The sequence below is a fragment of the Rhizobium sp. 2YAF20 genome, assembly GCF_052114685.1.
Classification (GTDB): Bacteria; Pseudomonadota; Alphaproteobacteria; order Rhizobiales; family Rhizobiaceae; genus Rhizobium.
In genome coordinates this window covers 113,262-169,302 of record NZ_JBFRFF010000006.1, presented here as the reverse complement: position 1 = coordinate 169,302, position 56,041 = coordinate 113,262, and the positions used below count along the sequence as shown (strand labels likewise).

At 59.2% G+C, this 56,041-nt stretch carries 57 protein-coding genes (2 of these 57 only partly in view); 12 read left to right on the top strand and 45 right to left on the bottom strand.

Annotated features, from left to right (window positions below; translation table 11 throughout):
• Together AB4Z52_RS11390 and cysG are read right to left on the bottom strand one after the other, a co-directional pair.
• Positions 1–150: the 5' end (the start) of a DUF2849 domain-containing protein gene (locus AB4Z52_RS11390; RefSeq protein ID WP_442218019.1), read on the bottom strand. Its footprint begins 165 nt before the window's first position; 150 of the gene's 315 nt are visible here — the first part of the coding sequence; it begins with the start codon at positions 148–150; the stop codon falls past the left edge of the window.
• Between the two features lies 1 nt (position 151).
• Complete coding sequence (cysG, locus tag AB4Z52_RS11385; RefSeq protein WP_442218018.1) at positions 152–1,588, bottom strand: siroheme synthase CysG; 1,437 nt, start codon at positions 1,586–1,588, stop codon at positions 152–154.
• Between the two features lie 248 nt (positions 1,589–1,836).
• On the opposite strand from cysG, the gene AB4Z52_RS11380 reads away from it, so the two are divergent.
• Both AB4Z52_RS11380 and mazG read left to right on the top strand, forming a co-directional pair.
• Positions 1,837–2,424 carry a nucleoside deaminase gene (locus tag AB4Z52_RS11380; RefSeq protein ID WP_442218017.1) on the top strand — a complete coding sequence of 196 codons (588 nt, stop codon included), beginning with the start codon at positions 1,837–1,839 and terminating at the stop codon, positions 2,422–2,424.
• A gap of 28 nt (positions 2,425–2,452) precedes the next feature.
• Positions 2,453–3,286 carry a nucleoside triphosphate pyrophosphohydrolase gene (mazG, locus tag AB4Z52_RS11375; RefSeq protein WP_442218016.1) on the top strand — a complete coding sequence of 278 codons (834 nt, stop codon included), beginning with the start codon at positions 2,453–2,455 and terminating at the stop codon, positions 3,284–3,286.
• A gap of 31 nt (positions 3,287–3,317) precedes the next feature.
• Here the strand turns inward: mazG and hflX are convergent, their stop codons facing one another.
• From hflX to dusB, 8 genes are all read right to left on the bottom strand, one after another.
• The gene (gene hflX / locus AB4Z52_RS11370) at positions 3,318–4,652 is read right to left on the bottom strand and encodes a GTPase HflX (protein WP_442218015.1); all 1,335 of its coding nucleotides are present in this window, start codon (positions 4,650–4,652) and stop codon (positions 3,318–3,320) included.
• A gap of 89 nt (positions 4,653–4,741) precedes the next feature.
• Positions 4,742–4,984 carry an RNA chaperone Hfq gene (gene hfq, locus AB4Z52_RS11365; protein WP_003539403.1) on the bottom strand — a complete coding sequence of 81 codons (243 nt, stop codon included), beginning with the start codon at positions 4,982–4,984 and terminating at the stop codon, positions 4,742–4,744.
• Between the two features lie 108 nt (positions 4,985–5,092).
• A complete protein-coding gene (locus AB4Z52_RS11360; RefSeq protein ID WP_442218014.1) occupies positions 5,093–5,956 on the bottom strand; it encodes a D-amino-acid transaminase in 864 nt (287 codons plus the stop codon).
• Positions 5,957–6,030: 74 nt separating this feature from the next.
• Positions 6,031–7,395, bottom strand: coding sequence for a nitrogen assimilation response regulator NtrX (gene ntrX / locus AB4Z52_RS11355; protein WP_442218013.1), 1,365 nt, complete (start codon positions 7,393–7,395; stop codon positions 6,031–6,033).
• Complete coding sequence (locus AB4Z52_RS11350) at positions 7,385–9,658, bottom strand: ATP-binding protein (RefSeq protein WP_442218012.1); 2,274 nt, start codon at positions 9,656–9,658, stop codon at positions 7,385–7,387. The genes ntrX and AB4Z52_RS11350 overlap by 11 nt, the downstream gene beginning before the upstream one ends.
• 313 nt (positions 9,659–9,971) lie before the next feature.
• Positions 9,972–11,423, bottom strand: coding sequence for a nitrogen regulation protein NR(I) (ntrC, locus tag AB4Z52_RS11345; protein ID WP_442218011.1), 1,452 nt, complete (start codon positions 11,421–11,423; stop codon positions 9,972–9,974).
• Positions 11,420–12,577 carry a two-component system sensor histidine kinase NtrB gene (locus tag AB4Z52_RS11340; RefSeq protein ID WP_442218010.1) on the bottom strand — a complete coding sequence of 386 codons (1,158 nt, stop codon included), beginning with the start codon at positions 12,575–12,577 and terminating at the stop codon, positions 11,420–11,422. The genes ntrC and AB4Z52_RS11340 overlap by 4 nt, the downstream gene beginning before the upstream one ends.
• Positions 12,574–13,593 carry a tRNA dihydrouridine synthase DusB gene (gene dusB / locus AB4Z52_RS11335; RefSeq protein WP_442218088.1) on the bottom strand — a complete coding sequence of 340 codons (1,020 nt, stop codon included), beginning with the start codon at positions 13,591–13,593 and terminating at the stop codon, positions 12,574–12,576. The genes AB4Z52_RS11340 and dusB overlap by 4 nt, the downstream gene beginning before the upstream one ends.
• A gap of 150 nt (positions 13,594–13,743) precedes the next feature.
• On the opposite strand from dusB, the gene AB4Z52_RS11330 reads away from it, so the two are divergent.
• Together AB4Z52_RS11330 and AB4Z52_RS11325 are read left to right on the top strand one after the other, a co-directional pair.
• A complete protein-coding gene (locus tag AB4Z52_RS11330) occupies positions 13,744–14,964 on the top strand; it encodes a bifunctional 2-C-methyl-D-erythritol 4-phosphate cytidylyltransferase/2-C-methyl-D-erythritol 2,4-cyclodiphosphate synthase (protein WP_442218009.1) in 1,221 nt (406 codons plus the stop codon).
• Positions 14,961–15,461 (top strand): CinA family protein, encoded by a 501-nt coding sequence (locus AB4Z52_RS11325; protein WP_442218008.1) that lies wholly within the window; start codon positions 14,961–14,963, stop codon positions 15,459–15,461. The genes AB4Z52_RS11330 and AB4Z52_RS11325 overlap by 4 nt, the downstream gene beginning before the upstream one ends.
• Before the next feature lie 7 nt (positions 15,462–15,468).
• Here the strand turns inward: AB4Z52_RS11325 and AB4Z52_RS11320 are convergent, their stop codons facing one another.
• The 14 genes from AB4Z52_RS11320 to AB4Z52_RS11255 all read right to left on the bottom strand — a co-directional run bounded on the left by AB4Z52_RS11320 (position 15,469) and on the right by AB4Z52_RS11255 (position 27,989).
• Positions 15,469–15,915 (bottom strand): type II toxin-antitoxin system RatA family toxin, encoded by a 447-nt coding sequence (locus tag AB4Z52_RS11320; protein WP_442218007.1) that lies wholly within the window; start codon positions 15,913–15,915, stop codon positions 15,469–15,471.
• Between the two features lie 9 nt (positions 15,916–15,924).
• The gene (locus AB4Z52_RS11315) at positions 15,925–16,494 is read right to left on the bottom strand and encodes an AAA family ATPase (RefSeq protein WP_442218006.1); all 570 of its coding nucleotides are present in this window, start codon (positions 16,492–16,494) and stop codon (positions 15,925–15,927) included.
• A 132-nt stretch (positions 16,495–16,626) separates the two neighbouring features.
• The gene (lipA, locus tag AB4Z52_RS11310) at positions 16,627–17,598 is read right to left on the bottom strand and encodes a lipoyl synthase (RefSeq protein ID WP_442218005.1); all 972 of its coding nucleotides are present in this window, start codon (positions 17,596–17,598) and stop codon (positions 16,627–16,629) included.
• 32 nt (positions 17,599–17,630) lie between these two features.
• Positions 17,631–17,879, bottom strand: coding sequence for a GlsB/YeaQ/YmgE family stress response membrane protein (locus AB4Z52_RS11305; RefSeq protein ID WP_442218004.1), 249 nt, complete (start codon positions 17,877–17,879; stop codon positions 17,631–17,633).
• A gap of 13 nt (positions 17,880–17,892) precedes the next feature.
• On the bottom strand, positions 17,893–18,147 hold the full coding sequence (locus AB4Z52_RS11300; protein WP_442218003.1) for a GlsB/YeaQ/YmgE family stress response membrane protein: 255 nt from the start codon (positions 18,145–18,147) through the stop codon (positions 17,893–17,895).
• Between the two features lie 54 nt (positions 18,148–18,201).
• Positions 18,202–19,650 carry a dihydrolipoyl dehydrogenase gene (lpdA, locus tag AB4Z52_RS11295; protein WP_442218002.1) on the bottom strand — a complete coding sequence of 483 codons (1,449 nt, stop codon included), beginning with the start codon at positions 19,648–19,650 and terminating at the stop codon, positions 18,202–18,204.
• 57 nt (positions 19,651–19,707) lie between these two features.
• Positions 19,708–20,349 (bottom strand): SGNH/GDSL hydrolase family protein, encoded by a 642-nt coding sequence (locus AB4Z52_RS11290; RefSeq protein WP_442218001.1) that lies wholly within the window; start codon positions 20,347–20,349, stop codon positions 19,708–19,710.
• 20 nt (positions 20,350–20,369) lie between these two features.
• The gene (locus AB4Z52_RS11285) at positions 20,370–21,761 is read right to left on the bottom strand and encodes a pyruvate dehydrogenase complex dihydrolipoamide acetyltransferase (protein ID WP_442218000.1); all 1,392 of its coding nucleotides are present in this window, start codon (positions 21,759–21,761) and stop codon (positions 20,370–20,372) included.
• Between the two features lie 15 nt (positions 21,762–21,776).
• Entirely contained in the window at positions 21,777–23,159 is a 1,383-nt protein-coding gene (locus AB4Z52_RS11280) for a pyruvate dehydrogenase complex E1 component subunit beta (protein ID WP_442217999.1), read from the bottom strand.
• Positions 23,160–23,177: 18 nt separating this feature from the next.
• The gene (gene pdhA / locus AB4Z52_RS11275; protein ID WP_442217998.1) at positions 23,178–24,224 is read right to left on the bottom strand and encodes a pyruvate dehydrogenase (acetyl-transferring) E1 component subunit alpha; all 1,047 of its coding nucleotides are present in this window, start codon (positions 24,222–24,224) and stop codon (positions 23,178–23,180) included.
• Positions 24,225–24,381: 157 nt separating this feature from the next.
• A complete protein-coding gene (locus AB4Z52_RS11270; RefSeq protein WP_442217997.1) occupies positions 24,382–24,693 on the bottom strand; it encodes an FtsB family cell division protein in 312 nt (103 codons plus the stop codon).
• A 132-nt stretch (positions 24,694–24,825) separates the two neighbouring features.
• Entirely contained in the window at positions 24,826–26,100 is a 1,275-nt protein-coding gene (eno, locus tag AB4Z52_RS11265) for a phosphopyruvate hydratase (protein WP_442217996.1), read from the bottom strand.
• 162 nt (positions 26,101–26,262) lie between these two features.
• Positions 26,263–27,108 carry a 3-deoxy-8-phosphooctulonate synthase gene (gene kdsA, locus AB4Z52_RS11260; RefSeq protein ID WP_442217995.1) on the bottom strand — a complete coding sequence of 282 codons (846 nt, stop codon included), beginning with the start codon at positions 27,106–27,108 and terminating at the stop codon, positions 26,263–26,265.
• The gene (locus AB4Z52_RS11255) at positions 27,105–27,989 is read right to left on the bottom strand and encodes a VOC family protein (protein ID WP_442217994.1); all 885 of its coding nucleotides are present in this window, start codon (positions 27,987–27,989) and stop codon (positions 27,105–27,107) included. Before AB4Z52_RS11255 ends, kdsA begins: the two co-directional genes overlap by 4 nt.
• A gap of 241 nt (positions 27,990–28,230) precedes the next feature.
• Here AB4Z52_RS11255 and lexA point away from each other — a divergent pair, with 241 nt between their 5' ends.
• Together lexA and gltA are read left to right on the top strand one after the other, a co-directional pair.
• Entirely contained in the window at positions 28,231–28,950 is a 720-nt protein-coding gene (gene lexA, locus AB4Z52_RS11250) for a transcriptional repressor LexA (protein ID WP_442217993.1), read from the top strand.
• 833 nt (positions 28,951–29,783) lie between these two features.
• Complete coding sequence (gltA, locus tag AB4Z52_RS11245) at positions 29,784–31,073, top strand: citrate synthase (RefSeq protein WP_442217992.1); 1,290 nt, start codon at positions 29,784–29,786, stop codon at positions 31,071–31,073.
• 29 nt (positions 31,074–31,102) lie between these two features.
• Here the strand turns inward: gltA and lpxB are convergent, their stop codons facing one another.
• The 14 genes from lpxB to AB4Z52_RS11175 form a co-directional block, all read right to left on the bottom strand.
• On the bottom strand, positions 31,103–32,284 hold the full coding sequence (gene lpxB, locus AB4Z52_RS11240; protein WP_442217991.1) for a lipid-A-disaccharide synthase: 1,182 nt from the start codon (positions 32,282–32,284) through the stop codon (positions 31,103–31,105).
• A complete protein-coding gene (locus tag AB4Z52_RS11235) occupies positions 32,281–33,162 on the bottom strand; it encodes an LpxI family protein (protein ID WP_442217990.1) in 882 nt (293 codons plus the stop codon). The genes lpxB and AB4Z52_RS11235 overlap by 4 nt, the downstream gene beginning before the upstream one ends.
• A gap of 2 nt (positions 33,163–33,164) precedes the next feature.
• The gene (lpxA, locus tag AB4Z52_RS11230; protein ID WP_442217989.1) at positions 33,165–33,983 is read right to left on the bottom strand and encodes an acyl-ACP--UDP-N-acetylglucosamine O-acyltransferase; all 819 of its coding nucleotides are present in this window, start codon (positions 33,981–33,983) and stop codon (positions 33,165–33,167) included.
• Complete coding sequence (gene fabZ / locus AB4Z52_RS11225) at positions 33,980–34,447, bottom strand: 3-hydroxyacyl-ACP dehydratase FabZ (RefSeq protein ID WP_442217988.1); 468 nt, start codon at positions 34,445–34,447, stop codon at positions 33,980–33,982. Before fabZ ends, lpxA begins: the two co-directional genes overlap by 4 nt.
• Complete coding sequence (gene lpxD / locus AB4Z52_RS11220; protein WP_442217987.1) at positions 34,440–35,507, bottom strand: UDP-3-O-(3-hydroxymyristoyl)glucosamine N-acyltransferase; 1,068 nt, start codon at positions 35,505–35,507, stop codon at positions 34,440–34,442. The genes fabZ and lpxD overlap by 8 nt, the downstream gene beginning before the upstream one ends.
• Before the next feature lie 51 nt (positions 35,508–35,558).
• Complete coding sequence (bamA, locus tag AB4Z52_RS11215; protein ID WP_442217986.1) at positions 35,559–37,892, bottom strand: outer membrane protein assembly factor BamA; 2,334 nt, start codon at positions 37,890–37,892, stop codon at positions 35,559–35,561.
• 200 nt (positions 37,893–38,092) lie between these two features.
• Positions 38,093–39,226 (bottom strand): RIP metalloprotease RseP, encoded by a 1,134-nt coding sequence (gene rseP, locus AB4Z52_RS11210; RefSeq protein ID WP_442217985.1) that lies wholly within the window; start codon positions 39,224–39,226, stop codon positions 38,093–38,095.
• 24 nt (positions 39,227–39,250) lie between these two features.
• Positions 39,251–40,084, bottom strand: coding sequence for a phosphatidate cytidylyltransferase (locus AB4Z52_RS11205; protein WP_442217984.1), 834 nt, complete (start codon positions 40,082–40,084; stop codon positions 39,251–39,253).
• The gene (locus AB4Z52_RS11200; RefSeq protein WP_442218087.1) at positions 40,084–40,860 is read right to left on the bottom strand and encodes an isoprenyl transferase; all 777 of its coding nucleotides are present in this window, start codon (positions 40,858–40,860) and stop codon (positions 40,084–40,086) included. The genes AB4Z52_RS11205 and AB4Z52_RS11200 overlap by 1 nt, the downstream gene beginning before the upstream one ends.
• Positions 40,861–40,872: 12 nt before the next feature.
• The gene (frr, locus tag AB4Z52_RS11195; protein ID WP_442217983.1) at positions 40,873–41,433 is read right to left on the bottom strand and encodes a ribosome recycling factor; all 561 of its coding nucleotides are present in this window, start codon (positions 41,431–41,433) and stop codon (positions 40,873–40,875) included.
• A gap of 54 nt (positions 41,434–41,487) precedes the next feature.
• Positions 41,488–42,207, bottom strand: a complete 720-nt coding sequence (gene pyrH, locus AB4Z52_RS11190; protein WP_442217982.1) for a UMP kinase — start codon at positions 42,205–42,207, stop codon at positions 41,488–41,490.
• 96 nt (positions 42,208–42,303) lie between these two features.
• Positions 42,304–43,230, bottom strand: a complete 927-nt coding sequence (tsf, locus tag AB4Z52_RS11185; RefSeq protein WP_442217981.1) for a translation elongation factor Ts — start codon at positions 43,228–43,230, stop codon at positions 42,304–42,306.
• A gap of 260 nt (positions 43,231–43,490) precedes the next feature.
• On the bottom strand, positions 43,491–44,267 hold the full coding sequence (gene rpsB / locus AB4Z52_RS11180; protein WP_442217980.1) for a 30S ribosomal protein S2: 777 nt from the start codon (positions 44,265–44,267) through the stop codon (positions 43,491–43,493).
• 195 nt (positions 44,268–44,462) lie between these two features.
• Complete coding sequence (locus AB4Z52_RS11175) at positions 44,463–45,290, bottom strand: cell envelope integrity EipB family protein (RefSeq protein WP_442217979.1); 828 nt, start codon at positions 45,288–45,290, stop codon at positions 44,463–44,465.
• A gap of 137 nt (positions 45,291–45,427) precedes the next feature.
• Here AB4Z52_RS11175 and AB4Z52_RS11170 point away from each other — a divergent pair, with 137 nt between their 5' ends.
• Genes AB4Z52_RS11170 through AB4Z52_RS11155 form a run of 4 tightly spaced genes read left to right on the top strand, consistent with a single transcriptional unit; the run spans position 45,428 to position 48,270 of the window.
• The gene (locus tag AB4Z52_RS11170) at positions 45,428–45,898 is read left to right on the top strand and encodes a RidA family protein (RefSeq protein ID WP_442217978.1); all 471 of its coding nucleotides are present in this window, start codon (positions 45,428–45,430) and stop codon (positions 45,896–45,898) included.
• The gene (locus AB4Z52_RS11165) at positions 45,895–46,626 is read left to right on the top strand and encodes a glycerophosphodiester phosphodiesterase (RefSeq protein WP_442217977.1); all 732 of its coding nucleotides are present in this window, start codon (positions 45,895–45,897) and stop codon (positions 46,624–46,626) included. Before AB4Z52_RS11170 ends, AB4Z52_RS11165 begins: the two co-directional genes overlap by 4 nt.
• Positions 46,623–47,810: a GNAT family N-acetyltransferase gene (locus tag AB4Z52_RS11160; RefSeq protein ID WP_442217976.1), complete on the top strand. Its 1,188-nt coding sequence runs from the start codon at positions 46,623–46,625 to the stop codon at positions 47,808–47,810. Before AB4Z52_RS11165 ends, AB4Z52_RS11160 begins: the two co-directional genes overlap by 4 nt.
• Before the next feature lie 31 nt (positions 47,811–47,841).
• Positions 47,842–48,270, top strand: a complete 429-nt coding sequence (locus tag AB4Z52_RS11155; protein ID WP_442217975.1) for an HIT family protein — start codon at positions 47,842–47,844, stop codon at positions 48,268–48,270.
• 74 nt (positions 48,271–48,344) lie between these two features.
• Here the strand turns inward: AB4Z52_RS11155 and clpA are convergent, their stop codons facing one another.
• From clpA to AB4Z52_RS11125, 6 genes are all read right to left on the bottom strand, one after another.
• Positions 48,345–50,867, bottom strand: coding sequence for an ATP-dependent Clp protease ATP-binding subunit ClpA (clpA, locus tag AB4Z52_RS11150; protein WP_442217974.1), 2,523 nt, complete (start codon positions 50,865–50,867; stop codon positions 48,345–48,347).
• Between the two features lie 9 nt (positions 50,868–50,876).
• Complete coding sequence (gene clpS, locus AB4Z52_RS11145; protein WP_442217973.1) at positions 50,877–51,227, bottom strand: ATP-dependent Clp protease adapter ClpS; 351 nt, start codon at positions 51,225–51,227, stop codon at positions 50,877–50,879.
• A 272-nt stretch (positions 51,228–51,499) separates the two neighbouring features.
• Positions 51,500–51,859: a phasin family protein gene (locus AB4Z52_RS11140; protein WP_442217972.1), complete on the bottom strand. Its 360-nt coding sequence runs from the start codon at positions 51,857–51,859 to the stop codon at positions 51,500–51,502.
• A 343-nt stretch (positions 51,860–52,202) separates the two neighbouring features.
• Positions 52,203–52,406 (bottom strand): DUF3126 family protein, encoded by a 204-nt coding sequence (locus tag AB4Z52_RS11135; RefSeq protein ID WP_442217971.1) that lies wholly within the window; start codon positions 52,404–52,406, stop codon positions 52,203–52,205.
• Positions 52,407–52,538: 132 nt separating this feature from the next.
• The gene (gene cysE / locus AB4Z52_RS11130) at positions 52,539–53,372 is read right to left on the bottom strand and encodes a serine O-acetyltransferase (RefSeq protein WP_442217970.1); all 834 of its coding nucleotides are present in this window, start codon (positions 53,370–53,372) and stop codon (positions 52,539–52,541) included.
• A gap of 149 nt (positions 53,373–53,521) precedes the next feature.
• On the bottom strand, positions 53,522–54,304 hold the full coding sequence (locus tag AB4Z52_RS11125) for an alpha/beta fold hydrolase (RefSeq protein ID WP_442217969.1): 783 nt from the start codon (positions 54,302–54,304) through the stop codon (positions 53,522–53,524).
• Between the two features lie 161 nt (positions 54,305–54,465).
• On the opposite strand from AB4Z52_RS11125, the gene AB4Z52_RS11120 reads away from it, so the two are divergent.
• Together AB4Z52_RS11120 and AB4Z52_RS11115 are read left to right on the top strand one after the other, a co-directional pair.
• The gene (locus AB4Z52_RS11120; RefSeq protein WP_442217968.1) at positions 54,466–54,711 is read left to right on the top strand and encodes a zinc-finger domain-containing protein; all 246 of its coding nucleotides are present in this window, start codon (positions 54,466–54,468) and stop codon (positions 54,709–54,711) included.
• A 27-nt stretch (positions 54,712–54,738) separates the two neighbouring features.
• Positions 54,739–55,902: an FAD-dependent monooxygenase gene (locus AB4Z52_RS11115; RefSeq protein WP_442217967.1), complete on the top strand. Its 1,164-nt coding sequence runs from the start codon at positions 54,739–54,741 to the stop codon at positions 55,900–55,902.
• Here AB4Z52_RS11115 and AB4Z52_RS11110 read toward each other — a convergent pair whose 3' ends face one another.
• Positions 55,903–56,041 carry the final stretch of a cystathionine beta-lyase gene (locus tag AB4Z52_RS11110; RefSeq protein ID WP_442217966.1) on the bottom strand. 1,052 nt of this gene lie beyond the right edge of the window, so the window shows 139 of its 1,191 coding nt (coding positions 1,053–1,191); its start codon lies beyond the right edge, outside the window; the stop codon is at positions 55,903–55,905.

The following is a 56,041-nucleotide window of genomic DNA, read 5'->3' as shown; positions in this document are numbered from 1 at the left end:
TTTCTTGCCGATGGCCTCCAGGGCGGCAACAGCTTCCCCGTGACGCGCAACCAGCGCATCCTGCAGGGACGTCGCCCACTCGCCGTTCGCATTCAGCCAGACGGCAATTCCATCGGTCAGTCGGTTGGCGGTCAGAACCTTGTCTGCCATGTCAGCTCCTTGCAAATTCTTGGGCCACGGTCACCTTGTGGACCAGCGGCTCTGAATGGTCGAAATTGGCGCCGGCGACCGCGTCGCCGATGATGACCATGACTGGACCGGTCAGCTCATCGCGGAATTCGAGGTCAGGTAGGTCCTTCAGCGTACCGTGCATCAGGCGACGGTCGCAACGGCTGGCGTTCTCGATGACGGCAACTGTCGTTTCGGCTGGCAGACCGGCTTCCATAAGACGACCGGCGACGGAAGCGGCAACCGTGCGGCCCATATAGACTGCGATGGTGGCGCCGGAGATCGCAAGGCTCGCCCAATCCGGCAGGACATCGCCGGTGAGGTCGTGACCGGTGGTAAAGACCAGAGACGAGGCGACGCCGCGCAACGTCAGGGGCAGCTGGAAGTCGGCTGCAGCGGCAAAGGCGGACGTGATCCCCGGCACAACCTCATAGGAGATACCAGCACTTCTGAGCGCTGCCATCTCTTCCCCTGCCCGGCCATAGACCAGGGGATCGCCCGATTTCAGCCGGACGACGCGCTTACCATTGCGGCCAAGTTCCACCAGAAGATCGTTGATCTCTTCCTGGGACTTGGAATGGCAGCCCTTGCGCTTGCCGACCGAAAAACGCTCGGCATCGCGGCGGCCCATATCGACGATCGCCGGTGGCACGAGCGCGTCATAGACAATGGCATCCGCTTCCATCATCACCCGCTGCGCCCGCAGCGTCAGGAGATCCTCGGCACCGGGGCCGGCACCCACGAGCCAGACGTGGCCCGCAAGCCGTTCCGGGGACCGCAGCAGGTCGTTGGCTGCACGTTCCGCCTGGTGAAAATCGCCTGCATCGACGGCATCGGCAACAGCACCAGTAAAAAACCGTCTCCAAAACACCCGCCGCGCCACGCCGCGCGGAACGAGGTCTTCGGCCGCCTTGCGATAGCGAGTAGCCAACGCCGCCAGCTTGCCGAGCGAGGGCGAAAGCATCTGGTCGACCTCGGCGCGGATCATCTGCGCAAGGACGGGACCTGCACCTTCTGTCCCGACGGCCACAGCGACCGGAGCCCGGTTGACCAAAGCCGGTGTGAAGAAATCGCAATGCTCGGGCTGGTCGACCGCATTGGCTGGTATCTTTTCGGCGCGAGCGCAGGCGGCGATTTCGCGGTCCATTGCAGCGTCGCCGGTCGCAGCAAAGACCAGCACTGCACCCTTGACCTGGTCGGGTGAAAACGCAAGGCGTACGGTCTCGATGCCGTTGGCCTCGAGGACGGTTGCGTAGTGCGCCTCGGGCGCGTCGGCATAGGCGACTATGCGAGCCTGGGTGTTCATCAGAAGCCGCGTCTTGGCGTAAGCTTCGTCGCCATTGCCGAAGACAGCCGCGATCCTGCCTTCCACGCGCATGAAGGCTGGAAATACCGAAAGCTGGTCAGTCCTGGGAGGCATTATCAATCCACTTCGAGAAGGCCCGAATATGGCGGTTAACAGCAAGAGATTGAAGAAACAGAAATTCCCGGGACAAGAGCCTCGCGTATTCTTTTACCCGACAGACCCGAGAATTGAGCAAAACCCACCACTCGGCCCTGTTAGCAACATCTGGTATTCGTTGTGGCAAACAAAGTCCATGTGTCATTTCCGCTTTCCGCAGGGGCTCGGATGCGGGTAAAGTCGCCTGCAAATAAGGAGTGCCAAGCTTGTCTTCCAACACCATTGCAGCCCGTCTCCTCGAGGTCATTGAGGACAACATCCTGCCGCTGACGGCAAAAGGCGTCTCCGTTGGAAACAAGGTGTTCGGCGCCGCGATCCTGCGCAAGTCGGATCTGTCGCTTGTGGTCGCCGAGGCCAACAACGAGCTTGAAAATCCGCTCTGGCATGGCGAGGTTCACACACTGAAGCGCTTTTACGAAATGGGCGAAAAACCGGCAACGAAGGACCTTATTTTCCTTTCAACGCATGAGCCATGCACAATGTGCATGTCGGCAATCACCTGGGCTGGCTTCGATAACTTCTACTATTTCTTCAGCCATGAGGATTCGCGCGACAGTTTCGCCATTCCCCATGACCTGAAGATACTGATGGAGGTCTTCGGCCTCGAGCCCGGCGGCTATCGCAAGCGGAACGCATTCTGGAACAGCTTTGCGATTACCGATCTGGTCGAGACGGAAACAGCGGCAATAAAAGCCGAGCTGAAAGCGCAGACGGCTCGCATCAAGGCCGCCTATGACGGGCTTTCGAAAAGCTATCAGGCGTCGAAGAGCGAAAACGCAATCCCCCTTAACTGAAACAGACAGACGATCGAAAGAGGCTCCTATGCAACCGTCGAAGGACATATCCCGGCTGGTCGAAATCATGTCGGCATTGCGGGACCCCGTAAACGGTTGCCCGTGGGACGTGGTGCAGACCTTCGAAAGCATCAAGCCTTATACGATCGAGGAGGCCTACGAGGTCTCCGACGCCATCGAACGCCGGGACATGGGGGACCTCTGCGAGGAGCTTGGAGACCTTCTGCTGCAGGTCGTCTTCCATGCGCGGATGGCTGAAGAAGCCGGCGAATTCTCTTTTGGCGACGTGGTCGAGGCGATTACGCGAAAGATGATCCGCCGGCACCCACATGTCTTCGCCATCTCCGAAGCTTCGACGCCCGGCGCTGTCAAGAAGCAGTGGGAGGAGATCAAGAACGAGGAAAAACGGGAGCGGGCCGAGCGGCGAGCGCGCCTGGGCATCGCGGAAGATTTCACCAGCGGTTTTCTCGGCTCGGTCCAGCGCAGCTTCCCGGCGCTCACGGAAGCAATCAAATTGCAGGAGCGCGCCGCAAAGGTTGGCTTCGACTGGTCGGCGCCTGAGCCGATCCTCGACAAGATCGAGGAGGAAATCGATGAGCTGCGCGTCGCGCTCAAGGATGGTGACCGAGCCAAGGTCAGCGACGAACTGGGCGATCTGATCTTTGCGGTCGTCAATATCGGCCGGTATGTCAATGCCGATCCCGAGCAAGCGCTTCGCGGGACGAATACGAAATTTCGTCGCCGATTCAGTCACATAGAGCAAACACTTGAAGCGGAAGGCGAGACGCTCGAAGGCGCTACGCTTGAGCGTATGGAAGACATCTGGCAGGCGGCGAAGTCAATCGAACGCCAGCTGGCCTGATTGCCGGCCGGTTCCGTGGCAATGCCTTAAGTCATTCCCAGTCTTCACCCTGCGGCTTCGGGCCATTGCCCATCCGCCGCTCGAGCTCGCCAGCTTCCACTTCCGACAGGCGGACATCCAGCGAGACGGTGCCATCCTCGTTGTCTTCGCGTGCATCGACGATCGCATGGCTGTAGAGCCATGGGAGCAGCGCCAGCTTGTCGACAGGCAGGGTGATGGTCGCCTCTGTCATCACGCCGGAGAGCCTGCCGCTGATCTCTTCCATGAGACGATCGACGCCTTCGCCTGTGATGGCCGAAACGGCGACGATGTTCTTTGAGGAGGCAACCTTCTGCAGCGTTGCGTCGTGCGCCTCGGGTTCCAGCCGGTCGATCTTGTTCCAGACCTCGACGATACGATCCGCACCTTCGGCGTCACCGATGCCGAGATCACTGAGGATGCGCATGACATCCGAATTTTGCGCCGCATTATCGTCGTCCGACATGTCACGCACATGAAGGATCAGGTCGGCTTCCAGCACCTCTTCCAGCGTCGCGCGGAAGGCGGCGACAAGATGGGTCGGCAGATCGGAGATGAAGCCAACGGTGTCGGACAGGATGACGGTGCGGCCCTGTGGCAGCTTCATGCGGCGTAGCGTCGGGTCGAGCGTCGCAAAAAGCATGTCTTCCGCCAGTACGCCGGCGCCGGTAATACGATTGAAGAGTGTCGATTTTCCAGCATTGGTGTACCCGACCAGCGCCACGATCGGATGCGGCACCTTGCGGCGCTTGGCGCGATGAAGCTGCCGGGTGCGCACCACCTGCTCGAGTTCGCGCTCCAGCTTGATGATGCGATCCTGCAGTTGACGACGGTCGGCTTCGATCTGGGTTTCACCCGGGCCACCCATGAATCCGGCACCACCGCGCTGGCGTTCAAGGTGGGTCCAGCTGCGGACCAGACGGCCCTTCTGATAATTGAGATGCGCAAGATCGACCTGCAGAGTGCCTTCCTTGGTGGAGGCGCGGCGGCCGAAGATTTCGAGAATGAGCCCTGTCCGGTCGATGACCTTGGCGTTCCATTCCTTTTCGAGATTGCGCTGCTGCACCGGCGTCAAGGGATGATCGACTATGACGAGGCCGGCGTCGAACTCGTCCAGCAGCGCGCCGATTTCCTCGATCTTGCCGCTGCCGAGCAGCGTTCCGGGGCGCGGATCGTTGATCGGAACGATCGCACCATGAACGACTTCCAGATCGATCGCGTGCGCAAGCCCCTTTGCCTCTTCGAGACGGCTCTCGGACGAGCGCGTGGTCGTCAGCGTCGCATCGGCCTTGGCAGCCTTGTTCGCGCGTGCCTGCTTCAGAACAGGGACGATGACAACCGCCTTCATGTCATCCCGGTGCTTCAAAGCTTCCGGGATGATGGATTCATTTTTCGTATCGCGTGTCGTGATGACGGCATATCCTATCTAGGATGCGTTCAGGATGCGGCTTCTTCGCTCTCGAACATCTGCATCGGCTGGCCCGGCATGATGGTTGAAATCGCATGCTTGTAGACAAGTTGCGAATGACCGTCGCGCCGCAGCAGGACGCAGAAGTTGTCGAAGGACGTAACGACGCCCGTGAGCTTTACACCGTTGATCAGGAATATAGTGAGTGAAATCTTCTGTTTGCGAACAGTATTTAAAAATAAGTCCTGCAAATTCTGAGAACGTTCCGCCATCGCGCCGCTTCTTTCTTTATTGCCGGCCCCGTGGACCGGTGGAATTCAGACATAGACCTCGTGTCCGGAAAGGAGAGGCCCTCCACTCTCCCCCAGCAAATCTTGGTATCAAATCGCAGTCTTTTCCGCAATGTCGAAAAAGGCCTCTCTAATTTTCTGCGACACGCTACCGGGATGGCCGTTTGCAATCGCCTGTCCATCGATGGAAACGATGGGAAAACAAATGCTTGTGGCAGCCGTGACGAAAACTTCGCGCGACGCCATCATTTCCTCGACGGAGAAAAAACGTTCCTCGAGCGGCAGTCCAAGTTTGGCTGCGATATCGATCAACGTGGTACGGGTGATGCCTCTGAGGATACCGTGCTCGGCAGGTCTGGTGACCAGTTTGCCGTCGGCATCAACGATCCAGACGTTGGTCGCGGCACCTTCCTTCACCATGCCGTTGTGGTCGACATAGATCGCTTCCTGGGCGCCCGCCTCCTTGGCCTGCTGGCGCGCCAGCGCGTTGGGCAGGAGGCCGACCGACTTGATGTCGACGCGATCCCAGCGATTGTCGCGTACCGTGATCGCCTTGATGCCGAAGGCATTCTTCCGGGCGATTGCGGATTGATCGGTGCTCTTGGCCGTGACGACGATCGACGACGGCGTGCCGTCCGCTGGGAAGACGTGGTCGCGACGCGCGACGCCGCGTGTGACCTGCAGGTAGAACATGCCATTGCGAACGCGATTGCGCCGCAGCGTCTGGCAAATGACGACAACCAGCGCTGCTCGGGTCATCGGCCGGGCAATCCGCAGCTCTGCGAGCGACCGGTCGAGGCGGTTCAGGTGGCGTGTCAGATCGACGATCAGCCCATGGCGCACCTCGCAGACTTCGTAGACGCCATCCGCAAACTGATAGCCACGGTCTTCCACATGGACCATGGCGTCGGCATGCGCCAGGTAGCGTCCATTCACATAGGCAATTCTCGGCATCTCGGACCTTGCTGGAGAGGATCAATGGAAACCCATCGTCCCGCGGAGCTAAGTGCGGCCGCGGGAAATCAGTATCAAACGCCGAGCGACTTCAGCTTGCGATGTAGCGCCGAGCGCTCCATGCCGACAAACTCCGCCGTGCGCGAGATATTGCCGCCGAAACGATTGATCTGCGCGATCAGATAGTCGCGCTCGAACATTTCGCGGGCTTCGCGCAAGGGCAGCGTCATGATGTGATAGTCGTTCTGCGCCGAGACCTTCGGCAGCATGTCGCCAAGGTCAGTCGGCAGCATCTCGGCCGTGATCGGCGAATCTGGTCCGTCGGTCCGGGCAAGAATCATCAGCCGCTCGATGTTGTTGCGGAGCTGGCGGATATTGCCGGGCCAATCATGCGCCTGCAGCACTGCCATTGCGTCATCGCCGATGCGGCGCGGGCGGATGCCGGCCTGTTCGGAAATCTGGCGCATCAGTTGGTCGACCAAGAACGGGATATCTTCGCGGCGCTCGGCAAGAGCCGGCACGCGGACCGGCACGACGGCGAGGCGATGATATAGGTCCTCACGAAACAGGTTTTCGGCAATGCGGCTTTCAAGATTATAGGCGGTCGACGAGATGATGCGGACATCGACCTTCACCCGCTTTGATCCGCCTACTCGTTCGAACTGCTGATCAACCAATACGCGCAGGATCTTGTTCTGGGTCTCGCGCGGCATTTCGCCGACTTCGTCGAGGTAGAGCATGCCGCGATGTGCTTCCTCCAGCGCGCCGACCTTGCGGGACTGGCCTGGTGAGCCCTCCGTGCCGAAGAGCGCGACTTCCATGCGATCCGGCGTGATATTGGCCGCATTGAGCGCCACGAACGGACCGTTGGCCCGCATCGATTTCTTGTGCATCATGCGCGCCACGAGTTCCTTGCCGGAACCCGACGGGCCGAAGATCATGACGCGGCTGTTGGTCGGGGAGACCTTGTCGATGGTCTGGCGCAGCTGCGACACGGCAATCGACGTACCGATCAGCTCGATGGTGTCGCCGGTCCGCCTCTTCAGATCGACGAGTTCCTTCTTCAACTTGGAATTCTCAAGCGCCCGCTCGGCGATCAGGATGAGACGATCGGCCTTGAAAGGCTTCTCGATGAAGTCGAAGGCACCACGCTTGATGGCGGAGACAGCGGTTTCGACGTTACCGTGGCCCGAGATCATGACGACAGGCAAATCAGGGTGACGGGCCTTGATCTCATCTAGAAGCGCCAGCCCATCGAGCTTACTGCCCTGCATCCATATGTCGAGAAAGACCAGCCGCGGTGCGCGATCCGAAATCGCGGCGAGCGCGCTGTCGCTGTCGTATGCGGTGCGGGTCTCGTGCCCTTCATCGGATAGAATTCCCGAGACAATCTCCCGAATGTCCTCCTCGTCGTCCACCACGAGAATATCAGAGGCCATAAACTGTTTCCTTGTCGCTTGCGGTCTGGGGGACGGTGGCCAGTTCACGGCGCGGCAGATGCACGCGGATCATGGCTCCCCTACCCCCGTCGAATTCAGCGGGAGCATCGTGTAGTTCGAGCTGTCCGCCGTGGTCTTCAATGATCTTCTTGACGATCGCGAGGCCGAGCCCGGTGCCCTTTTCGCGCATCGTCATATAGGGTTCGAGTATGCTGTGACGGTTCTCGACGGGCAGGCCGCGACCGTTGTCGATCACATCGACGGTAAAGCGATCGCGTTCACTATCGAGCGAAGCACGAATAAGGATTTTCGAACCATCGCGACTTTCGCTGCTGGGAACAGCCTCGATTGCTTCTACCGCGTTCTTGATGAGGTTGCCGAAAGCCTGGCCCAGCATGCGCTGGTCGAACATGCCGACCAACGGCTCGCTGCCGAGTTCGCGTTCGAATTTGACGTGATTGTTTCCCATCTCGCGCAGGAATAGGGCATCCCGAAGGATATTGCGAAGATCGGTCGGCTCCATCGTCGGCTTGGGCATACGGGCGAAGGACGAGAACTCATCGACCATGCGGCCGATGTCGCCCACCTGACGGATGATGGTATCCGTACACTGGTCGAAGACCGCACGGTCGTTCTCATCGATCTGCTTGCCATAGCGGCGGCGAATGCGCTCCGCCGACAGCTGGATCGGCGTCAGCGGGTTCTTGATCTCGTGCGCGATGCGCCGCGCGACGTCCGCCCACGCCGTCGAGCGCTGGGCGATGACGAGATCGGTGATATCGTCAAGCGTAATGACATAGGACTCCTTCAAGTCCCTCGCTTCCTCGCGCGTGACCTGGACGCTGAGGGTCCGAACCGTGCCGCCGCGCACGAGACTGATCTGCTTGCGGAAATCGTTGCGGTGACGGGCGGCGGCCTCCGTGACGACCTGATCGACCTCCGGTGCGATGTCAACCAGGCTCCGACCAAGAAGCTCGCTGCTTTCAAGCGTCAGCAGGATTTCGGCGGCATTGTTGACGATGGTGATGCGGCGGTCGTGCTCGACGCCGATCACCGCCGCCGTCACGCCTGACAGCACGGCCTCGATGAACCGGCGGCGATCGTCGACCTCGTCCTTGGCCTCGAGGATTTCGTCGCGCTGGGTGCGTATCTCCGAAATCATCTTGTTGAACGTGCGCGACAGGCTTCCGACATCGCCGTCGGCGGCGCGGACCGGCACCAGAACGTTCATGTTGCCGGAGGCGACATTGTCGGCGGCGCTGATCAGCAGGCGGATCGGCCGCACGATACGATCGGCAACCGCGATCGCCGTCCAGATCGCGGCCAGCAGCACGATCAGTGCAAAGCCGATATAGAGCACGGCAAAGGCGATCTGCAGGGACATGCGCCCGCCCTCCATCGCCTTGTACTCCGCAGTGTTTTCCTCGACCATCCGCATCGCGCTCATGACGCGCGGGTCGACCGCCCGCACCGTGTAGAGAAAGGCTCCCGGAATATCGTCAAGCTTGATAATTGCCCCCACCAGGTTGGTGACACCAGGCGGTATAAGCGTCGGCTGGCCACCCGCAGAAGCTTCGAGCGCATCCTTGGGGATTGCCGGTAAAGGCCGCTCGGTCTTGATATCGGCCTGCAAGATCGCGGTGCCGTCGCGCCGCACGAGGAAGGCCCCGAGAAGGCCGCGCCCGCGGGCCTGGCGCGTCATCAGTTCTGCGAAACCGGTCTGGTCGAGGCTATAGAGGGCGCGATTGCGCTCGAGATCGTTACCCATCGATACCGTCTGCCCCTGAAGGTAGCTGGCGTTTTCCATCAGATAGGCTTGCGCGACGTTCTGGGAGGAGCTGATGATCTGCTGTGTGCGAAGCGCGAACCAGCGGTCAAGACCGACATTCAGCGTCAGGCTGGCGAAGATCGCAACCAGGATAGCCGGAGTGATCGCCACGATCGAGAACAGCACGACAATTCGAATGTGCAGACGGGCTGCAGCACGGCCGCGACTTCTAGCCTTTTGCAGGCGAACCACCTCGCGTCCGATCAGGACGATCATCGCCAGGACGAAGAAGGAGTTCACCGCTGCGGAGGCGAGAACGACGTTGGAATTGGGCGGGATCGGCGTCAGGCCGAGGAGAATGAACAGGGTGGCGGTCGCGCAGAGAAGCGCCACGCCGGCCAATGCCAGGCCCGGAAGGGCGAAGGAGGCGCGGCGGTCCGTCACCTTGACGATCGCCTCGTTGCCCGCCGCCGGCGTGGCTGCTTCCTGCTGCATTCCATTCGTCTCCCGGCATGGGCGCCCGAAGGCGCCTTGCCTGATTTGGTCCGACCAATCTGGCTGTGGCGTCGGCGATTGTCGGGACCTGGATGATCGCAGGCGGACGCGGCATTCGTCACCACCAGCCAACTGGTTTCAGCGATCATACAGCCAACTGCAGAAAGCCAAAAACCTTGATCTTCCGCTCCGACAAGTGGAGCTTTCCCTTGAAATCGCGCATGCAAATCGGCCAATCGGCTGCGTGACCTTTAAGCAACGCATTGTGGCGAAAATGCAACGCTATGGGTGACATTGTCAAGTACCGCAGCGGTCAGGCGGTGCGGGAGCTCCGATAAACCGAAACGCCAAGTTCGCGGATCTTCTTGCGCAGGGTATTGCGGTTCAGCCCCAGCAAATCGGCGGCCTTGATCTGGTTTCCGCGCGTCGCGGTCAGCGCTGCGAGGATCAGCGGATATTCAAGCTCGGTCAAAACGCGATCGTAAAGGCCGGCGGGCGGTAAGCCTTCGCCAAAGCTTGCGAAATAGGCGCGCATGTTCTCCTCGACCGCCTGGGCGATGGTCATGCTGCCGTTGCGGGCGGGTCCCTTGTCGATGGGGCTATCAGGGACATCGGCGCGCAGTTCCGCATCGATGATTTCGCGGCTGATCACATCCTGTGGATAAAGCGCCATCAGACGGCGAATAAGGTTCTCCAGCTCGCGCACGTTGCCCGGCCAGGGATAAGCCTTCATCAACTCCAGCGCTTCCTGGTCGAATCGCTTGGAGCCGAGACCCTCTTTTTCTGCCTGCTGGATGAAATGGCGAACGAGATCCGGGATATCCTCGGCGCGATCACGCAGCGGCGGCAGACGCAGCGGCACGACATTGAGGCGATAGTAGAGGTCCTCGCGGAATTGCCCCTGATTGATCGCCTGCTTCAGGTCCTTGTTGGTGGCGGCAACGATGCGGACATCGGTGCGGATCGGCGTTCGGCCGCCGACCGTGGTGTATTCGCCCTGCTGCAGCACCCGCAGCAGCCGCGTCTGCGCATCCATCGGCATATCGCCAATTTCGTCGAGGAACAGCGTGCCGCCCTCGGCCTGCTCGAAGCGCCCGGTGGAGCGCGTCTGCGCTCCCGTAAAGGCGCCCTTTTCGTGGCCGAACAACTCCGACTCGATCAGGTCGCGCGGGATAGCCGCCATATTGATGGCAACGAACGGGCCATTGCGGCGCTTGCCGTAGTCATGCAGCGCCCGTGCCACCAATTCCTTGCCGGTGCCGGATTCGCCGGTGATCATTAGGGTAAGGTCGGTCTGCATCAGGCGGGCGAGCACACGATAGATTTCCTGCATAGCGGCCGACCGACCGACCAGCGGCATGCCATCTTGCATGTCGTCCTCGATCTTCACCGGCTTGCGCTTTGGCTCGGAAAGGGCGCGCCCGATGATCGCGATCAGCTCGGTAAGGTCGAAAGGCTTTGGCAGGTAGTCGTAGGCCCCCTTCTCCGAGGCCTTGATGGCCGTCATGAACGTATTCTGGGCGCTCATGACCAACACTGGCAGGTCTGGACGAGCCTTCTTGATGCGTGGCAGCAGATCGAAAGCATTCTCGTCCGGCATGACGACGTCGGTGACCACGAGATCGCCCTCGCCCGCCGAAATCCACCGCCAAAGAGTCGCGGCATTGGATGTGATACGGACATCGTAGCCGGCGCGGCTCAAGGCCTGATTGAGGACCGTGCGAATGGCAGCATCGTCATCAGCGACAAGGATCGTGGCAGTCATTTATGAGGTCCTGTAAAGTTCGCGGGATTGGCGTCTTCGAGGGTTATGCCTTTGGAGGCCGGCATGAGAACGCGGAACGTCGTCTTGTGGTTCTGGCTATCGCATTCGACGATGCCGCCATGATCGCCGATGATCTTGGCAACCAAGGCAAGGCCCAGTCCCGTGCCGTTCATCTTCGTGGTGACGAAAGGATCGAACAGGTGTGGCAACAGATCCGCGGGCACGCCAGGGCCATTGTCTATGACGCAAAACTCCAGCGGCAACGAAATCTTTTCACGGGAACCTGCGACCGAAAGGCGAATGCCGGGACGGTAAGCCGTCGTCAACATGATCTCGCCCTCCGGCTTGTCGCCAACCGCCTCGGCGGCGTTCTTCACAAGGTTCAGGAAGATCTGTACCAGTTGGTCACGATTGGCATAGACCGCGGGCAATGACGGGTCGTAAAGCTCCGAGATCTTGATATTGCGGGCAAAACCGGCCTTCGCGACCGCCTTTACGTGGTCCAGCACCGAATGGATATTAACCGGCACGCGGTCTACCGGCCGCTCGTCGGAAAAGACCTCCATCCGGTCGACCAGCGAGACGATGCGGTCGGTCTCGTCGCAGATCAGCCGCGTCAGCGCCCGGTCCTCGTCCTCCACCGACTGCTCAAGAAGCTGGGCCGCACCTCGGATACCCGACAGCGGGTTCTTGATCTCGTGGGCAAGCATCGAGGCAAGGCCGGTTACCGAGCGAGCAGCTGCGCGGTGGGTCAACTGGCGATCGATCTTGTCGGCCATCGACCGTTCCTGGAACACGATCACCACCGATCCCGGCTCGCTCACGACAGGCGCCACATAGAGATCGACAAGTTTGTCCTGGCCGAGCCGCGGCGAACTAAGATCGACACGATATTCGTTGACCGGCGCGCGACGCTCGCGAACCTGGTCGATTAGAGCCAGAAGCGGGCTTCCGAATGGAATGAAGGTCGAGATATTGTAGCGGGCGAGATGTGAAGCGCTCGCCCCGAAAAACGCCTCTCCCTCCCAGTTGGCGAAGGTCATCAAGCCCGCCTCGTCGACCATGACGACCGGGTTCTGGATGGCGTTGAGAACGGCCATCGCCAGGGCATTTCTTGTATTTGTGGACGGCACGGAGTCGGTATCGGAACTCATGCGGCCTCCTGTGCGCGTGGCGTAAGATCGATATTGGCTCTCAGCGCCTCGCCCATGAGCGACGCCACCTCGGCAGGGTTTCCCGATGTCATGATGCGCGCCTTGTCCGCGCCGGATATTGCCGTCGCGTACCGGGCGAGATACCAGCCAAGATGCTTGCGAGAATGGCGAACGCCGACGGTCTCGCCATAGAAATCAAGCATGGCGGCATAGTGCTCCAGCGCAATGTCGGCAATCTCGTCTTGCCCGGGCAGGTCGTAACCCGCCAGCACGCCGGCGTGCCACGGCCGCCCCTGACAGCCCCTGCCGATCATCACAGCATCGGCGCCCGAACGGCGAAGAATCTTCTCGGCATCCTCAGCGTTGTCGACGTCGCCATTGGCGACCAGTGGGATGGACAATACGTCCCGCACCGCCCGGATCGCATCCCAATCCGCCTTGCCCTCGTAGAACTGCATCCGGGTGCGACCATGGATCGTCACCATCTGAATGCCGGCAGCTTCAGCTCGCCTCGCTATCTCAGGTGCGTTGATCGATTTTTCGTCCCAGCCGAGCCGCATCTTCAACGTCACCGGCACATTGACGGCCTTGACCGTTGCCTCGATAAGGCTAAGCGCATGGTCGGGGTCGCGCATCAATGCAGACCCGGAATAGCCGCCAATCACCTTCTTGGCCGGGCAACCCATGTTGATGTCGATAATGTCGGCACCGTTGTCGACGGCGATTCTTGCGGCATCCGCCATCCAATGGGCTTCCCGACCGGCGAGCTGCACCATATGGGGCTTGAGGCCGGCGCTTTTCAGGCGAGACCAGGATTCTCCCGCGTCGAGCACGAGCTCGCGGCTAGCGACCATCTCCGTGACAACAAGCCCGGCGCCGTATCGCAACGCCAGACGACGAAAGGGCAAATCGGTGACGCCGGACATCGGCGCGAGGATCACGCGGTTTCGGATCGGGATCGTGCCGATGGAAAACGGAGCTGCTAGATTGACGAGGGACAATTGATTATCTTTCAGGCACGCCTTATGCTTGCACTATTTTTAGCCATAATTATGGAGCTTGCCAAGCGGTTTCAGCGAAAGCCGATATTTTTTGGGCAAATGCTGGAAAATGCCCGGTCCAGGCGATAGACCGCTGCTATCGCAATGCCTGTTTCTCCGAGGTTTATGACGCAAATGCATTCAAAGCAACCGATGTCGGTCGGAATAGTTATCGTGGCGGCAGGCCGCGGCGAACGCGCCGGTTCTCCGCAGGACGGCCCAAAGCAATACCGGCCTATCGGTGGCAAGGCGGTTATCGCCCATACACTTGAAAAATTCATGACATGGCCGCAAGCATCGCAAATCGTTATTGTCATCCATGCCGATGACGAAGCGCTTCTGCGCAAGGCAATCGACCCGATCAGCGGTGCCGACAAGGTAATCGTGGCTATTGGCGGTGCGACGCGGCAGCAATCAGTGCTGGCTGGCCTCAGGGCATTTCAGGCAAGCGGTATCACCCATGTGTTGATCCACGATGCCGTTCGACCCTTTTTCGATCAAGATCTCCTCGACCGTGTCGCAAGGGCGCTCGAGGTGGGAGCACTTGCCGTCCTGCCGGCGATCCCGGTGTTGGACACGCTGAAGCGGGGCGGCAACGACGGATGCGTTACCGAAACCGTGCCGCGCGCCGGCCTCTTCGCCGCTCAGACGCCGCAGTCCTTCCGCTTCGACGCTATACTTGCCGCGCATGAGCAAGCGGCGCTGGCGGGCGCCGGAGAATTTACCGACGATGCTGCCATCGCGGAATGGGCAGGCGTTCCCGTGACCTTGGTTGCGGGTGCGGTGGACAATGTCAAACTGACGATAAAGAGGGATATCGCCATGGCCGACGAGCGGCTTTCTGCGACTGCGTTGCCGGATGTCAGAACCGGCAATGGCTATGATGTGCACCAGTTGGAGCCCGGCGACGGCGTAACGCTCTGCGGTGTTTTCATTCCGCACGACCAGACCCTCAAGGGCCATTCGGACGCTGATGTCGCGCTGCATGCGCTCACCGATGCGCTGCTTGCCACCTGCGGCGCCGGCGACATCGGCGATCACTTCCCGCCGTCCGATCCGCAATGGCGAGGCGCTGCGTCACGCATATTCATCGAGCATGCGGCAAGGATCGTTCGTGAAAACGGCGGGACGATCATGAATGCCGACGTTACCCTCATTGCCGAGGCGCCGAAGGTCGGTCCCCACCGCGACGCCATGCGCGCCAGGCTTTCGGAATTTCTCGATATCAGCCTGGAGCGATGCTCGGTGAAGGCGACGACCAACGAACAAATCGGCTTCGTCGGTCGGCGCGAAGGCATCGCTGCAATTGCCACGGCGACGGTCGTCTATCGCGGAAGAAAGACATGAGCAATTTCCCCGATGAGATCATGAGCCTTGCCGAGCGCGTCGTCACCATATTTGCGGCACGAGGGCTTATGGTAGCGACCGCCGAATCCTGTACCGGCGGACTGATCGCCGGAGCCTTGACCGAAATCTCCGGATCGTCCGCAGTGGTCGAGCGTGGCTTTGTCACCTATACGAACACTGCAAAAGTCGAGATGCTTGGCGTTCAGGAAGAGACGCTCGTAGGCTTTGGCGCAGTATCAAGGGAAACTGCACTGCAGATGGTGCACGGCGCCCTATTCCGTTCACGCGCGCATTTTGCCGTCGCGGTCACCGGTATCGCCGGCCCAGGCGGTGGATCGACCGACAAGCCGGTCGGCCTTGTCCACCTCGCGGCGAAGTCACGCGACGGCGGTCTTCTCCACCGCACGATGCGATACGGCGATATCGGTCGCGATCGGGTGCGGTTGGCGACGGTTGCAACAGCGCTCGAGATGTTGCTCGAGTTGGCTCACGCATAGATCTTACTTAGGCATAGATCTTTCCGGCACGCGTCTCGAAGGCCTCGGTGAACATGCGAAAGGCGCGATCGAACATCGAGCCCATCAGCGCGCCGAGGATGCGGCTCTTGAACTCGTAGTCGATGAAGAAATCGATCGTGCAGCCGCCTTTGCCATCAGGGAGGAAGCGCCACCGATTGTCGAGATACTTGAACGGCCCGTCGATATATTTGACGTCGATCGCAAGCTCGGCCTTGTTGAGGAGGACCTGCGTCGTGAAAGTCTCGCGGATCGCTTTGTAGCCGACGGTCATATCGGCCACCAGCAGGACCTTGCCGTCGCGTTCCTTGCGGTTGCGCACGACCAGCCCGGTACAGAGCGGCAGAAATTCGGGATAGCGCTCGACATCGGCAACGAGATCGAACATCTGTTCAGGCGAGTGCGGGACGGAGCGATGCGTTTCGAACTGAGGCATGATCGGCAATTAAGCGGGCGCGCCGAGAAGATCAAGCAGGCGTCGCATCTGAGCCCGCGTTTTCAGCTGGAAAACCGGGACATCGGAGCCGTGCTCCGCAAGGCCGGCCGCGACTTTCGGCGCAAATATCCGTTCGAAATTCCAAATGTAGTGCAAAAATTCCCAATCCAGTCGCTCTGGACAGCCCGGCGCCATTTCCAACCGTTCCCGCCCGTACCATTTGGCCAGGCGGCGTATGGCGCCATACAGGCAGAACATCCGCGGCATTCGAATCCAGATCACCGCATCAGCGCGCGGAACGCGCAAATCGAAGGTGGATGGGCCTGTGCCGTCCATCAGCCATCGCTCCTGCGCAATCTTGGCAGAAATCAAAGCGCGCTCCTCCACCTTCGTCCGCTTGACCCAACCGGGAAGCCAGAAAAATTCGCGATCCATCGAGACGAAAGGCAAATCCAAAAGCTTGCAAAGCTGCAGGGACATTGTCGTCTTGCCGCCGCCGGAACAACCCATGACCAAAACGCGTCTGGCGGACTTCAAGCATCCCACCGCCTCCAGGAGGTCAGGCTCTTTGCCTGGCATGCGAGCTTCCAGCTTCTGCTCCACAACGAGCCTCGTCCAAAATTTCTAAAGTATGGTTATGTCCTCACATACTCGTACCGCCGTAGCGCGGAAGGCCGCGTCGACAGATTAAGAAAATCGCCGACCTCAACTTCACTGTGCTGCCAACAGAACCTTCTTCTCCCGTGCAGCCCTCAACCGGGCGAAATCGTCGCCGGCGTGGTGGGAGGAGCGGGTGAGCGGGCTCGAGGCGACCATCAGGAAGCCCTTGGTATAGGCGACCGTCTCATAGGACTTGAATTCGTCCGGTGTGACGAAGCTCATCACCTGGTGGTGCTTGCGGGTCGGCTGGAGGTATTGGCCAATGGTGAGGAAGTCGACGTCGGCGGTGCGCAGGTCGTCCATCAATTGCAGCACTTCGTTGCGTTCCTCGCCAAGGCCGACCATGATGCCCGACTTGGTGAACATGGTCGGGTCGAGTTCCTTCACCCGCTGCAGCAGGCGGACCGAATGGAAGTAGCGCGCGCCTGGGCGGACGGTGAGATAATTGCCGGGCACGGTTTCCATGTTGTGATTGAAGACGTCAGGCTTGGCGGCGACGACGCGCTCCAGTGCGCCTGGCTTCTTCAGGAAGTCGGGCGTCAGGATTTCGATCGTGGTTGACGGCGATGCCGCACGGATCGCCCAGATCACCTTTTCGAAGTGTTCGGCGCCGCCGTCTTCCAGGTCGTCGCGGTCGACGGAGGTGATGACGACATGGCTGAGGCCCATCTGCTTGACGGCCTTGGCGACGTTTTCCGGTTCTGCCATATCAAGAGCGTTCGGGCGGCCCGTCGAGACGTTGCAGAAGGCGCAGGCGCGGGTGCAGATCTCACCCATGATCATAAAGGTCGCGTGCTTCTTGTCCCAGCACTCGCCGATATTAGGGCAGCCGGCTTCTTCGCAGACCGTGACGAGCTTGTGTTCCTTGACGATCGAGCGCGTCTCAGCGTAACCCTTCGACGTCGGCGCCCTGACGCGGATCCATTCCGGCTTGCGCAGCACTTCCGTATCGGGCCTATGCGCCTTTTCCGGATGCCGGATCCGCCGGGCCTCGGGATTGATCGTGTCGAGTATCGTGACCATGAACGTTCTTTCTACTTCGCCCTGCGGCAAAACTATCGCCGGACGAGTTTGGCGAGAAATATCAGAAGGCATGCGCCAAGGAAACCGGTGATGAAATAGCCGAGCCGGCCGCCGGCAATCTCGACATGGAACTGCGCAAGGATCGCCGTCGCCACGACGGAGCCGACGATGCCGAGGACGATGTTCAGGAGAACACCGTACCTTGCCTCCATCAGCTTGCCGGCCAGCCAGCCGGCCAATCCGCCGATGATGATCGCTCCAATCCAGCCCACGCCTTCCATCAGTCCCTCACCTTCAAGCTATGGCTCTTGCCAGAATTACAACGACGATCGCTCCGACCGTCGCTTGAATGATTTCGACAACCAGCGGGTTACCGATGCCAAGCGAAATCCCCAATGCATGAAAGAGGAATCCGCCGACAAACGCGCCGATGACGCCGCTCAACAGGCAGCTGATCAAACCTCCGCCACCGACCACGAGGCTGGCGAGAAAGCCTGCTACCAGGCCGATAAGCAGAAAGATGACCCAAGGCTGCGATAGAATGGACATGTTGATTTCCTTTCCTGTTTTCCACTCTCGAATAGAGAGCGGCGCAGGAAATTATCAAGCATTCAATACCCGGCCATAGGCATCCAGCGACGCCTCCTTCATCGTTTCGGAAACCGTCGGATGCGGGAAGATCGTGTGCATCAGCTCCTCCTCCGTCGTCTCCAGGTTCATCGCGATGACAAACCCCTGGATCAGTTCGGTGACTTCGGCCCCGACCATATGGGCGCCGAGCAGCTCGCCGGTCTTCTTGTCGAAGATGACCTTGCAGAGGCCCTGATCTTCGCCAAGTGCGATCGCTTTGCCGTTGGCCGAAAACGGGAACCGGCCGACGCGGATGTCGCGGCCGAGTTCCTTGGCCCTCGCCTCCGTCAGGCCGACTGAGGCCACCTGCGGCTGGCAATAGGTGCAGCCCGGAACCTTGCTCTTGTCGGTCGGATGGACGTTCGGCAGGCCTGCGATCTTTTCGACGCAGACGACGCCTTCGTGCTCTGCCTTGTGGGCGAGCATCGGCGGGCCTGCAACATCACCGATGGCATAGATGCCTGCAACATTGGTCTTGCCGTAGCCGTCGATGACGACGCAGCCACGATCTGTCTTCACGCCCAGTGCTTCAAGCCCGAGATTTTCGATATTGCCCTGAACGCCGACGGCCGAGATCATGCGATCGGCCGTGATCTGCTGGACCTTGCCGTCCTTTGTCTCGATGTGCGCGGTAATGCTGTTGGCAGCTTTCTCAACCTTGCTCACCTTGGCGTCGGTGATGATCTTCATCCCGCGCTTTTCGAGTTGCTTGCGGGCAATCGCGGTCACTTCGACGTCTTCGACGGGCATGATCGTCGCCATGACCTCGACAACCGTGACATCCACGCCCATCGAGCGATAGAAGCTCGCGAATTCGATGCCGATGGCGCCGGAGCCCATGACGATCAACGACTTCGGCAAGAAGTCCGGTTTCATCGCTTCGAAATAGGTCCAGATCAGCTTGCCGTCCGGCTCGATGCCCGGGATCGCGCGCGGTCGGGCGCCGGTGGCGATGATGATGTGCTTGGCGGCATAGGTCCCATCGGCGCCTTTGACGTTCTTCGGCACCGGGTTCTGCGGCTCGACGACCGGCTTGGCCGACTTGGCGACGACAATCTCGCCCGGCTTGGTAATCTTGGCTTCGCCCCAAATAACATCGACCTTGTTCTTCTTCATCAGGAAGCCGACGCCGCCGCTGAGTCGGGCGGAAACGCCTCGCGAGCGAGCAACCACGGCACTGACGTCCGGCTTCACCGTTCCTTCAAGAACGAGGCCGTAGTCCTTGAAATGATTTGCATGATCAAGAACTTCAGCAGAGCGCAGCAGCGCCTTGGTCGGAATGCAGCCCCAGTTCAGGCAGATGCCGCCGAGGTGCTCGCGCTCGACGATCGCCGTCTTCAGGCCAAGCTGGCTGGCGCGTATCGCGGCGACATAGCCGCCGGGACCGGACCCGATGATGATGACGTCGTAATTCTCAGCCATATGTTTCCTGCCTTTTCACTAGCGGCCGGATAAAGCCCAGGGCCAGCCTTTTACCGTTCAAATTCCGAGCATCATCCGCACGATCGGCTCAAGACCGCGGCCGAGTGCCCGTGTATTTTCCGCGTCAAGATGGATGCCGTCGAGAGGTGTGGTCACTGCAACTGAAGCACCGTCGAAAAAGCCGCAGCCCAGTTCGTCCGCCAGATCGCGATAGAGCGTGCCGAGCTTCGACGACTCCTCGATCCCTCCCGGGAAAGACGCTGCAAAGGGCGCGTTCGCCGTCTCGCAGATGACCGGTGGTGCAACGATCAGGATTTCCGGCACGTCGTAGTCGAATGGCCAGGCGTGGCCCCGCACGAGGCGAACCAGACGGGCGATACCCTGGCAGGCGGCAAAGGCCGAACCTGCCACAATGGGCTTCATATCGTTGGTGCCAAGGAGAATTACAATGAGATCGAGCGGCGCATGCGTCTGCAGGACGGTCGGCAGCACGCGAGCGCCATTGCGATCGCAATCGGCCAGATGGTCATCGAAAGCCGTCGTGCGGCCGTTCAAGCCTTCGGCTATGACGCGTGCCTGATCGCCAAGCTTCTCCTGCAAGACGCTTGGCCATCGATTTTCAAAGCTGTGACGTCCGATCGTATCGGCGTCATAGCCCCAAGTCAGCGAATCTCCGTAGCAAAGGACGGTCTTCACCATTTTCCGCCTCCGCTCGATGCTCAGACGAGCATCCCCATCGGGTTTTCGATATAGCCCTTGAAGGCTGCCAGGAGCGTTGCTCCGAGCGCGCCGTCAACGCAGCGGTGGTCGGTCGAGAGCGTGACGCTCATGACTGTCGCGATCGCCATCTCGCCGTTCTTGACGACGACCCTCTGTTCGCCCGCACCGACCGCGAGGATCGTTGCATGCGGCGGGTTGATGACGGCGGCGAAATCCTTGACGCCCATCATGCCCATGTTCGAGACCGACGTCGTGCCGCCCTGATATTCCTCGGGCTTGAGCTTGCGTTCCTTGGCGCGCTTGCCGAGGTCCTTCATCTCATTGGAGATCGCCGACAGCGTCTTCAATTCCGCGTTGCGGATAATCGGGGTAATCAAGCCACCTGGAATAGACACGGCGACGCCGACATCGGCGTGCTTGTGCTTGACCATGTTGCTTTCGGTCCAGGAAACGTTCGCATCGGGAACGTCCCGAAGCGACAACGCCATGGCCTTAATGATCATGTCGTTGACCGAGAGCTTGTAGGCTGGAGCGCTTTCCTTGCGCGGAGCAGCGTCGTTCAGCTGCGCGCGAAGCGCCAACAGGGCGTCCAGCTCGCAATCGACGGTGACGTAGAAATGCGGAATGGTCTGCTTGGATTCGACCAGGCGCTTGGCGATGGTCTTGCGCATGCCGTCATGCGGAACAAGCTCGTAGGAACCAGGCTCGAACAGCTTGAGAACCGCCTCTTCCGAAGCGCCTTTCGGGCCGCTTGGCGCTGGCGTTGCTGCTGCGGCAGGTGGCGCACTCGGCGCAGCCTTGGCAACTCCGCCGGAGACTGCGGCCTCGATGTCGCTCTTGACGACGCGGCCATGCGGGCCAGACCCGGCAACGGCGGATAGATCGATGCCTGCTTCCTTGGCCAGCCGCCGGGCAAGCGGCGACGAGAAGATGCGATCGCCGCCCTCGCCCTTCGAGGTCGCCTGCGGCGACACCTCAGGGTGAGCGCTGCCGCTGGCACTTGGAGTTGCCACTGATCTAGTATCTGCGGCCGCGACGGAAGCCTTCCCTGTCTCATCCCGAGGTGCGGAAGCGCCTGGCGCTTTCGCCTCGAAGGACGGGGCAGCCCCCAAGGATGCTGCACTTGCAGCAGCAGCCTTTAGGTCCTCGCCGTCTGCAGCAAGAATAGCGATCAAAGCGTTGACCTTTACGCCTTCGGTGCCAGCTGGAACGACGATTTTTGCAACGGTGCCTTCGTCGATGGCTTCGACTTCCATTGTCGCCTTGTCGGTCTCGATCTCGGCAAGAACGTCACCGGACTTTACAGCGTCGCCTTCCTTGACCAGCCACTTCGAAAGATTGCCCTCTTCCATCGTCGGGGAAAGGGCCGGCATTGTGATGTTGATAGGCATCGAAAGACCCTCCCCTTATTTGTAGCAGACTGCTTTCACCGCTTGGACGACTTCGGCGACATTCGGAAGTGCGAGCTTCTCGAGATTGGCAGCGTAGGGCATCGGTACGTCCTTGCCGGCGATCGTCAGGATCGGCGCATCGAGATAATCGAAGGCCTGCTGCATCACGCGGGTGGCGATTTCGGTGCCGACCGAGGATTGCGGATAGCCTTCCTCGACGGTGACCAGGCGGCCCGTCTTCTTCACCGATTCAATCACCGTCGGTAGGTCCATCGGGCGGATGGTGCGTAGGTCGATCAGTTCGACGTCGATACCGAGCTGTTCGAGTTCCGCGGCCGCCTTGACGGCGTAGGTCATGCCAATGCCAAAGGAAACGATGGTGACGTCCTTACCAGGGCGATGGACCCGCGCCTTGCCGATCGGCAGGACGAAATCGTCCATGTCAGGCACGTCGAAATGCTGGCCGTAGAGGATTTCGTTTTCAAGGAAAATGATCGGATTAGGATCGCGGATTGCCGCCTTGAGCAGGCCCTTGGCGTCGGATGCCGTGTAGGGCATGACGACTTTCAGGCCCGGGATCTGGCTGTACCATGCCGCGTAGTCCTGGCTGTGCTGGGCGCCAACGCGGGCCGCAGCACCGTTCGGGCCGCGGAAGACGATCGGGGCACCCATCTGGCCGCCGGACATATAGAGCGTCTTTGCGGCTGAGTTGATGATCTGGTCGATCGCCTGCATGGCGAAGTTGAAGGTCATGAATTCGACGATCGGTCTCAGGCCCGCCATTGCAGCGCCAACGCCGACGCCGGCAAATCCGTGCTCAGTAATCGGCGTGTCGACGACGCGGCGCGGACCGAATTCCTGCAGCAGCCCCTGCGTCACCTTATAGGCGCCTTGGTATTCCGCCACTTCTTCACCCATGACGAAGACGTTTTCGTCGCGGCGCATCTCTTCGGCCATGGCGTCACGCAGCGCGTCGCGAACCGTGGTCGAGATCATTTTGGTGCCGGCCGGAATTTCCGGGTCGCTCGGCACGAATTTCTTCGGCTCGGCCGGAACGGGCGCGGAGGCGGACCCGGTATTTGCGGGCTTTTCTTCCTGGGCCACAGGAGCAGGTGCTGCAACAGGCTTTGCGGCGGAAATGTCGGCGGCGCTTTCGCCATCCTGGAGAAGCACGGCGATGCGGGCATTCACCTTGACACCCTCGGTGCCGGCGTCGACCAGCAGCTTGCCGATCGTGCCTTCATCGACGGCTTCCACTTCCATGGTGGCCTTGTCGGTTTCAATTTCGGCAATGACGTCGCCGGAGGTGACCTTGTCACCTTCCTTCTTCAGCCATTTGGACAGCGTGCCTTCTTCCATCGTCGGGGAGAGGGCGGGCATAAGAATATCGATAGGCATGGATTATCCCTCCCCTATTCAGAGCAAAATGTCGGTGTAGAGCTCGGATGCATCCGGCTCCGGATCGGCCTGGGCGAAATCGGCACTATCGGCGACGATGTCACGGACATCCTTGTCGACGGCCTTGAGGTCGTCTTCAGATGCCCAACCCTTTTCCAAGAGCCGCAGACGAACCTGCTCGATCGGATCGTGCTCGGAGCGCATCTTCTGCACTTCATCCTTGGAACGGTACTTTGCCGGGTCCGACATGGAGTGACCGCGGTAGCGATAGGTCAGCATTTCGAGGATCATCGGACCCTTGCCCGAACGGCAATGCTCGATTGCTTCATCGGCCGCCGCCTTGACGGCGCGCACGTCCATGCCATCGACCTGGATACCCGGAATGCCGAAGGATGCGCCGCGCTGCGAGAAATCGGCCTGCGCCGTCGAGCGGGCAGTCGAGGTGCCCATGGCATAGCGGTTGTTTTCGATCACGTAGACCACGGGCAGTTTCCATAGCTGCGCCATGTTGAAGCTCTCGTAGACCTGGCCCTGGTTTGCAGCGCCATCGCCGAAATAAGCGACGCTGACATTGTCGTTGCCGCGGTAGCGATTGGCAAATGCAAGCCCGGTGCCGAGCGATACCTGACCCCCGACAATGCCGTGGCCGCCGTAGAAGTTCTTTTCCTTAGAGAACATGTGCATGGAGCCGCCTTTCCCGTGGGAATAGCCGCTACGGCGCCCAGTAAGCTCCGCCATGACGCCGCGCGCTTCCATGCCCGTTGCCAGCATGTGGCCGTGGTCACGGTAACCGGTAATGACCTGATCGCCGTCCTTCAGCGCCAGCTGCATGCCGACGACGACAGCTTCCTGGCCGATATAGAGATGACAGAAACCGCCGATAAAGCCCATGCCGTAGAGTTGGCCGGCCTTTTCCTCGAAACGGCGGATCAGCAGCATTTCGCGATATGCCTTGAGCTCCGTATCGCGATCGAATTCGGCAATTGCGCCGCCGTTCGATTCTTTCCGTGCAGGCTTGGCAGTGACCTTGCGGCTGGAAACGGTCGCGTTCTTTCGCGGCGCCATTCAACCCTCCCTATGTGATTGCATCGCTCAATGGTGCGCGTAACATAGGGAAGATTGCCTGCCACAGCAATGCCATAAATGCATGGCTCGTATTCGGCATAAGTGCATGGAAAATAAGTGGAAATATTCAATTAACCGAATTCCGGTTAATTAGAGATCACTTGTTGAAAATGACGATTTCGTCTGGTGTGGAATAGCTAAGCTGGTAACGGGCTTTTTCGTCGAGCATGTCCTTATCGAGCGAACCGTCGCTCAGCAGTGCGACCTCCTTTTCGAGGTGCTCGCGCTTGGCAACGAGAAGCGAAAGCTCCTGCTGGCGAGCGATGCGTTGCTGCTCGAACACTTCAGTCGCGCGCAATCCGTAACCGCCGTGGATGCAATGATAACCGAAATAGGAGAGAAAGGCGACGGTCATCGCCGGAAGCACGAAACGGCCAAGTCTTCTCTTCTTATGATATTTTGTCCACATGCTCGCTACTCGAAACGTCGCCTTCTGGACTCAGACACTAAGGGTCATTCATTAACCGACCGTTGACTATGCCAGGACAAACAAAAAACCGCGCCCGAAGGCGCGGCTCAAAGTGCCAAAAATGCTTTGATATCAGATGCGGATCATAGAACGACCGGCATATTCGGCCTGGGGGCCAAGCTGTTCTTCGATGCGGATGAGCTGATTGTACTTGGCAAGACGATCCGACCGCGACAGCGAGCCCGTCTTGATCTGACCGCAGTTGGTAGCGACTGCAAGATCGGCAATCGTGTAGTCTTCGGTTTCGCCGGAGCGGTGCGACATGACGGCGGTGTAAGCCGCCTTGTGCGCGGTTTCGACGGCATCGAGGGTTTCCGTCAGAGTGCCGATCTGGTTGACCTTGACGAGGATCGAATTGGCGACACCCATGCGGATACCGTCGCGCAGGCGAGCCGAGTTGGTGACGAAGAGATCGTCGCCGACGAGCTGGGTCTTCTTGCCGATCAGGTCAGTCAGCGTCTTCCAGCCTTCCCAGTCGTCTTCAGCCATGCCGTCTTCGATCGACAGGATCGGGTATTTACCGGCGAGCTCGGCGAGATATTCCGCCATGGCGCCCGATTCGAGCGTGCGACCTTCGCCTTCCAGAACGTACTTGCCGTCCTTGAAGAATTCCGTCGAGGCGCAATCGAGGCCGAGGTAGATGTCTTCGCCTGGCTTGTAGCCGGCTTTCTCGATCGACTTCATGATGAAGTCGAGGGCAGCGGGTGCGCTCGACAGGCCCGGTGCGAAGCCCCCTTCGTCGCCGACATTGGTGTTGTGGCCCTGGGCCGACAATTCCTTCTTCAGGACATGGAAGACTTCCGAGCCCATGCGCACGGCATCGCGGAAAGTCTCGGCGCCGACCGGCAGGATCATGAATTCCTGAAAGTCGATCGGATTGTCGGCATGGGCGCCGCCATTGATGATGTTCATCATCGGGACCGGCAACAGACGGGCGTGCGCGCCGCCGACATAGCGGTAAAGCGGTAGGTTGGCGCTCTGGGCAGCAGCCTTGGCGACCGCAAGCGACACGCCGAGAATGGCATTGGCGCCGAGGCGCGACTTGTTCGGCGTGCCATCCAGTTCGATCATGATGTTGTCGATCTGGATCTGGTTTTCGGCATCCATGCCGCCAAGCGCTTCAAAGATTTCCGTATCGACGGCCTCGACGGCCTTTTCGACGCCCTTGCCATGATAGCGCTTGCCGCCGTCGCGCAGTTCGACTGCCTCGTGAGCGCCGGTCGAGGCGCCCGAGGGGACCGCTGCGCGGCCCAGGCTGCCGTCTTCGAGATAGACATCGACTTCAACGGTGGGATTGCCACGGCTGTCGAGGATCTCTCGGGCGATAATGTCGGTGATTGCGGTCATGGTCGCTTCCTGCTCGCTAGGTTATAAATCGATTGAAATCTCTTAATCGAAGGCGCGGAAATTACAATGCCGATCCGCGCGTCGATGACAAGGAACACTCTACAGCCCCTAATACAAGATCATGTCAGGCTTTTGAACGCTCCCTGGAATTCATGCCCCGGATCAGGACTTGGCGACCGCGTCCAAGGCCAGCAGCTTCTCAAGCAGCCGCGGCATATCCTTCAGATGAACCATGGTGGGGCCGTCCGAGGGCGCGTGATCCGGGTCTTCATGGGTCTCGATGAACACGCCGGCAACGCCGACAGCGACCGCTGCGCGCGCCAGCGTTTCCACGAATTCCCGCTGCCCGCCGGATGTGGCGCCTTGCCCGCCCGGCTGCTGCACCGAATGGGTGGCATCAAAAATGACGGGGGCGCCCATTGCCGCCATGATCGGCAGCGAGCGCATATCCGAGACCAGCGTATTGTAGCCGAAGGAAGCGCCGCGCTCGCAAAGCAGGATATTCGGATTGCCGCTATCGTTCAGTTTGGCAAGCACATTCTTCATATCCCAGGGCGCCAGAAACTGACCCTTCTTGACGTTGATGACGCGCCCTGTCCTAGCTGCTGCAACCAGGAGATCGGTCTGCCGCGAAAGGAAGGCCGGAATCTGGAGGATGTCGACCGTCTTGGCAACGATGGCGCATTGTTCCTCGGTGTGGATGTCGCTTAGAACCGGAAAACCAAACTCCTTCTTCAGGTCGGCAAAAATCTCCATCGCGCTGTCGAGCCCGATGCCGCGCTGGCCGGAGAGCGACGTGCGGTTCGCCTTGTCGAAGGATGATTTGTAGACAAGGCTGACGCCGAGCTTGCCGCAGAGCTCGGCCAGTTTGCCGGCCATGGTGAAGGCATGGTCCCGGCTTTCCATCTGGCAGGGACCTGCAATCAGCGACAACCGGCCCGTATTTGAAAAGGCGACTTTCGCAGCGCCCTCGCCGGCCGTCACTGTGGAATTGGTCGGACTGCTCATGATATCTCCTCGAAAGCGAACAAGGCGCCCTGCCCGGGCGCCGCCTTTACCAGAATGCGGTTGCTCTTGCGCGTATAGGTCACGCCGTTAGCAGTCAAATGTGACATTGTCACGGAGAGATCGTTTGTCTTGAAGACGATCGCCTTGCCGTGCAGACCTGCATCGTCTCCGGAGACATCGAGATCGAAGAAGGCCTGCATGCCTCGCGAGTTGATCACGCCGATCCGAACATTCGGGGTCTTGACGTTGATGCCGAAGGAAAAGTCGACAATATCGGCTCCGCCGGCGGCGAGCCCCAAAAAATTGCGATAGGCTGACGGCCGCGAGGTCGACAACACCACTTCCGCGATACCGACAACACCGTTCACATGGCGCTCGAGCGCTCCGCGATCGGCAGGCAAGGGATTGGTGCGCTCGCAGCAAAAGGCGAAAAAGTCGGGCGCCCGCAAATCTGCGGCAAAGGCGAGACTGAAACCCGCCGTCGATTCGGATCCGTCCGGCATGCGAACCGGGCGCGCAAATTGCAACATCCTGCCGGCGGATATGGCTTTTTGACGGAAGCGCGCATCGTCGGCCTTGGCGTCGTTCGTTGCAAATACCACGGCCGAGAAACCATCCTCGCCGACACGGAAGCGGAACGCCTGATCGCGGGCAGTGAATACATTGCCCTCGTGCGCCGCCGTTTCGCATTCCTCGCGACTGGCAACGGCCAGCGGCTCCAGATAGGTCCCGTCTGTAAAGAAAACGCACGCATTCTCCGTGCCGAACGGATGGCGTGCGTCCGGCGCTACGGTGAAGCCGAGTTTGCCCAGCCGCTCACCCGCCAAACCGATGTTGACAGTCGGCAACACGAGGTGATCAACCGGATGTATTGCGACCATCGCGCTCTCCTCTCTGCGGCGCCCGGTTTGCTCCTTTCCTTAGTCGGTTTCAAGCCGAAAATGCTGGAACGCGAACGGACGATCACAATCGGGAACCGTCCGCGACACCCGGCCGCATAGTTTCGGATCGAAAATCTCGGATGTCCTTGCCTGGCCTTCACCAGAATTTAAAGCCTTGCGGAACACATATGGAACATATAGTGTCTGTTCTGTATTTGTTTCACATTTGGGGTTCGGCGATATGTTGACGCGCAAACAGCAGGAACTGCTTCTTTTTATCCATGAGCGCATGAAGGAATCCGGCGTACCGCCCTCCTTCGACGAGATGAAAGATGCATTGGACCTTGCATCGAAATCGGGAATTCACCGGCTGATCACCGCGCTTGAGGAGCGCGGCTTCATTCGCCGACTGCCGAACAGGGCACGCGCGCTCGAAGTGATCAAGCTACCGGAGGCCTACAGCGCCAGTCTGCAGCCGCGACGTGGCTTTTCGCCAAGCGTCATCGAGGGCAGCCTTGGCAAGCCTCAGCTTGTTCCCGCCCCTGCAAAGCCGGCAGCCAATGACGACAGCGGCAATTCCGTTTCGGTACCGATGATGGGCCGGATTGCCGCCGGTGTTCCAATCTCGGCGATCCAGAATAACACGCACGATATCTTTGTGTCGGCCGACATGCTTGGCGCTGGAGAGCACTATGCGCTCGAGGTCAAGGGCGACTCGATGATCGATGCCGGTATCTTCGACGGCGACACGGTGATTATTCGAAATACGACCACCGCCAGCCCCGGCGATATCATCGTTGCACTTGTCGATGACGAAGAGGCAACCTTGAAGCGCTTTCGCCGCAAGGGAGCATCGATTGCGCTTGAGGCTGCCAATCCGGCTTATGAAACACGAATTTTCGGACCGGACCGGGTCAAGGTTCAGGGGAAGCTTGTGGGTTTGATCCGCCGTTATCACTGACCGGTGATGACGTAGCAGTGGTGGTAAATTTGCCCGAGCGCCAGTCATAGGCGCGATAGGTTCCAGGGTCTTCGTATAGTTGGGAAAGCTGTTTCGATGGAGGGGTTTTCCGACTGACCACCTCGACCGCACCGGTTCTCGTCAAGCCGGCGCCCGTGAATATCACTGCGACGGAGCGACAATCGCTCCAGGCGCATTCGTATAGGCGTAACGACGATGTCGGCGGTGCCGCAGGCGGGGCCGAGATAAGCGCCATCGTCGATGGTCACGATCATCTGGCCATTATCCGGCATCGCCGCACCAGTCCTTGCGGTGGCAAGCGAAACTGCCGGTGGGGGCTTAATCAAGGCTGTTCCATCGCCTGTCGCAGCGCCTTTTTGCTGCTCGGTGTCGAGGGTCAGCCTTGAGCCCCGCTTACGTCTATTCAAGGGCAGATTATAGTCTGTCGGCAGCATTGTCGGTGGCTGCACGTCAAACGCCGCGGGCCCCCTTTGCCATTGTTTGAAGGTGAAATCCGGGGGCGCCCGGGATTGGGTTCAACGCCTCGCATCCGACAGTTCGTTTTCCGATGAAATCGGCAACCTTTAATCGAGGAATTCAACTAAAATCGATTGAATTTTTCTCAATTGCTACCCTGCCTCGCTTCGGCGTTATAGTGGACGGCGGATGCCGAACTACCGCGATTTCGACAGTGCCCAAAAGTTGATACCGCAATGCACAAATAGGCGCCGGGGTAACTTGGCATTAGCGTCTGGATCATATAGCTAATCGTGTGACGCTTAACCATTTGGCGCTTTTTGTGGCGCCAACCCGCCAAATCTTGGAGGATCAGCATGACGGAACAAAGCGCGAAACTGACTTGGGGTGATAAGACGGTCGACCTGCCGGTCAAGACCGGTACCATCGGCCCCAGTGTCCTCGATATTGGTGCCCTTTATAAGAACACCGCATCGTTCACCTACGACCCGGGCTTCACTTCGACCGCGTCCTGCGAGTCCAAGATCACCTATATCGACGGCGACGCCGGCGTGCTGCTCCACCGGGGCTATCCGATCGAGCATCTCGCAGAAAACGGCGATTTCCTCGAGGTTTGCTACCTCCTGCTCTATGGCGACCTGCCGACCGCCGCCCAGAAGAAAGACTTCGACCATCGTGTCGTCCATCACACGATGGTTCATGAACAGATGTCGCGCTTCTTCACCGGCTTTCGCCGGGATGCGCATCCCATGGCCGTCATGTGCGGCTGCGTCGGCGCATTGTCGGCCTTCTACCACGACTCGACCGACATCACCGATCCGCACCAGCGCATGGTCGCAAGCCTGCGCATGATCGCCAAGATGCCGACGCTTGCCGCGATGGCATACAAGTATCATATCGGCCAACCCTTCGTTTATCCGAAGAACGACCTTGATTACGCGTCGAACTTCCTGCGGATGTGCTTTGCGGTTCCTTGCGAGGAATATGTGGTAAACCCGGTGCTCGCTCGCGCCATGGACCGCATCTTCATCCTACACGCCGACCACGAGCAGAACGCGTCGACATCGACGGTTCGCCTCGCCGGCTCGTCGGGTGCCAATCCGTTCGCCTGTATCGCAGCAGGCATCGCCTGCCTCTGGGGCCCGGCGCATGGCGGCGCGAATGAAGCAGCGCTCAACATGCTGACCGAAATCGGTACGGTTGACCACATCCCGGAATACATTGCGCGCGCCAAGGACAAGAACGATCCTTTCCGCCTGATGGGCTTCGGCCACCGCGTCTACAAGAACTACGATCCGCGCGCGAAGATCATGCAGAGGACTACGCACGAAGTTCTGGCCGAGCTTGGCATCAAGGACGATCCATTGCTTGATGTTGCGATGGAACTCGAGCGCATCGCGCTTACGGACGAGTATTTCATCGAAAAGAAGCTTTATCCGAATATCGACTTCTATTCGGGCATCACGCTGAAGGCGCTCGGCTTCCCGACGACCATGTTCACCGTTCTTTTCGCTCTTGCCCGCACCGTCGGCTGGATCGCGCAGTGGAACGAGATGATCGAAGATCCTGAGCAGCGCATCGGCCGCCCGCGCCAGCTCTACACGGGAGAGCCGAGACGCGATTACGTGCCGGTTTCCAAGCGCTAAGTTACGAAAACCAGACAACGAAAACCCGGTCAGAAATGGCCGGGTTTTTTTCTTGAGAGTGCATCGAGAACAACCGACGCCGCCTGTTCGCCAGGCGGCCGCTCCGTCTGCATCCGCTGCCAAACGAGGTCGAATCCCTCGAGCATTGCCCTGCGCTGCAGCGTGTCGCTCGACAGGCGTTCCAGCCAGCGAGCAAGCACGCCCGGCCGCAGCATTTCGTTTATCTGTTCCGGCACGAGAACGTAGTCGGCAATCAGGTTCGGCAGGGCAGCCGTCCAGGCCTTGATCCGCTTGTGCAGCAGTTTGACGATCCAATCGGTGCTATAGGTCGAAATGACGGGAACACCGGCAAGACCAAGCTCGAGGATCACTGTGCCAGAAGCGGCAATCGCAGCATCGGCTTCGGCAAAAGCCTGCCATTTTGCAACCGGGCCAACAAGAACTTCCGGCTTGACCTGCCAATTCGCGACGAGGCCACGCACCAGCTGCTCGCGGCGCTGAACCGTCGGCAATAGGTAGCGGATGCCATCTCTTCGCCGGCTAAGTTCATTTGTTGCGCTCTCGAACACTGGCAGAAGCCGGGTTATTTCCGAGGTCCGCGAGCCCGGCAGAAGCAGGATCGTCTTTGTCTCGCCGAGACCCAAGGCGGAACGGAGTGCGCGTTGACGGCGCGTCTCGACCAGCGAAGCATCTGTCACCAGCCGGTGACCGACATATGTTGTCGGCGGACCGCCGAGGCGTTGCATCACCTCGGGCTCAAATGGAAGGACTGCAAGCACATGGTCAATATAGCCGAGCATCTGTTGCGCGCGATACTCTTTCCAGGCCCAGACGCTCGGACATACGTAGTTGACGATGGGCAGGTCCGGCAGAGCCTTTCGGACGCGCTTGGCGGCCCGGTGGGTAAAATCCGGACTGTCGATAATTATCAGCACGTCCGGCCTGGCTGCCACTATGGCCGCAGCCGTCTGGCGGATGCGGGCGATCAGCCGCGGCAGCCGCGCGATCACCTGCGTAAAGCCCATCAGCGACAGCTCGGAAAAATCATAGAGCGAGTGTAGGCCCTGCGCCTCCAGTGCATCTCCGCCGACGCCGACTAGCTCCAGCGGTCCGCCATGTTGCCGCTTCAGTGCGGCGACAAGGTCCGCGCCCAAGAGATCGCCGGAGACTTCGCCAGCAATGATCGCGACTTTCAACGGCGTTCCGGTCACGTCAGATCTTCCGCGTTCAATCCTCGATCGATGCCATAGACGAACATGCCCGCCTCGTCGGCAGCGGCGATAACTGCGTCGCGTTCCAGAATAAGCGCGCGGCCAGCCTCAATAGCAACGCCTGCTAGGCCCGCCTTCCTGGCGTTGAGGATGGTCGAAAGACCTATGGAAGGCAAATCGGCGCGCACATCCTGCTGCGGCTTGCACAACTTGACCAAAACGCCGCGGCGCCTCGGCGAAATTCTGCCTTCGGCTCTCAGAGCAGCGACACGCTCTATCATCTGATCGGTGCCTTCGACGCCCTCAAGCGCCACGATGCGGCCGCCGACGCTGACTGCGCCCTGCCCGACATCCAGAGCTCCGAGCGCATCTGCGGCCTTCGACGCCTGCCTTACATCCCTAATATCATCGTCTGACGGCGAATGCTTACCAAGCGGACCGGTCGCTGCCAAAAGATCCGGCGCGATTTCATGTGCGCCGATTACGCGACGTCCCTTGCCCTCGAGCAGTTTGATGACCATCTGCAAAACGGCATCGTCGCCGCCTGACAACAGCGTGCGCACGACACCCGGCATCTTTCGAAGCGATTGCCATGTCGGGCGGATTTCGCGCCACTCGGGCCGCCTGCGGACGCTGCCGGACATGATGATCCGGTGAACGTCATAGCTATCGAAGATCTGCTGGAAACCCGCGAAGTCTCCGACGCCGAGGACGGCATGATCATAAGCGCTCCAGTCGCGATCGGCTTCGTTCTTCAGGACGATGACGACGGGATTTTCGCCGGCACGGCGGGCCGCCGCGGCGACATAGGTTGGGAGATAGCCGCTGCCGGCTATGATTGCCAGCCTACCCTTGCCATCTTGGCCCACAGCGATCACCGTCAGCTCTTCGGCCCCCGGTTTGGCGATGAAAGCGCGCGATCGCTGTCTGCGGCGATGAAATCGAGGATCTGCATCGCTTCCTTGCAATCCGCATACTCAGCGCGGATGGCAGCAGCGTTGTCCCTGATTGAGCCTTCGCCGTCAAAAATCGCCTTGAATGCTCGGCGCACCCTGTGGATCGTCGCGCGCTCGATCCCTGCCCGCGTCATGCCGACGACGTTCAGCCCACCGAGAACGCCAGGGTTGCCGTTGAGCATACCGTAAGGAATGACATCGTAACTGACGGCAGAAAGGCCGCCGATAAAGGCATGACGACCGACGCGAGTGAACTGGTGAACCGCACAGCCGCCGCCAAGGATGGCTCGATCCTCGATCGTCACATGGCCGGCCAGCATGACGTTGTTCGACATGATGACATTGTCGCCGACCCGGCAATCGTGGGCAATGTGCGAATTGGCCAGGAAGAGATTGTTGTTGCCGACAATCGTCTTGCCGCCGAATTCGGCGGTGCCGGTATTCATCGTCACGCCTTCGCGGATCGTGCAGTTTTCACCGACAGTCAGCGTCGTTTCCTCGCCGCCATGATGCACGCTTTGCGGATCACCGCCGACGATAGCCATAGGGGAAATCTTGCAGCCCTTACCAATCGTCGTTCTGCCGGTGACAACGGCATGCGCAAGCAGCGTCACGTTCTCATGAAGAGTGACTTTCGGACCGACGTAGCAAAATGGGCCGATAGTCACGCCCTCGCCGATGACGGCGCCATCTTCGACGACCGCCATTGGATGAATCCGGGCGCTCTTTGCAATCAAACTCATGCCTCGTCCTTGCGTACGATCATCGCGCCGATATCGGCTTCGGCAACCTTGGCCCCGTCCACCTTCGCATCACAATGAAACTTCCAGATATTTCCGCKCTGCTTTTGCTTCACGACGTGAAATTCGACCCGGTCGCCCGGCACCACCGGCTTACGGAAGCGCGCATTGTCGATTGTCATGAAGTAGACGAGATTTCCCGTCTCCCCGTCTTTGCGGGCGCAAATGGCACCGGCCGTCTGCGCCATCCCTTCGATCAGCAACACGCCGGGCATGATCGGCTGGGTCGGAAAATGGCCGGTGAAATGCGGCTCGTTGACCGTCACATTCTTGATGCCGATTGCCGAATTATCGCCATCGATCTCGATGATCCTGTCCACCAGGAGAAAGGGATAGCGATGCGGCAAGAGCTTCATAATTTCAACGATTTCCGCCGATCCGAGCGACCCCTTGGCTTCCTCAGTCATCTTGCCTCACCCCGTCTTTTTTCTTGCGGTTTCCGGATTTGGCCATGATTTCCGCCAGCTCCCTCAGGAAGTCTTTTATTGGACGCGCCGGCACGCCACCATAGCGGCCACCGGGTGGAATATCGGTGATAATTCCACTGCCTGCAGCAAGCTGAACACCATCGCCAATGGTGATATGGCCTGTCACGCCTGCTTGTCCACCGATCTGTACGCCGTTACCGACCTTTGCGCTTCCTGCAATACCGACCTGGCTGACGATGGCGCTATGACGACCGATGCGGACGTTATGCCCAATCTGAACCTGATTGTCGATCTTGGTGCCCTCACCAATAACCGTATCATCCATCGTGCCACGGTCGATCGTCGTGTTGGCGCCGATTTCCACATTGTCCTGAATGATAACGCGCCCGATTTGGACGATTTTCAACATGCCGCGCGGCCCCGGCGCATAGCCGAAGCCATCCTGGCCGATGCGCGCGCCGTTGTGGATAATAACGCCGTTGCCAACCAGAGCGCACAGCACGGTCGCGCCGGCACTGATCGTGCAGTCGCGGCCAATCTTGACCCCGGCGCCAATCATCGCGCCGGCGCAAATGCGAGTGCCCTCGCCGATCTCGGCTGCCGCACCAATGACCGCCATGGGTTCGACCACCACGTTTGGTTCGAGCCTGGCTGTGGGATCCACGAAGGCGGAGGATGAAATCCCCGGCACCTCTGACGTCAATTGAGCCGGGCGCATTGCATCGGGGTGCAGCAAAGCACCGGCGATTGCAAAGGCGGCATGGGGGCTCGGCGAAAGGATGACCGGAATATGAGGTGGAATCAGAGACGCCAATGCCGAATCGCAAATGATCGCCGACGCCCGGCACGTCTCGAGCTCGTCTTTATTCTTGCGCGAAAGGATATAGCAGATATCGCCGTCAACCGCCCTGTAGACGGGTGAAACCGACCGGACAATCCTGTCCGCAGTCGCTTCGTCAGCAAGTTCCGCCCCAAGATGATCGGCCAGCGCGCGTAGGCTGACGCCATCATGGGGCGGGAAAAAACAATTAGGTTCCATCAACACCAGCTCCAGAACGGTATTCTATCCCGCAGTTCTGGACTGCCGATATCAGAACTGGTTCGCGATGCCAAACCGGAAATTCTGCGTCTTGTCGTAGTCTTCCTTCATGACGGGAACCGCGTAGTCGACGCGGATGACGCCGAACGGAGAAGCCCAGATCAAGCCGGCACCGAGTGAGGCGCGGATAGAACTGTCATTATGAAGGATATCGCCGAACAAGTCAGCCTTGTTGCCGTAGAGCGTACCCGCATCGGCAAAGACTGCAGCGCGAAGACCGATGTCCTGCGGAATACCTGGCATTGGCATCGTCGCTTCAGCAGAAGCCGTGAAGTATGTCGTGCCACCGAGCGCGTCGCCGTTCGAAGTCCGCGGACCAATACCGGCGTTTTCAAAGCCGCGGATTTCGCGACCGCCGATCATGAACTGATCGAACACGTTGAGGTTATCGTTCGTCGGAATGACGTAGCCGGCACCTACCGTCAGCGAGCCGATGATGTCAGCCTCGTCGTTGATCGACTTATAGATACGCGCCTTGCCGCTGATCTTGTAGAAATCGGAATCGCCGCCGAGGCCGGCAAATTCATGCGTGATCTTCCAGATGATGCCTTCGCGCGGCAGGTTCTGGTCGTCAAGCGTGTTGTAGGTGAAAGTCTGCGACACGGAAGACTGTGTCCATGGGCCATTCTCTACGAGGTTCTGGTAAGGAAGGGACAGATTGTGCTGCCAATCGTTCGTCCCGTCGTAGTGAAGCTGCTTGTAGTTATAACGTAGCGTCGTTGCGAGGTTCTCGGTAATCGGCGCGGTGACGCGCAGAGATCCACCCTCTTCGCTGTAGTCGTAATAGTCGTCGCTCGACGTCTGGTTCTTGAAGAGGTCGAAGCCGGCTGCCAGGCGGTAGCCGAGGAAGTAAGGCTCGGTGAACGAGATATTATAGGTACGGTTGCCCTCGGTGCCGGCGCCAACGGCAAGGCGAATATACTGGCCGCGACCAAGGAAATTCTTCTCTTCGATCGAGGCCTCGAGGATCAGGCCGCCGTTGTTGCCGACGGAATAGCCGGCGCCGATACCGAACGAGCCAGTTGGCTGGTCTTCGACGTTGACGATGACGACAACGCGGTCTGGCGCGCTGCCTGGGGCCGTCGTGATGTTGACCGTGGTAAAGTAGCCGAGAGCATCGAGACGACGCTTGGCGCGGGTAATCATTTCCTGATTGAAGGCATCGCCTTCGTTCAGGTCGAATTCGCGACGGATGACATAGTCACGCGTACGAGTGTTGCCGCGAATTTCGATGCGCTCGACATAGGCGCGCTCGCCCTGGTCCACCAGATACTCGACACCAATCGTGTTGTTCGAGAAATTGCGGTTGCCGCGAGGAGTGATGCGCGCGAACGGATAACCAGCCGCTGCGACACGCTTGGAAATTGCCTCGATGGATGTCTGGATTTCCTTGGCGCTATAAGTGTCGCCTGGCTTGGTGACAACGAGACCCTTGAGTTCGTCGCCATTGATGCCGTCGACGGTCGAGACGACGCTGATGTCGCCGTAGGTGTAGCGAGGACCTTCTTCAACAGAGAAGTTCATCGTATAGGCGTTGGTCTGCTCGTCCATCGTCGCGTCCGAAGACACGATGCGGAAATCGGCATAACCGTGATTGTAGTAGAACTGACGCAGCGCATCTTCGTCCGCATGCTGCTTTTCAGCGCTATAGACGTCCTTACGGGTCAGGAAGGAAAGGAAGTTGGTCTTCTTGGTCGCGATCACCGAGGCCAAACGACCGTCGCCGTAAGCCTGGTTGCCGACAAAATTGATCTTGTCGATCTTGGTGCGATCGCCTTCGTTGATCACGAATGCAAGGTTGATGCGACCAGGCGCTACTTCAGCGGTCTGGGTCGTGACCTGAACCTCGTTGCGGCCGATGACGGCATAGGCGTCCTTGATCGTCTTGATGTCGGCCTGGACCTGAGCTTCGTCGTAAGGGCCAGCAGCGTGGGTCTTAACGATACCCTGCAGCTTGTCATCTTTGATCTTACGATTGCCGTTGAAGACGACGGCGTTGATCAGATTGTTTTCCTTGACGGATACGACGAGTGTGCCGCCCGAAACCGTAACATGAACGTCAGTGAAGTAACCGGTAGCGTAGAGCTGCTTCACCGAAGCGTCGATATCGCTATTCGAGAAGGCCTTGCCAGGCTTGATCGTGATGTTTGAACGAACTGCCTCGGCGCCGGTGCGAGAAGCCCCACGCACGTCAACCTTCTGAATTACCGCAGCTTCGGCGACCGAAGCAGAAGCAAGGGTCACAACACTCGCACCAGAAGCAACAACACCAGCAGACAGCGCAACCGCCGATACTGCGTTCAAAAATCTTGAACCAGCCTTCATTTTCACTTCTTACCTTTTTTCAGTCGTCACCCAGGTCGAGAGAGAACTCGATTCCGGCTACGTGTGTCGTTTTACCCGCTTTTGACATACAAGCAAGGTAGCAAGTTAATTTCTGTTTACTTCATTTCGAAACGTGACCCATTCGCCACTACCGCTTTGAAACATCGTAAATAAATGGTAATTTTCCTGCTGCCGTATCACTAGCCGATCAAGGCACTAATATCGTTCCAGGTTGCAAAAACCATCAGAGACAACACCATCACCAAGCCGATGCGAAACGCAATGTCCTGGGCGCCGGCGCCGAGCGGTTTTCCCCTCACCGCTTCAATCGCATAGAACATCAGATGGCCGCCATCAAGTACCGGCACCGGCATAAGATTTAATAAACCGATGGAAACGGAAAGGACGGCGGCAAGCTGCAGCACAGCCGCAACACCGAGCGAGGCCATCTGACCAGAGGCCTGGGCCACCCGGATCGGTCCGCCCAACTGGTCGGCCTTCATGTAGCCGCCCAACAGGTTGCCGATATATTCGAAGGTACCGGTGATGATATGCCCCGTCTGCCTGACGCCTTCGCCCAGCGCCTGCAGTGGCGTGAACGTCTGCTGGCGAAAGTGGCCGACCTCCTGGTTGGTAACGATGCCGATAATGCCGATCTCCATCTTGTTGCCGAACTTGTCGGTCATCACGGTGGACTGAGGAACCATCGGCAGGTCCTGCCGCTGGCCGGCGCGCTCGACCGTCACGACGATATGATGTCCAGGACGAATGCTGACATAACGTCGCACGTCGTCGAATGTCGTCACCTTGCTCCCATCGATCGCCACCAGCAGATCGCCCGGAAGGACGCCGGCCGCAGCCGCAACGCTGTCCGGCTTGACCTCAGCAACGACGGGGTCGGCAACGGGACGGCCGTAAATCAGGAAAAGGACGGCAAAAATCGCAATCGCGAGTATGAAATTAGCGATCGGGCCAGCCGCGACGGTTGCCGCGCGCTTCCAGAGCTTGGCGCCGGCAAAGGATTGCTCGCGCTCCTCTTTCGTCATTGTCGCCAGGACTTCCGTGTCGGGCTTGCTCGATGCATTCTCGTCGCCGAAGAAACGGACATAGCCGCCAAGGGGAATGAGCGACAGCTTCCAGCGGGTTCCATGCCCGTCGCTAAAGCCGGCGATCTCAGGGCCGAATCCGATCGAAAACGCTATAATGCGGATGCCGGAAAGACGCCCGATGAGGTAGTGCCCCATCTCATGCACGAAAACGAGCAGCGAAAGCACCAGGACGAATGGCACGATATAGCCCGTCAAGAAGCCGAATATGCCGGTCACGCTGCCCATGAAACGATCTCGCTCGATTTGATTTCAGACACCGAGCAGCACGCCGCCCAGTGATACGGTTTCGCCGTCGGTTGCCAACGACAGCACGATAGCCAACAAGAATGCTGCAAAACAAGCAAAAATTAGACCATCGACCCGGTCCATGACGCCGCCATGGCCGGGAATGAGGTGACTTGAGTCTTTCACGCCGAAGCGACGCTTGACGAAAGACTCAAACAAATCCCCCGCCTGACTACAGACTGACAGCAGCAGTGCGACGCAGACGACCCTCAATCCCGTGCCCGGGAAAAAGCTCCAGGCGACCCCGGTACCGGCAATGACGGCAGCAACGGCGCCACCGATCGCGCCCGACCACGTCTTGCCGGGAGATATGCGCGGAGCAAGCTTCGGGCCACCTAAAGCGCGACCGATGAAATAGGCAAAAATATCGGTGGCCCACACCGTCGCGAAAACGAAGAGCATGACGACGAGTCCGACGAGATTGTCATCGCGGATTTCTGCAAGTGCTATAGCCGTCAGGCCTGCATAGAGGATACCGGCTGGCAACCACCAGCTTTTCCCCCTTATAGCCACCAGCACAGCCGTGAGCGCCATGAACAGCAACAATGCTCCAACGGAGTAGGCTGGCACTTCCATCACAGTCATGACGGCAATGGCGACGATGCCAAGCCAGCCGAGCGCATTGCCCTGCGAATCGCGCTCGTGGAGACCCGATATGGTCGACCACTCGTAGTAGATCAGTAGCGCGATGAGCACGGACAGCAACTCGAATGCCAAGCCGCCATACCAGGTGGCTGCGAGAACGATCGCGGCGAGAACAATGCCGGAAATGATACGGAGCCTGAGTTCGCGGCTCATCAGGACACAGCGGCGGCAGGCTTGACGGAGAGGCCGCCGAAGCGGCGATCGCGCGCGGCATAGCGCTCTAGCGCTGAAAGGAAGAGATCGCGACTGAAGTCCGGCCAGTAATCCGGCACGAACATGAATTCGGAATATGCAGCCTGCCAGAGAAGAAAATTCGACAGTCGTTCTTCGCCGCTGGTGCGGATAATAAGATCGGGATCGGGGATCCCTGCGGTATCGAGCCTCGCGTCGATCAAGGCAGGCGTAATGTCCTGGGCACGCAGGCGACCGGCCTCTACGTCCTTGGCCAGGCTGACGACCGCACGCCCGATCTCGTCGCGCGAGCCGTAGTTGAACGCAATAACGAGCGTCAGCGCCGTGTTGGCCCGCGTCGTATCCTCGGCCTCGATCAGCAACGGCAGGATATCGCTGCGCAGGTTGTTGCGGTCGCCGATGACGCGAATACGGACGTTCTGGCGGTGGAGCTCGGCCAGATCCCGACGGATGAACGCCTTCAACAGACCGAGCAGATCGGTGACCTCCGTCTCCGGCCGGCGCCAGTTTTCCGAAGAGAATGCGAATAGCGTCAGATATTTGACACCGATATCGCCGGCGGCACGGACAGTCTCGCGCACCGCTTCGACGCCCTTGCGATGACCCATCGTGCGCGGCAGCCCACGCGCACTAGCCCATCTGCCGTTGCCGTCCATGATGATGGCAACATGCTGGGGCACTGTGGAAAAAGGAAGATCTGACATATGGGTCCGGTTTTCGTTCGCCGAGGTGACGATAGGCAAGTTTCCTTAAACCTGCATGATTTCCTTTTCTTTCTCGGCTAGCAAGCGGTCGACCTCGGAAATCGTCTCGTCCGTCATCTTCTGCACGCGTTCCGAAAGCGAGCGGCTCTCATCCTGGCCTATGACGCTGTCCTTTTCGGCTTTCTTAAGACCGTCCATGCCGTCGCGCCGCACGTGGCGCACTGCGACCTTTGCCTTTTCGGCATAGTCATGTGCAACCTTGACCAGCGAACGGCGGCGTTCCTCATTGAGCTCAGGCAGCGGAATGCGCAGGTTCTGACCGTCGATGATCGGATTCAGACCGAGATTCGATTCGCGGATCGCACGCTCGACGGCGCCGACCATCGATTTGTCCCAGACGGAGACTGCCAGCATGCGGGATTCGGGAACCGTAATGTTTGCCACCTGGTTGAGCGGCATGCGCGAACCGTAAGCATCCACAGTTACCGGATCCAGGATGTTGGGAGACGCACGTCCGGTACGCAGCGACGAGATATCGTTTTTGAATGCGGAAATCGCGCCGTCCATGCGACGTTTCAGTTCCTTCAGGTCGGTTGCATCACTCATGTCATAACTCCTGTCGCGATGGCGGCAAGGGACAAACCCGGCGCCGCCGATATATCAATTGTCAGACACGATGGTCTTGCGGCCACCACCGGTCAAGATTTGTGCGAAGCCGCCTTTCTCATGGATCGAGAAGACGATGATCGGAATGGAATTCTCGCGCGCAAGCGCGACCGCCGCGACATCCATGACAGCGAGACCCTTTTCCAACACCTGGCCATGGGTCAGGTGGTCGTAACGCTCTGCGTCGGGAAACTTCTTCGGATCGGCCGAATAGATGCCGTCGACCTGGGTGCCCTTCATAATCGCCTCGGCGCCCATTTCGGCAGCGCGCAATGCGGCAGCAGAATCGGTGGTGAAGAACGGGTTGCCCGTTCCGCCGGCGAAGATGACGACGCGGCCAAGCGACAGATGGAAGAGCGTGGCGCGTTGCGAGAAGCTCTCGCAGATTTCCGGCATGGCGATGGCGGAAAGGACAACCGTATCGATGTTCAATTTGCGCAGCGAGGTCGCCAGTGCCAGGGCGTTGATGACTGTTGCCAGCATGCCCATGTGGTCGCCGGTAACCCTATCGCCACCCTTAGATGCGACCGCTACGCCGCGGAAAATATTGCCGCCGCCGACCACGACGCCGACCTCGACGCCCATTTCGCGGGCTTCGGCAATGTCGGAGGCGATCCGATCGGCAACGGTGACGTCTATACCGAAGCCCTGGCTGCCCATCAGAGCTTCACCGGAGGCCTTGAGCAATACGCGCTTGTACAGAGGCTGGGACATCTTGGCTCCTCGGGTAATTATCAAAAGCCGGATACACGAAGGGCACCGCGTTGTCACGCGATGCCCTTCGGTTTTCCCTAGGTAAGCTCCCGACGATCAGCCCTTTGCGACGGCTGCGACTTCTGCGGCGAAGTCGGTCTCTTCTTTTTCGACGCCTTCGCCGAGCAGCAGGCGCGCCATGCCGGTAATCTCGATGGCAGCGCCAGCTTCCTTTTCAGCTTCCTTAAGGGCAGCTGCAACCGTTAGGTCGGGGTTGATGACGAAAGCCTGAGAGAGAAGGGCGACTTCCTCGAAGAACTTGCGCATGCGGCCATCGACCATCTTTTCAATGATGGCTTCTGGCTTGCCGGATTCGCGGGCCTGCTCGATGAAGACGTTGCGTTCGCGTTCGGCAACAGCGACATCGACTTCTTCGGAGCGGATGGCCAGCGGGTTCGTTGCAGCGATGTGCATGGCGACTTGGCGGCCGATGGAGGTCAGGACGGCCTTGTCGCCGACCGACTTCAAGGCGACCAGAACGCCGAGCTTGCCGATGCCGTCGCCGGCAGCGTTGTGAACGTAAGTCGCAACGACGCCGTGCTCAACTTCGAGCAAGGCCGAACGACGCAGCGTCATATTTTCGCCGATCGTGCCGATCGCGTCCTTGATCGTATCCGTAACGGACTTGCCAGTTGCCGGATAGATCGAAGCGCCGATGGCTTCTACCGTACCGTCGGTGTTCAGTGCGACGGAAGCAACGCCGCGAACGATATCCTGGAAGGCATCGTTACGGGCAACGAAGTCGGTCTCGGAGTTCACTTCGACGATGACAGCCTTATGGCCGGCGGATGCAATGCCGATCAGGCCTTCGGCAGCCGTACGGCCGGACTTCTTATCGGCCTTGGAGATGCCCTTGGCTCGTAGCCAGTCGATCGCAGCTTCCATGTCGCCGGCGGTTTCGGTCAGCGCCTTCTTGCAGTCCATCATGCCTGCGCCGCTCTTTTCGCGCAGTTCCTTAACGAGTGCTGCCGTAATTTCAGCCATTGTTTGCCTCTTGTCGGTTCATACGGTGCGCTGACGGCATAGGCCGGCGCGGCACCCGGTTTGAGGGACGAAATGTACCCATATGCGTGACAGCGGTATGAAATCCGCGCCACACGGAAACTTTCGGTCGGGAAAACGCCTCGCAGGCGCCTTCGTTTAAAACAGGTAAGGCCGCTGAAACTTGCTGAAGTCACCAACGGCCTATTCCTGGATTTTGGCGCAGTCAGGCGGGACGGACCCGCCTGCCGCTCGATCATCAATCAAGCCTGCGGCGCTACGGCTTCTTCTTCAAGCGTCGGCTCGACCATAGCTTCGATGGAAGCGCCGAGATCGCGGCCGGAAGAGCTCTGCTGACGAGCAATGCCATCAATGGCAGCGCGCGAAATCAGGTCGCAGTAGAGAGAGATGGCGCGCGAGGCATCGTCGTTGCCCGGGATCGGATAGTCGATCTGGTCCGGATCGCAATTCGAATCGATGATGGCGACGACCGGGATACCGAGGCGCTTGGCTTCGTCGATCGCGATCTTTTCCTTGTTGGTGTCGATGATGAACATCAGGTCCGGGGTGCCGCCCATATCGCGGATACCGCCAAGAGCCTTGTCCAGCTTTTCGCGCTCGCGCTCGAGGTTCAGGCGTTCCTTCTTGGTAAAGCCCTGGGCTTCGCCGTTGAGGATCTCGTCGAGCTTGCGCAGACGCTGGATGGAGTTGGAGATCGTCTTCCAGTTCGTCATCATGCCGCCGAGCCAACGCGAGTTGACATAATACTGGGCGGAACGCTTGGCGCTATCAGCGATGATCTCGGATGCCTGGCGCTTCGTGCCGACAAAGAGAACGCGGCCGCCACGGGCAACGGTATCGCTGACGATCTGCAGCGCGCGGCTCAGCAAAGGAACCGTCTGTGCAAGATCGATGATGTGGATGTTGCTGCGGTCGCCAAAGATGTATGGCTTCATCTTCGGGTTCCAGCGGTGCGTCTGGTGGCCGAAGTGAACGCCAGCTTCCAGAAGCTGACGCATAGAAAAATCGGGCAATGCCATGCCTGTTTACTCCTTTTCCGGTTGAACCTCCGCAAGGCGAACAGCGTCTTCTTCGAAAACGCCACCGGGCGGAACGGTCCGGATTTCTCCCGGACAATCCCATGCCTTACGTGTGGAATGCGGCTGCCCATACCTTTCCTTGGCATGGAAAGCAAGGGCTTTCCCGGGAAAGCAAGCACTATCGAGGGAAAAGATCTATTTGCAGGCCTTGGCGTCAAGCAATTCCAGCTTCGTCAGTTTGCCGGTCAGCACGAAATCACCGTAGTCCATGGTGAGGTCGCGCGTGATGCCGTTCTCGTAAAGCTTGAACGACATTCGGTAAACCGGGGTCGAATCGCCTTTGCTCTTGTCGTTGAAGTAGGCGACCGTGACCGGCCAGAACGAGGTCTTGGCAAAGGCGCCGGCCTTGTCGGCATCCGTGTCATCGGAGGCCGGGGCCTCTTGGCTGCCGACGACCGTCGTTGCCACCAACGATCTGTCGCCGTCGTCGGAGCCGTCGAAGACGCGGGCCTCGAAGAACTTCTTGCCCTGTTTGGCATTGTGGATGATGTCGAGCATGTGCTCGGTCGGGAAGCGACTTTCGGCGATGTCGATTTCCTTGGCCGACGGCTGGGTCAGCTCGATCTTCAAGCCCTTTGCGTCATCTGCCGCAGCGCCGCGCACGTCCTTGTCCAACTGCTCGTCGGTAAAGGATTTCGTCTCGAACTTGAAGGTTCGCTTGGCCAGATCTTCGAATGTGGTGGTCTGCTGGTCGCTGAGACGTGTCGTATCGCCTGTATCTATCTGCGTCACGAAGCGGAAATTCGTTGTGAATCCGGTGCAGTCGGAGCCGTTGAACTCATAGACCATACGGCCGTACATGCCGGCAATCCCGGAGCGATCCGTCGCATCTTTCAGTTCAAGATCGTAGACGGCGCGGTGGGCGATAAGGCCGCTTGGTCCCGCGGCATGCGCCATCGTCAAAGGCAGATAGGCAAAGCTCGCGCCCGATACAAGAACAGCAACAAGGTTCGAGCGGAACATTCATTATCTCCTGTTGGACTCGCACATGATGTTATAAGAACGCTTTCGGCCAAATAGAGGCCGAACGTCCTCGCCACGCGGGAGCTTCTTCTAGATGGCGGATTTTTGAAGATTTTACAACAAAACGGGAGACGAAAATGTCCGACGCCATCGAGGCCCGCCTGACGGAACTCGGGATCACCCTGCCGCAGGCGGCCTCGCCCGCCGCTAACTATGTACCCTACGTCATCACGGGAAATATGCTTTATCTTTCCGGCCAGTTGCCGATCGAGAACGGCAAGATCGCGGTGACCGGCCACCTTGGCCGTGATGTCGACGTTGCGGGCGGACAGCGCGCGGCCGAACTTTGCGCGATCAACATTCTTGCCCAGGCAAAGGCAGCGCTCGGAGGCGACCTTGGCAGGATCAAGCGCGTCGTCAAGCTCAACGGTTTCGTTGCCTCGACGGGCGACTTTACCGAACAACATCTCGTCATCAACGGCGCATCTAACCTGATCGCAAGCGTCCTTGGCGACGTGGGCAAGCATGCGCGCGCCGCAGTCGGCATGGCAGCTCTGCCGCTCAACGCCGCGGTCGAGATCGACGCCGTGCTGGAAATTGCCGAATGAGCGATATCGCCTGGCTTACCGAAGGGCCAATCGCCCATCGCGGCTACCACGACATGAACAAGCTCGTCTGGGAAAATACGCTGACCGCCTTTCAAAGGGCGATCGAGGCGGGCTTTGCGATCGAATGCGACCTGCACTACGCTGCAGACGGTGTCCCCGTCATATTTCACGATGATGACCTGCAGCGGGTCTGCAATCTTCCGGGCCAGCTGCGTGACAGAAGTTCTGCCGAGCTCGGCCTTCTGTCGATCGGCGGTACGAGGGATCATATCCCGACGCTCAAACAGCTCCTGCAGCTCTGCGGCGGCAAGGTCCCCCTGGTTCTGGAACTCAAGGGCCGCAAGGCTGACGACGAGGGGTTTGCCGAGTCGGTCATCGAGGTTCTGGAGGGCTACAAGGGTCACGTTGCGCTGATGAGCTTCGACCACTGGCTGCTGAAAGACCTGAAGTTGCTGAACCCGCCCTACCCGATCGGGCTGACGGCTGAGGGAACCAATCCCGACACATTTTTCCTGCATGACGAAGCCATGCAGCTTGGTCTAGACTTCATCTCGTATTTCCATGGTCATCTGCCGAACCCCTTCGTCACGGCACAGCGCAAGCGCGGTATTCCCGTGATCACCTGGACGGCACGCGACGAAGCCGCCAGAAGGCATTCATTTGCCCATGCCGATCAGATGACATTTGAAGGTTTCGATCCCAGGGAGAGCCTAGCCCTCGTTTCATGACAGATGAATTGTCCTTTCGAGCCGAGCGTTCGTTTAAAGCGATAACTCCGCAGAGCTGGTCTCGGCTCGCCGGAGCTTCGAGGCCTGGCACCCTGTTGCCTTACAATCCGTTCGTTTCGCATGCGTATCTCTCCGCCCTGGAGGAATCCGGCTCGGCGACCGACAGGACCGGCTGGCTCGGCAATCATCTGTTGCTGGAGACCGTGGACGGCACATTGATCGGTGCCGTTCCAGGCTATCTGAAGAACCATAGCCAGGGCGAGTATGTCTTCGATCACGGCTGGGCCGATGCCTTCGAGCGGGCCGGCGGCAGCTATTATCCGAAGCTGCAATGTTCCGTGCCTTTTACCCCTGCGACCGGGCCGCGTCTCTTGGTGGCGGACGACCAGGACCGGGCCAGCATCCAGCCCGCTCTCGCCGAGAGCCTCAAGGAAGTGACCCGGCAACTCGGCATCTCCTCGGCCCACATCACTTTCCTGCCCAAGGACGAGGTCGCCGTTTTCGAGACCGACGGCTATCTGCACCGGACCGACCAACAGTTCCATTTCATCAATGAAGGCTATGCCAACCACGACGCGTTTCTCGAGACGCTCGCGTCGCGCAAGCGCAAGGCGTTGAAGAAAGAACGTCGTGCAGCGCTTGAGAACGGCATCACCATAGATTGGCTGACGGGCAGCGATCTGACCGAAGAAATCTGGGACCAGTTCTTCGCCTTCTACATGGATACCGGCAGCCGCAAATGGGGCCGTCCCTATCTCACCCGCAAGTTCTACTCGCTGATCGGCGAGCGCATGGCCGACGATATCCTGCTCGTTATGGCGAAGCGTCAGGGCCGCTACATCGCCGGCGCGATCAACTTCATCGGCGGCGACGCGCTCTATGGTCGCCATTGGGGCTGTATCGAAGAGCACCCCTTTTTGCACTTCGAGGTGTGCTACCATCAGGCGATCGATTTTGCCCTGGCCAAGGGCCTGCATCGCGTCGAAGCAGGGGCCCAGGGCGAGCATAAGCTTGCCCGCGGCTATCTGCCGGTCACGACGCACTCCGCGCATTTCATTGCCCATCCCGGCCTCAGGCGGGCGGTCGGCGACTATCTCAAGCGTGAACGGCAGGAGGTCGAGCAGATGGGCGAAATCCTTACCGAGCACAGCCCGTTCCGCAAGGGCGAGCGGCAAGACAACTAGCTACACATATTTTGGAGTGGGGAGAGATCAGATGAGCAGCCCGGCTTATGACGGCAACAATATTTTCGCAAGGATTCTCCGAGGCGAGATTCCATCCTATCGGGTCTATGAGGACGAAGATGCGGTCGCCTTCATGGATGTGATGCCGCAGGCACCGGGCCACACGCTTGTCATGCCGAAGCAACCATCGCGCAACCTGCTCGACGCCGACCCCGCGACCCTTTCTCACCTTGTCACGGTGGTTCAAAAGGTCGCCAACGCGGTGAAGGAAGCGTTCGATGCCGACGGCATTTACGTTGCGCAATTCAATGAGGCGGCAGCCGGGCAGACGGTGTTCCACTTGCATTTCCACATCATTCCCCGCCACGAGGGCGCGGCGCTGAAGCCGCATGCCGGGAAGATGGAAGATGCTGCGGTGCTGACGGAGAACGCCCGGAGGATTATCGCGGCACTGGCGTAGAGTTCCGCTATAACCTTCCTGTGGAACCTAAAGAAAATGCCGGGCTTTTGACCCGGCACTTTTGCTTCTAAAGGCTATTTCTTGCGCGGCACCTTGGGTACCGTCGTTCCCTTGCGGGCAGGCCTTGCCTCTTCGTCCACCGACGCGTCGACTTTTTTGGCCGAGCGCTTGGCTTCAGATACGGTCTCGCTCTTGGTAGGGCGAACCTTTGTCTTTACCGTATCGCCGTCGTCCTCTTCATCGATCGCGGGATCGATGACTTCTGCCTCCGGCTTCGGCTTGATCCGCGCGGTCTCCGGAGTGCAATCGAGCAGTATCCCGGGCTTGCCGTCATCCTTCGGACCAACTGTCACCTTGACGATGCCACCTTTCTTCAGCTTGCCGAAGAGGATTTCGTTGGCAAGCGGCTTCTTGATGTTCTCCTGGATGACGCGGGAAAGCGGACGTGCGCCCATCTTCTCATCGTAACCATTCTCAGCAAGCCATTCAATTGCATCCTCATGCAGATCGAACGTGACGTTACGTTCCGAAAGCTGGGCTTCCAGCTGCATTATGAACTTCTGGACGACCTTGTAGATGACCTTGGTCGGCAGCGGCGCGAAGGCGATGATCGCATCCAGACGATTGCGGAACTCAGGCGTGAAGAGCCGGTTGAGCGCTTCCTCGTCCTCGCCCGTACGCTTGGCGGAACCAAAGCCGATGGCTGCCTTGGCCATTTCCGATGCACCCGCATTTGTCGTCATGATCAGGATGACGTTGCGGAAATCGATCTTCTTGCCGTTGTGGTCGGTCAGCGCGCCATGGTCCATGACCTGCAGCAGGATATTGAAGATATCCGGATGCGCCTTCTCGATTTCGTCAAGCAGCACGACGCAATGCGGGTGCTGATCGACGCCATCGGTCAGGAGGCCGCCCTGGTCGAAGCCGACATATCCGGGAGGTGCGCCAAGTAGTCGGGAGACCGTATGACGTTCCATGTATTCCGACATGTCGAAGCGCAACAGTTCGACGCCAAGCGAAGAGGCAAGCTGTTTGGCCACTTCGGTCTTGCCGACGCCTGTCGGGCCGGAGAAGACGTAAGAGCCAATCGGCTTGTTCGGTTCGCGCAGGCCGGCACGGGCAAGTTTGATCGCCGTCGACAGGGCTTCGATCGCCGCATCCTGACCGTAGACCACGGAGCGCAGCTCCATTTCCAGGTTTTTGAGAACCATCTCATCATCCTTGGAAACCGTCTTCGGCGGAATGCGGGCCATCGTTGCGATCGTCGCTTCGATTTCCTTTTCGGTGATCAGCTTGCGACGCTTCGAGGGAGCCAGAAGCATCTGCGCTGCGCCGGTTTCGTCGATCACGTCGATCGCCTTGTCTGGTAGCTTGCGGTCGGAGATGTAGCGGGCCGAGAGTTCGACGGCCGACTTGATGGCTTCGTTCGAATAGCGCAGGTGATGATACTCTTCGAAATAGGGCTTCAGGCCCTTCATGATTTCGATGGCATCCTCAATGCTCGGCTCGTTGACGTCAATCTTCTGGAATCGGCGCACGAGTGCCCGATCCTTTTCGAAGAACTGACGATATTCCTTGTAGGTCGTCGACCCGATGCAACGGATCGCGCCCGAGGAAAGGGCTGGTTTCAACAGATTCGATGCATCCATCGCGCCGCCGGAGGTCGCACCTGCGCCGATGACGGTATGGATTTCATCGATGAACAGCACGGCGCCGGGATATTCCTCCAGCTCCTTGACGACCTGCTTCAGGCGCTCTTCGAAGTCGCCACGATAACGCGTGCCGGCCAGAAGCGTGCCCATGTCGAGAGAAAAGATCGTGGCGTCGGCCAGAGCTTCCGGCACCTTGCCTTCGACGATCCGCTTGGCCAAGCCTTCGGCGATCGCTGTCTTGCCGACACCCGGATCACCGACGTAGAGCGGGTTGTTCTTCGAGCGACGGCAAAGAACCTGGATGGTGCGGTTCACTTCGGAATGACGGCCGATCAGCGGGTCGATCTTGCCGGTCTTGGCCTTTTCGTTGAGGTTAACGCAGTAGGCCTTCAGCGCATCCTGCTGCTTCTTCGGGCCGCCCTCCTCCTGCTCGCCGCGGGAGGTCGGCTTGCTTTCGGCTTCGCCCTCGTCGGCACCGCGCGGCGAACGGACCTGGGAGGCGCCCGGACGCTTGCCGATACCATGGGAAATGTAATTGACCGCGTCGTAGCGGGTCATTTCCTGCTCCTGCAGGAAGTATGCAGCATGGCTTTCCCGTTCGGCGAAGATCGCGACGAGTACATTGGCGCCCGTCACTTCCTCACGTCCGGAAGATTGCACATGGATGACTGCTCGCTGGATGACGCGCTGGAAGCCAGAGGTTGGCTTGCTGTCCTCGTCATATCCTGTGATCAGGTTTGAGAGTTCATTGTCGACATATTCAGACAGTGTCTTGCGCAGGGCATCCAAGTCGACATTGCAGGCGCCCATAACGGCAGCCGCATCGGCGTCATCAACAAGTGCCAACAGCAGATGCTCAAGCGTGGCATATTCATGATGCCGCTCGTTTGCGTAGGTCAGTGCCTGATGCAGCGCCTTCTCGAGACTAGGCGAAAATGTTGGCACGTTCGATCCTCACTTCTTTTCCATAACACATTGCAGCGGATGCTGGTGTTGCCGGGCAAAATCCATCACCTGGCTAACCTTCGTTTCGGCCACTTCATATGTAAATATACCGCACTCGCCGACGCCGTGGTTGTGGACGGAAAGCATTATGCGGGTGGCACCCTCACGATCCTTTTGGAAGAAACGCTCAAGAATATGGATCACAAATTCCATGGGCGTGTAGTCGTCGTTCAAAAGTAGCACGCGGTAGAGGTTGGGCTTCTTGGTCTTGGGCTTGGTACGGGTAATTACCGAGGTTCGATTTCCGTTTTCCCCGTTCTTGTCGCCATCGTTTTGCATCCGGATCGGCTTGGCGATCATAGTCATTCATTTCCTCAAATCATTCGGCAGAGGGACATATCGCTTCCAAATCATCGGCCGAATATCCGAACCCCTAACTTAGTTCATATTACTGTGATTTTAAGCCCCTTGCTCAACACTGCAATCACAATTCGTTGCTAAAGCGTTCGACCGGCAAAAAAGTACGGCTCGATCACGACGCCATTCGAGCCAAAACGAAAAAGACCGGCTGCGCTCAGCGCAGCCGGTCTCGTCAAACCCGTTAAGGTTCGAAAATGCTTATGTTGCAGGCCTTATGCTGCTGCCGAGGCCGCCGACACAGCCTTGCCGGTCGCCTTGGCGACAGGTGCTTCATAGGGCTTGTACGCCGTCTTGGCGAGGTCCGCATACATTTCGCTCAGCTTGGTGGCTTCGGAGACTAACGACTCGTAATAGGACTTCACGAAGTTGCTCTGCAGTTCGAACGCCGTTTCGATGCTCTTGACACCCGCAAGCTGCTCAATGTGCGCTACGCTGTCCTGAAACGATTTCTTCGAATAGTCGGCTGTCTCGGCAGCGATTGCCTGGAAGCCCTTGGTGACTTCGGAATAGCTCTTCAAAGCCGTATCAACGGCTTCCTTGCTCTTCTTGCTTGCATCATCGAAATTGAACATGTGGCCTCGACCTCCGTGGATAATGCCGCGAGCGTAAATGCACCGCACAATTAGTCAAGTAGTCTTGTGCGACGCATCATCAATCTTTGGTTGCGTCAGCGATCATTGTGACCTTGCACCGAAAACGCTCGGCCACATCGTTTTGATTTCGCTAAAATATATCAGACGTACACAACCCAGAGCTTCGCCGTTGAAATGCGAAAATTGTTGCAAGATTCTCAGAAGGGGGTCGGAATCGGCGGCAGCCGGTCAAAATTGGCGGGCTTTTGCGCACGATACGAGCAATTGCGTAAAAAATGGCCGGATCCACGCAAAAATCCGGCCTGCTTATCCCCGGGAATTTTCAGAGATCGACGTCCAGGATCGCCATCGAGAAGTTGTATGAGCGATCGCCGTCTTCATCGTCGATGTAGACGAGGCCCAAAAATTCTTCACCGAGATAGACTTCAGCCGAGTCGTTCTTCCGGGGGCGGGCCTTGACGACCACCAGCGGGTTCAGCATCCGTTTGAAGTAGGCGTCGAGTTTCTTGATTTCATCAGGCTTCACAAGTCATCTCCGTGACGGTTCTCGGGTGGGCGCTTCTTGCATCGGAAAAGCCGACGTGTAAAGACCGGAAACAGCGCGCCGAAATGCTTTCAGCGCTTGCCAGCCCACCCCAATTTATGCCTTTCACAGGCGTCAGATACCAGCGCCGATGACCTGGTCCATGATGCGCGAAGGCTCCGAGCAGCCCGCCGCGCCTACGACCTTGGCCGGCACGCCCGCCACGGTCGTCTTCGGCGGAACTTCCTTCAGAACAACGGAGCCGGCAGCAACGCGAGAGCATTGACCGATCTGAATATTGCCGAGGATCTTGGCGCCGGCGCCGATCAGGACGCCGTTGCCGATCTTCGGATGGCGATCGCTACCTTCCTTGCCGGTGCCACCAAGCGTAACGCCGTGCAGGATCGAGACGTTGTCGCCAATGACAGCGGTCTCGCCGACGACGAGCCCGGTGGCATGATCGAGGAAGATGCCCTTGCCGATCCGCGCAGCCGGGTTGATGTCAGTCTGGAAGACGCTGGACGCGCGACTTTGTAGATAGAGCGCAAAATCGCGGCGTCCACGGTTCAGCAACCAGTGCGCCAATCGATGGGTCTGGATGGCGTGGAAGCCCTTGAAATAGAGGACCGGCTCCATGAAGCGGAGGCATGCGGGGTCGCGGTCGTAGACAGCCTGGATATCTACGCGAAGCGTAGCACCCCATTCGGGCCAGTCTTCCAGCATCTCGTCGAAAGTCTGACGCAACAAGATCGCCTGCATGTCGGGATGGTCGAGGCGCTCGCAGATCCGGTAGATGACGCATTCTTCGAGCGAACGGTGATTGATCACGGTTGAATAGAGAAAGGCAGCAAGAAGCGGGTCGCGCTCTGCAGCAGCACGCGCCTCGTCGCGCATACTATCCCAGATCGGATCAACGGTCTTCAACGTGCTCACGCTGTCGAGGTGGCGAATGTCAGTTGCTGCGACCATTGGCGGTCTCTCCATTTCCCGTTTGATATCTGGTTATATAGAGGAAAAGTTCCGCAACTTAAATGGGTCGCTCCGATATGAATCTCTGGCAAGTTTTTGCTGGTAGAGCAAGCCACCCGTTGCGACGCCGTCAGGGCGCAATCAGACCCTCAACCGGCCACCCGTTCGTAGAACTCGAGCACGGCCTTCTTGAAGACGCGGTCGCCGACCGCGAGCATGTGGTCGCGGTTCGGAATGTCGAGCGCAACCGCGTTCGGCATGAGGTCGGCGAGCTCCTGCGGCGAGCCGGCGATGTCATCCCTGGTGCCGACGCCGATCAAGGTTGGCGCCGTGATGGTCGCTATGTCCTTGCGGCTGATCAGGTCGCGGGATCCGCGAATGCAGGCAGCTAGAGCCACCCTGTCGCTTTTCGTCTGCTCGGCAAAGGCACGGAACATCTGGCCGCGCGGATGCGTGACTTCGCCCAGCGACTGTGCCAGCAGTGCATCGGCGATTGGGTCCCAGTCGCCGACGCCGTCTGTCATGCCGATGCCGAGCCCGCCGAAGACCAGCGAGCGGACCCGATCCGGATGTCGAAGCGCCATAAATGCAGAAATCCTCGCACCCATCGAATAGCCCATGACATTCGCCTGCGGTATGTCGAGGTGGTCGAGCAAGGCGACGACATCGCCGGCCATGATCCAGGGCCGGTAGGCCTCGCTATGGTGTGGCTTGCCGCTAGCGCCGTGTCCCCTATTGTCCAGGGCTATAACACGGTAACCGGCATCGCCAAGGGTCTTCAGCCAGCCCGGATTGACCCAATTGACTGACGCCGTCGAGGCAAAGCCGTGGATCAACAGCGCCGGGATGCCGGCGGGGTCGCCCTCGTCGAAGAAAGCGAGGTTGAGACCATCATGCGTGAAGGTCGAAAAGGCAGGAAAATTCAGATTCATGGTTTCGTCCCAATGGCCGCCGTCCTTGATATTTTATCTGCTGCCCCAGGTGAACCCACGCGCGGATGAAAAACTGTGTGCCGGCGCGGACTTTCGCACTACACAATCGAAATGAAGGATTATAAGGTCCGCGCACAATTGACAGCTATTCGGAGATCAGTATGGCCGGCCACAACATTCCCCACTTCCAAAACGATGGCGGACATCGCGTTATCGAAATCGGTGTGAAGGAGTTCATGTGCACCGGCGCATCCACGCCTTTCGATCATCCGCATATCTTCATCGACATGGGCGACGAGAACGAGAAGGTCTGTTCCTATTGCTCGACCCTCTTCCGCTATAATCCCAGCCTGAAAGCCGACCAGACGAACCCGCCCGGCTGCGTGTTCCACGTCAAGGCAGCCTGATCCGCCATCACCAGGACCGAATTTCCGATGCCGATCAAACAAGCCGCCATCATCGGCGCCGGCATCGCGGGCTTGACGGCCGCACTTTCGCTGGCAAGGCACGGTATCAGCACTGATATATTCGAGCAGGCCGAGGCGCTGGCCGAGGTCGGCGCCGGTCTGCAGATTTCACCCAATGCGTCTCGGATCCTCGAAGAACTAGGGATATTGGGCGCGCTGTCGTCCGTATGGATGGAGCCCCATGAAATCAGGCTCGTGTCAGGGAGATCGTTGCGCCTGATTGCCGCCGTCCCTAGCGGAGAATTTGCGCGCCAGCGCTGGGGCGCTCCCTATGGCACCCTGCATCGCGCGACGCTGCAGCGAGTACTACTCGACGCAGTCGCCGCCAATCCGCTTTGCTCGCTCCATCTCGGCCATCAATTCGACACCGCAACCGCCGCATCGGTCAGTGAGATCACCGGGGAACGACCGGAGCTGATCGTCGGTGCCGACGGTGTCTGGTCGAAGACACGCGCGACTGTGCCCGGCAGTGCCCTGCCCCGGTTTTCCGGCAACATCGCCTGGCGGTTCACCGTCCCCGGCGATGCGGCACCGGGCATTCTCGACAGCGGCTGCGTTACCGCCTTCCTCGGACCTTCCGCCCACCTGGTCTGCTATCCGATCAAGGAGACGGGCGCGTTCAACATGGTGGCGATCGGCGCCGGTATCGGTGCGGGCCATGACTGGAACGCCAAGGGCAATCAAACGCAGCGTAGTCTGCTTCGGAAGCATTTTTCCAGCTGGAATCGCACGATCTCCTCGCTGCTCGATCGCGAAGATGATCCCACCGTCTGGCCGCTTTACGAGGTCGGAAGCGGTCGCTGGCACAACGGCCGGGATACGGTCCTCATCGGCGACGCTGCCCACGCGATGATGCCGTTTGCGGCGCAAGGTGCGGCAATGGCAATCGAAGACGCGTTCGAACTCGCGGGATTGGTTGCCTCGAAGCCGGTCGGCGAGACGCTCGACACCTTCGAAACGCGCCGCGCGCCACGCATCGAGCGGCTTCGCCAGCGCGCCGCCTTTAATCATTTCGCCTATCATGCCCGTGGGCCACTCCGGCTCGGGCGGGATCTGCTGCTTTCCCTGCGTCCGCCCCAAAGCATTGCGGCGGACCTTGACTGGATCTACGGCTATCACGCCATCGGCTGATCAGACGACGCGCGCTGCAGCAAGCCCCCTCTCGATATCCGCCTTGATGTCTGCGACGTCTTCAAGACCGATCTGCAGGCGCAGGACCGGGCCTTCAGACGGCGCCTTGCAAATCCGCCGATCGTTGAGATTGACGTGC

Excerpts from the sequence above, each read along its gene's own strand:
- AB4Z52_RS11270 (WP_442217997.1), bottom strand. The coding sequence starts at position 24,693 with ATGTGGACAAAATATCATAAGAAGAGAAGACTTGGCCGTTTCGTGCTT.
- lpxA (WP_442217989.1), bottom strand. The coding sequence starts at position 33,983 with ATGAGTTTGATTGCAAAGAGCGCCCGGATTCATCCAATGGCGGTCGTC.
- AB4Z52_RS11290 (WP_442218001.1), bottom strand. The coding sequence starts at position 20,349 with ATGGTGAAGACCGTCCTTTGCTACGGAGATTCGCTGACTTGGGGCTAT.
- AB4Z52_RS11125 (WP_442217969.1), bottom strand. The coding sequence starts at position 54,304 with ATGAATCTGAATTTTCCTGCCTTTTCGACCTTCACGCATGATGGTCTC.
- gltA (WP_442217992.1), top strand. The coding sequence starts at position 29,784 with ATGACGGAACAAAGCGCGAAACTGACTTGGGGTGATAAGACGGTCGAC.
- AB4Z52_RS11155 (WP_442217975.1), top strand. The coding sequence starts at position 47,842 with ATGAGCAGCCCGGCTTATGACGGCAACAATATTTTCGCAAGGATTCTC.
- AB4Z52_RS11165 (WP_442217977.1), top strand. The coding sequence starts at position 45,895 with ATGAGCGATATCGCCTGGCTTACCGAAGGGCCAATCGCCCATCGCGGC.
- AB4Z52_RS11340 (WP_442218010.1), bottom strand. The coding sequence starts at position 12,577 with ATGAGTTCCGATACCGACTCCGTGCCGTCCACAAATACAAGAAATGCC.
- AB4Z52_RS11170 (WP_442217978.1), top strand. The coding sequence starts at position 45,428 with ATGTCCGACGCCATCGAGGCCCGCCTGACGGAACTCGGGATCACCCTG.
- AB4Z52_RS11360 (WP_442218014.1), bottom strand. The coding sequence starts at position 5,956 with ATGCCGAGAATTGCCTATGTGAATGGACGCTACCTGGCGCATGCCGAC.
- AB4Z52_RS11120 (WP_442217968.1), top strand. The coding sequence starts at position 54,466 with ATGGCCGGCCACAACATTCCCCACTTCCAAAACGATGGCGGACATCGC.
- cysG (WP_442218018.1), bottom strand. The coding sequence starts at position 1,588 with ATGCCTCCCAGGACTGACCAGCTTTCGGTATTTCCAGCCTTCATGCGC.
- AB4Z52_RS11305 (WP_442218004.1), bottom strand. The coding sequence starts at position 17,879 with ATGGAAGGCGTGGGCTGGATTGGAGCGATCATCATCGGCGGATTGGCC.
- lexA (WP_442217993.1), top strand. The coding sequence starts at position 28,231 with ATGTTGACGCGCAAACAGCAGGAACTGCTTCTTTTTATCCATGAGCGC.
- lipA (WP_442218005.1), bottom strand. The coding sequence starts at position 17,598 with ATGGTCACGATACTCGACACGATCAATCCCGAGGCCCGGCGGATCCGG.
- AB4Z52_RS11325 (WP_442218008.1), top strand. The coding sequence starts at position 14,961 with ATGAGCAATTTCCCCGATGAGATCATGAGCCTTGCCGAGCGCGTCGTC.
- AB4Z52_RS11115 (WP_442217967.1), top strand. The coding sequence starts at position 54,739 with ATGCCGATCAAACAAGCCGCCATCATCGGCGCCGGCATCGCGGGCTTG.
- AB4Z52_RS11330 (WP_442218009.1), top strand. The coding sequence starts at position 13,744 with ATGACGCAAATGCATTCAAAGCAACCGATGTCGGTCGGAATAGTTATC.
- AB4Z52_RS11160 (WP_442217976.1), top strand. The coding sequence starts at position 46,623 with ATGACAGATGAATTGTCCTTTCGAGCCGAGCGTTCGTTTAAAGCGATA.
- AB4Z52_RS11285 (WP_442218000.1), bottom strand. The coding sequence starts at position 21,761 with ATGCCTATCAACATCACAATGCCGGCCCTTTCCCCGACGATGGAAGAG.
- mazG (WP_442218016.1), top strand. The coding sequence starts at position 2,453 with ATGCAACCGTCGAAGGACATATCCCGGCTGGTCGAAATCATGTCGGCA.
- ntrX (WP_442218013.1), bottom strand. The coding sequence starts at position 7,395 with ATGGCCTCTGATATTCTCGTGGTGGACGACGAGGAGGACATTCGGGAG.
- AB4Z52_RS11300 (WP_442218003.1), bottom strand. The coding sequence starts at position 18,147 with ATGTCCATTCTATCGCAGCCTTGGGTCATCTTTCTGCTTATCGGCCTG.
- hflX (WP_442218015.1), bottom strand. The coding sequence starts at position 4,652 with ATGAAGGCGGTTGTCATCGTCCCTGTTCTGAAGCAGGCACGCGCGAAC.
- kdsA (WP_442217995.1), bottom strand. The coding sequence starts at position 27,108 with ATGAGCAGTCCGACCAATTCCACAGTGACGGCCGGCGAGGGCGCTGCG.
- ntrC (WP_442218011.1), bottom strand. The coding sequence starts at position 11,423 with ATGACTGCCACGATCCTTGTCGCTGATGACGATGCTGCCATTCGCACG.
- frr (WP_442217983.1), bottom strand. The coding sequence starts at position 41,433 with ATGAGTGATGCAACCGACCTGAAGGAACTGAAACGTCGCATGGACGGC.
- AB4Z52_RS11255 (WP_442217994.1), bottom strand. The coding sequence starts at position 27,989 with ATGGTCGCAATACATCCGGTTGATCACCTCGTGTTGCCGACTGTCAAC.
- rpsB (WP_442217980.1), bottom strand. The coding sequence starts at position 44,267 with ATGGCATTGCCCGATTTTTCTATGCGTCAGCTTCTGGAAGCTGGCGTT.
- AB4Z52_RS11350 (WP_442218012.1), bottom strand. The coding sequence starts at position 9,658 with ATGCAGCAGGAAGCAGCCACGCCGGCGGCGGGCAACGAGGCGATCGTC.
- pyrH (WP_442217982.1), bottom strand. The coding sequence starts at position 42,207 with ATGTCCCAGCCTCTGTACAAGCGCGTATTGCTCAAGGCCTCCGGTGAA.
- hfq (WP_003539403.1), bottom strand. The coding sequence starts at position 4,984 with ATGGCGGAACGTTCTCAGAATTTGCAGGACTTATTTTTAAATACTGTT.
- AB4Z52_RS11175 (WP_442217979.1), bottom strand. The coding sequence starts at position 45,290 with ATGTTCCGCTCGAACCTTGTTGCTGTTCTTGTATCGGGCGCGAGCTTT.
- clpS (WP_442217973.1), bottom strand. The coding sequence starts at position 51,227 with ATGATCGCCAAGCCGATCCGGATGCAAAACGATGGCGACAAGAACGGG.
- lpdA (WP_442218002.1), bottom strand. The coding sequence starts at position 19,650 with ATGGCTGAGAATTACGACGTCATCATCATCGGGTCCGGTCCCGGCGGC.
- eno (WP_442217996.1), bottom strand. The coding sequence starts at position 26,100 with ATGACCGCAATCACCGACATTATCGCCCGAGAGATCCTCGACAGCCGT.
- tsf (WP_442217981.1), bottom strand. The coding sequence starts at position 43,230 with ATGGCTGAAATTACGGCAGCACTCGTTAAGGAACTGCGCGAAAAGAGC.
- AB4Z52_RS11280 (WP_442217999.1), bottom strand. The coding sequence starts at position 23,159 with ATGCCTATCGATATTCTTATGCCCGCCCTCTCCCCGACGATGGAAGAA.
- lpxD (WP_442217987.1), bottom strand. The coding sequence starts at position 35,507 with ATGGAACCTAATTGTTTTTTCCCGCCCCATGATGGCGTCAGCCTACGC.
- bamA (WP_442217986.1), bottom strand. The coding sequence starts at position 37,892 with ATGAAGGCTGGTTCAAGATTTTTGAACGCAGTATCGGCGGTTGCGCTG.
- AB4Z52_RS11320 (WP_442218007.1), bottom strand. The coding sequence starts at position 15,915 with ATGCCTCAGTTCGAAACGCATCGCTCCGTCCCGCACTCGCCTGAACAG.
- rseP (WP_442217985.1), bottom strand. The coding sequence starts at position 39,226 with ATGGGCAGCGTGACCGGCATATTCGGCTTCTTGACGGGCTATATCGTG.
- AB4Z52_RS11140 (WP_442217972.1), bottom strand. The coding sequence starts at position 51,859 with ATGTTCAATTTCGATGATGCAAGCAAGAAGAGCAAGGAAGCCGTTGAT.
- pdhA (WP_442217998.1), bottom strand. The coding sequence starts at position 24,224 with ATGGCGCCGCGAAAGAACGCGACCGTTTCCAGCCGCAAGGTCACTGCC.
- cysE (WP_442217970.1), bottom strand. The coding sequence starts at position 53,372 with ATGGTCGCAGCAACTGACATTCGCCACCTCGACAGCGTGAGCACGTTG.
- AB4Z52_RS11315 (WP_442218006.1), bottom strand. The coding sequence starts at position 16,494 with ATGCCAGGCAAAGAGCCTGACCTCCTGGAGGCGGTGGGATGCTTGAAG.
- AB4Z52_RS11205 (WP_442217984.1), bottom strand. The coding sequence starts at position 40,084 with ATGAGCCGCGAACTCAGGCTCCGTATCATTTCCGGCATTGTTCTCGCC.